General features: G+C 53.7%; 49 protein-coding genes (1 of these 49 running past the window's edge). 22 read left to right on the forward strand and 27 right to left on the reverse strand.

The genetic code is table 11. The annotated features are described in order from the left end of the window. From dxs to NMK_RS16315, 3 genes are all read left to right on the forward strand, one after another. Nucleotides 1-1,122: the 3' portion of a 1-deoxy-D-xylulose-5-phosphate synthase gene (gene dxs, locus NMK_RS16305; RefSeq protein WP_109016824.1), read on the forward strand. Its footprint begins 720 nt before the window's first position; the window shows 1,122 of its 1,842 coding nt (coding positions 721-1,842); its start codon lies off the left edge, out of view; its stop codon occupies nucleotides 1,120-1,122. Between the two features lie 34 nt (nucleotides 1,123-1,156). After that, nucleotides 1,157-1,960 carry a GTP cyclohydrolase FolE2 gene (gene folE2, locus NMK_RS16310; RefSeq protein WP_109016825.1) on the forward strand — a complete coding sequence of 268 codons (804 nt, stop codon included), beginning with the start codon at nucleotides 1,157-1,159 and terminating at the stop codon, nucleotides 1,958-1,960. Nucleotides 1,961-2,256: 296 nt separating this feature from the next. Further along, nucleotides 2,257-2,646 carry a hypothetical protein gene (locus tag NMK_RS16315; RefSeq protein ID WP_146187223.1) on the forward strand — a complete coding sequence of 130 codons (390 nt, stop codon included), beginning with the start codon at nucleotides 2,257-2,259 and terminating at the stop codon, nucleotides 2,644-2,646. On the opposite strand, the gene NMK_RS16320 is transcribed toward NMK_RS16315, so the two are convergent. After that, nucleotides 2,647-3,792 carry an MFS transporter gene (locus NMK_RS16320; RefSeq protein WP_109016827.1) on the reverse strand — a complete coding sequence of 382 codons (1,146 nt, stop codon included), beginning with the start codon at nucleotides 3,790-3,792 and terminating at the stop codon, nucleotides 2,647-2,649. Nucleotides 3,793-3,908: 116 nt separating this feature from the next. Next, on the reverse strand, nucleotides 3,909-5,009 hold the full coding sequence (gene aroC / locus NMK_RS16325) for a chorismate synthase (protein WP_109016881.1): 1,101 nt from the start codon (nucleotides 5,007-5,009) through the stop codon (nucleotides 3,909-3,911). A 121-nt stretch (nucleotides 5,010-5,130) separates the two neighbouring features. On the opposite strand from aroC, the gene NMK_RS16330 reads away from it, so the two are divergent. The 5 genes from NMK_RS16330 (at nucleotide 5,131) to NMK_RS16350 (ending at nucleotide 9,431) form a co-directional block, all read left to right on the forward strand. Further along, a complete protein-coding gene (locus NMK_RS16330) occupies nucleotides 5,131-6,384 on the forward strand; it encodes a lipoprotein-releasing ABC transporter permease subunit (RefSeq protein ID WP_109016828.1) in 1,254 nt (417 codons plus the stop codon). Continuing rightward, nucleotides 6,377-7,051: a lipoprotein-releasing ABC transporter ATP-binding protein LolD gene (lolD, locus tag NMK_RS16335; protein WP_109016829.1), complete on the forward strand. Its 675-nt coding sequence runs from the start codon at nucleotides 6,377-6,379 to the stop codon at nucleotides 7,049-7,051. The genes NMK_RS16330 and lolD overlap by 8 nt, the downstream gene beginning before the upstream one ends. 53 nt (nucleotides 7,052-7,104) lie before the next feature. Beyond that, nucleotides 7,105-7,899, forward strand: a complete 795-nt coding sequence (locus NMK_RS16340) for a ComEC/Rec2 family competence protein (protein WP_109016830.1) — start codon at nucleotides 7,105-7,107, stop codon at nucleotides 7,897-7,899. 219 nt (nucleotides 7,900-8,118) lie between these two features. Next, nucleotides 8,119-8,661: a hypothetical protein gene (locus NMK_RS16345; protein WP_109016831.1), complete on the forward strand. Its 543-nt coding sequence runs from the start codon at nucleotides 8,119-8,121 to the stop codon at nucleotides 8,659-8,661. 20 nt (nucleotides 8,662-8,681) lie between these two features. Then, nucleotides 8,682-9,431 carry a TIR domain-containing protein gene (locus NMK_RS16350; protein WP_227871538.1) on the forward strand — a complete coding sequence of 250 codons (750 nt, stop codon included), beginning with the start codon at nucleotides 8,682-8,684 and terminating at the stop codon, nucleotides 9,429-9,431. Nucleotides 9,432-9,474: 43 nt separating this feature from the next. Here the strand turns inward: NMK_RS16350 and NMK_RS16355 are convergent, their stop codons facing one another. After that, complete coding sequence (locus tag NMK_RS16355; RefSeq protein WP_109016833.1) at nucleotides 9,475-9,726, reverse strand: helix-turn-helix domain-containing protein; 252 nt, start codon at nucleotides 9,724-9,726, stop codon at nucleotides 9,475-9,477. 239 nt (nucleotides 9,727-9,965) lie between these two features. Between NMK_RS16355 and NMK_RS16360 the strand changes: the two genes are divergently transcribed. Together NMK_RS16360 and NMK_RS18580 are read left to right on the forward strand one after the other, a co-directional pair. Further along, nucleotides 9,966-10,535 (forward strand): tyrosine-type recombinase/integrase, encoded by a 570-nt coding sequence (locus NMK_RS16360; RefSeq protein ID WP_109016834.1) that lies wholly within the window; start codon nucleotides 9,966-9,968, stop codon nucleotides 10,533-10,535. 15 nt (nucleotides 10,536-10,550) lie between these two features. Next, entirely contained in the window at nucleotides 10,551-11,735 is a 1,185-nt protein-coding gene (locus NMK_RS18580) for a lysozyme inhibitor LprI family protein (protein WP_181376318.1), read from the forward strand. A 455-nt stretch (nucleotides 11,736-12,190) separates the two neighbouring features. Here the strand turns inward: NMK_RS18580 and NMK_RS16370 are convergent, their stop codons facing one another. The 3 genes from NMK_RS16370 to NMK_RS16385 all read right to left on the reverse strand — a co-directional run bounded on the left by NMK_RS16370 (nucleotide 12,191) and on the right by NMK_RS16385 (nucleotide 15,397). Continuing rightward, on the reverse strand, nucleotides 12,191-13,075 hold the full coding sequence (locus NMK_RS16370) for a hypothetical protein (RefSeq protein ID WP_146187224.1): 885 nt from the start codon (nucleotides 13,073-13,075) through the stop codon (nucleotides 12,191-12,193). A gap of 188 nt (nucleotides 13,076-13,263) precedes the next feature. Continuing rightward, nucleotides 13,264-14,064, reverse strand: a complete 801-nt coding sequence (locus tag NMK_RS16380) for a TIGR02391 family protein (RefSeq protein WP_109016837.1) — start codon at nucleotides 14,062-14,064, stop codon at nucleotides 13,264-13,266. Between the two features lie 316 nt (nucleotides 14,065-14,380). Beyond that, nucleotides 14,381-15,397: a DUF4365 domain-containing protein gene (locus NMK_RS16385; RefSeq protein WP_109016838.1), complete on the reverse strand. Its 1,017-nt coding sequence runs from the start codon at nucleotides 15,395-15,397 to the stop codon at nucleotides 14,381-14,383. A 252-nt stretch (nucleotides 15,398-15,649) separates the two neighbouring features. On the opposite strand from NMK_RS16385, the gene NMK_RS18350 reads away from it, so the two are divergent. Beyond that, the gene (locus tag NMK_RS18350; protein WP_146187225.1) at nucleotides 15,650-16,084 is read left to right on the forward strand and encodes a hypothetical protein; all 435 of its coding nucleotides are present in this window, start codon (nucleotides 15,650-15,652) and stop codon (nucleotides 16,082-16,084) included. Nucleotides 16,085-16,195: 111 nt separating this feature from the next. Here the strand turns inward: NMK_RS18350 and istB are convergent, their stop codons facing one another. From istB to NMK_RS18355, 3 genes are all read right to left on the reverse strand, one after another. Then, nucleotides 16,196-16,939 (reverse strand): IS21-like element helper ATPase IstB, encoded by a 744-nt coding sequence (gene istB, locus NMK_RS16390; protein ID WP_109016839.1) that lies wholly within the window; start codon nucleotides 16,937-16,939, stop codon nucleotides 16,196-16,198. Then, entirely contained in the window at nucleotides 16,936-18,492 is a 1,557-nt protein-coding gene (istA, locus tag NMK_RS16395; RefSeq protein ID WP_109016840.1) for an IS21 family transposase, read from the reverse strand. The genes istB and istA overlap by 4 nt, the downstream gene beginning before the upstream one ends. Nucleotides 18,493-18,765: 273 nt before the next feature. Continuing rightward, nucleotides 18,766-19,005: a hypothetical protein gene (locus tag NMK_RS18355; protein ID WP_146187226.1), complete on the reverse strand. Its 240-nt coding sequence runs from the start codon at nucleotides 19,003-19,005 to the stop codon at nucleotides 18,766-18,768. Nucleotides 19,006-19,097: 92 nt separating this feature from the next. On the opposite strand from NMK_RS18355, the gene NMK_RS16400 reads away from it, so the two are divergent. Next, nucleotides 19,098-19,916 (forward strand): hypothetical protein, encoded by an 819-nt coding sequence (locus NMK_RS16400; protein WP_109016841.1) that lies wholly within the window; start codon nucleotides 19,098-19,100, stop codon nucleotides 19,914-19,916. Beyond that, nucleotides 19,913-20,113 (forward strand): hypothetical protein, encoded by a 201-nt coding sequence (locus NMK_RS16405; protein ID WP_109016842.1) that lies wholly within the window; start codon nucleotides 19,913-19,915, stop codon nucleotides 20,111-20,113. Before NMK_RS16400 ends, NMK_RS16405 begins: the two co-directional genes overlap by 4 nt. Here the strand turns inward: NMK_RS16405 and NMK_RS18925 are convergent. From NMK_RS18925 to NMK_RS18360, 10 genes are all read right to left on the reverse strand, one after another. Then, nucleotides 20,098-20,226 carry a hypothetical protein gene (locus NMK_RS18925; protein ID WP_265415781.1) on the reverse strand — a complete coding sequence of 43 codons (129 nt, stop codon included), beginning with the start codon at nucleotides 20,224-20,226 and terminating at the stop codon, nucleotides 20,098-20,100. The two genes, NMK_RS16405 and NMK_RS18925, sit on opposite strands and share 16 nt — an antisense overlap. Nucleotides 20,227-20,383: 157 nt before the next feature. Continuing rightward, entirely contained in the window at nucleotides 20,384-20,896 is a 513-nt protein-coding gene (locus NMK_RS16410; protein WP_109016843.1) for a hypothetical protein, read from the reverse strand. 53 nt (nucleotides 20,897-20,949) lie between these two features. Then, nucleotides 20,950-21,192 (reverse strand): SHOCT domain-containing protein, encoded by a 243-nt coding sequence (locus NMK_RS16415; RefSeq protein WP_109016844.1) that lies wholly within the window; start codon nucleotides 21,190-21,192, stop codon nucleotides 20,950-20,952. 166 nt (nucleotides 21,193-21,358) lie between these two features. After that, on the reverse strand, nucleotides 21,359-21,724 hold the full coding sequence (locus NMK_RS16420) for a DUF302 domain-containing protein (protein WP_227871539.1): 366 nt from the start codon (nucleotides 21,722-21,724) through the stop codon (nucleotides 21,359-21,361). 266 nt (nucleotides 21,725-21,990) lie between these two features. Then, a complete protein-coding gene (locus NMK_RS16425) occupies nucleotides 21,991-23,940 on the reverse strand; it encodes a heavy metal translocating P-type ATPase (protein WP_109016846.1) in 1,950 nt (649 codons plus the stop codon). Nucleotides 23,941-23,942: 2 nt separating this feature from the next. Continuing rightward, nucleotides 23,943-24,278 (reverse strand): P-II family nitrogen regulator, encoded by a 336-nt coding sequence (locus NMK_RS16430; RefSeq protein WP_109016847.1) that lies wholly within the window; start codon nucleotides 24,276-24,278, stop codon nucleotides 23,943-23,945. 56 nt (nucleotides 24,279-24,334) lie between these two features. Continuing rightward, on the reverse strand, nucleotides 24,335-27,421 hold the full coding sequence (locus NMK_RS16435) for an efflux RND transporter permease subunit (RefSeq protein WP_109016848.1): 3,087 nt from the start codon (nucleotides 27,419-27,421) through the stop codon (nucleotides 24,335-24,337). 12 nt (nucleotides 27,422-27,433) lie between these two features. Further along, complete coding sequence (locus NMK_RS16440; RefSeq protein ID WP_227871540.1) at nucleotides 27,434-28,648, reverse strand: efflux RND transporter periplasmic adaptor subunit; 1,215 nt, start codon at nucleotides 28,646-28,648, stop codon at nucleotides 27,434-27,436. Further along, nucleotides 28,645-29,973 carry a TolC family protein gene (locus tag NMK_RS16445; protein WP_227871541.1) on the reverse strand — a complete coding sequence of 443 codons (1,329 nt, stop codon included), beginning with the start codon at nucleotides 29,971-29,973 and terminating at the stop codon, nucleotides 28,645-28,647. Before NMK_RS16445 ends, NMK_RS16440 begins: the two co-directional genes overlap by 4 nt. 61 nt (nucleotides 29,974-30,034) lie before the next feature. Continuing rightward, nucleotides 30,035-30,451, reverse strand: a complete 417-nt coding sequence (locus tag NMK_RS18360; protein WP_146187227.1) for a hypothetical protein — start codon at nucleotides 30,449-30,451, stop codon at nucleotides 30,035-30,037. 98 nt (nucleotides 30,452-30,549) lie between these two features. Here NMK_RS18360 and NMK_RS18365 point away from each other — a divergent pair, with 98 nt between their 5' ends. Further along, complete coding sequence (locus NMK_RS18365; RefSeq protein ID WP_146187228.1) at nucleotides 30,550-30,834, forward strand: hypothetical protein; 285 nt, start codon at nucleotides 30,550-30,552, stop codon at nucleotides 30,832-30,834. 79 nt (nucleotides 30,835-30,913) lie between these two features. Here the strand turns inward: NMK_RS18365 and NMK_RS16455 are convergent, their stop codons facing one another. The 8 genes from NMK_RS16455 to NMK_RS18375 form a co-directional block, all read right to left on the reverse strand. Then, nucleotides 30,914-31,627, reverse strand: coding sequence for a hypothetical protein (locus NMK_RS16455; RefSeq protein ID WP_109016851.1), 714 nt, complete (start codon nucleotides 31,625-31,627; stop codon nucleotides 30,914-30,916). A 178-nt stretch (nucleotides 31,628-31,805) separates the two neighbouring features. Further along, nucleotides 31,806-32,564, reverse strand: a complete 759-nt coding sequence (locus NMK_RS16460) for a hypothetical protein (RefSeq protein ID WP_109016852.1) — start codon at nucleotides 32,562-32,564, stop codon at nucleotides 31,806-31,808. 82 nt (nucleotides 32,565-32,646) lie between these two features. Then, entirely contained in the window at nucleotides 32,647-33,144 is a 498-nt protein-coding gene (locus NMK_RS16465) for a hypothetical protein (protein WP_109016853.1), read from the reverse strand. 84 nt (nucleotides 33,145-33,228) lie between these two features. Further along, entirely contained in the window at nucleotides 33,229-33,885 is a 657-nt protein-coding gene (locus tag NMK_RS16470; RefSeq protein ID WP_109016854.1) for a DUF4145 domain-containing protein, read from the reverse strand. Between the two features lie 911 nt (nucleotides 33,886-34,796). Further along, nucleotides 34,797-35,042 carry an Imm32 family immunity protein gene (locus NMK_RS18370; protein ID WP_146187229.1) on the reverse strand — a complete coding sequence of 82 codons (246 nt, stop codon included), beginning with the start codon at nucleotides 35,040-35,042 and terminating at the stop codon, nucleotides 34,797-34,799. A 76-nt stretch (nucleotides 35,043-35,118) separates the two neighbouring features. Continuing rightward, nucleotides 35,119-35,457: a tetratricopeptide repeat protein gene (locus NMK_RS16475; RefSeq protein WP_109016855.1), complete on the reverse strand. Its 339-nt coding sequence runs from the start codon at nucleotides 35,455-35,457 to the stop codon at nucleotides 35,119-35,121. A gap of 64 nt (nucleotides 35,458-35,521) precedes the next feature. Continuing rightward, nucleotides 35,522-35,761: a hypothetical protein gene (locus tag NMK_RS16480; protein ID WP_109016856.1), complete on the reverse strand. Its 240-nt coding sequence runs from the start codon at nucleotides 35,759-35,761 to the stop codon at nucleotides 35,522-35,524. 1,189 nt (nucleotides 35,762-36,950) lie between these two features. Further along, nucleotides 36,951-37,190: a hypothetical protein gene (locus tag NMK_RS18375; protein WP_146187230.1), complete on the reverse strand. Its 240-nt coding sequence runs from the start codon at nucleotides 37,188-37,190 to the stop codon at nucleotides 36,951-36,953. Nucleotides 37,191-37,240: 50 nt separating this feature from the next. Between NMK_RS18375 and NMK_RS16485 the strand changes: the two genes are divergently transcribed. From NMK_RS16485 to NMK_RS16520, 8 genes are all read left to right on the forward strand, one after another. After that, the gene (locus NMK_RS16485; protein ID WP_109016857.1) at nucleotides 37,241-37,693 is read left to right on the forward strand and encodes a ComEC/Rec2 family competence protein; all 453 of its coding nucleotides are present in this window, start codon (nucleotides 37,241-37,243) and stop codon (nucleotides 37,691-37,693) included. Between the two features lie 35 nt (nucleotides 37,694-37,728). Next, complete coding sequence (locus tag NMK_RS16490; protein ID WP_109016858.1) at nucleotides 37,729-38,331, forward strand: MotA/TolQ/ExbB proton channel family protein; 603 nt, start codon at nucleotides 37,729-37,731, stop codon at nucleotides 38,329-38,331. 290 nt (nucleotides 38,332-38,621) lie between these two features. Further along, entirely contained in the window at nucleotides 38,622-39,041 is a 420-nt protein-coding gene (locus NMK_RS16495) for an ExbD/TolR family protein (RefSeq protein ID WP_109016859.1), read from the forward strand. A 50-nt stretch (nucleotides 39,042-39,091) separates the two neighbouring features. Then, entirely contained in the window at nucleotides 39,092-40,822 is a 1,731-nt protein-coding gene (msbA, locus tag NMK_RS16500) for a lipid A export permease/ATP-binding protein MsbA (RefSeq protein ID WP_109016860.1), read from the forward strand. Beyond that, entirely contained in the window at nucleotides 40,791-41,798 is a 1,008-nt protein-coding gene (gene lpxK, locus NMK_RS16505) for a tetraacyldisaccharide 4'-kinase (RefSeq protein ID WP_109016861.1), read from the forward strand. Before msbA ends, lpxK begins: the two co-directional genes overlap by 32 nt. 2 nt (nucleotides 41,799-41,800) lie before the next feature. Continuing rightward, nucleotides 41,801-41,980, forward strand: coding sequence for a Trm112 family protein (locus tag NMK_RS16510; RefSeq protein ID WP_109016862.1), 180 nt, complete (start codon nucleotides 41,801-41,803; stop codon nucleotides 41,978-41,980). Further along, nucleotides 41,981-42,745 (forward strand): 3-deoxy-manno-octulosonate cytidylyltransferase, encoded by a 765-nt coding sequence (gene kdsB / locus NMK_RS16515; protein ID WP_109016863.1) that lies wholly within the window; start codon nucleotides 41,981-41,983, stop codon nucleotides 42,743-42,745. Nucleotides 42,746-42,815: 70 nt separating this feature from the next. Beyond that, nucleotides 42,816-44,084 carry a 6-phosphofructokinase gene (locus tag NMK_RS16520; RefSeq protein WP_109016864.1) on the forward strand — a complete coding sequence of 423 codons (1,269 nt, stop codon included), beginning with the start codon at nucleotides 42,816-42,818 and terminating at the stop codon, nucleotides 44,082-44,084. Nucleotides 44,085-44,118: the final 34 nt, after the last annotated feature.

Genomic DNA, 44,118 nt, shown 5'->3' on the forward strand with positions numbered 1-44,118 from the left:
GGTTTCAACTACATCGGTCCTATCGACGGCCATGATCTCGATACCCTGGTGGCGACCTTGTCCAACATCCGTCAGCTCAAGGGCCCGCAGTTCCTGCACGTGGTGACGCAAAAGGGCAAGGGCTACCAACCGGCCGAAGACGACCCAGGCAAGTTCCACGGCGTAGGCAAGTTCGATCCCACCAACGGCGTATGCATGCCGGGCACGGGGCAAAAAACCTACACCCAGATTTTCGGCGACTGGCTGGCCGATATGGCGGCGGCTGACGAGCGCCTGATCGGTATTACGCCGGCCATGTGCGACGGCTCCGGCCTCAATAAATTCCAGGAATTGTTCCCGGAGCGCTATTTCGACGTCGGCATTGCCGAGCAGCATGCGCTCACCTTTGCCGCCGGATTGGCGTGCGAAGGGTTAAAGCCTGTGGTCGCCATTTACTCCACTTTCCTGCAGCGCGCCTACGACCAGTTGGTCCATGATGTCGCGCTGCAAAACCTGCCGGTATTGCTGGCGATCGACCGCGCCGGTTTGGTCGGCGCCGACGGGCCGACGCATGCGGGCAGCTTCGACATCAGCTATCTCCGGTGCATCCCCAACATGGTCGTGATGGCGCCGGCTGATGAGAACGAGTGCCGCCAAATGCTGACTACGGGGTTCAAGCACGATGGTCCTGCGGCGGTACGCTATCCGCGCGGTTGCGGGACAGGTGTTGCCGTCGACCTCGCACTCGATACGGTCGAGATCGGCAAGGGTGAGATTCGCCGTCGTGGCGAAAAAGTCGCCATCTTGGCGTTCGGAAGCATGGTCGCTCCGGCTTTGCAAGCTGCCGAAAGTCTTAATGCCACGGTTGCCAACATGCGGTTCGTTAAACCGCTGGACGTAGCGCTGGTACTGCAACTCGCAGCGGAGCATGAGTATATCGTGACCGTCGAGGAAAACTCCATCATGGGCGGCGCAGGTAGTGCTGTTGCCGAGACCTTGAAAGCTGCAGGCGTTAAAATGAACCTATTGCAGCTCGGGTTGCCTGACCGATTTATCGAACACGGCGCGCCGGAAAAGCTGCTTGCAGAATGCGGGCTGGATGCTGAGGGCATCCGAACCGCGATTGAGAAACAATTGTCCTAGTGATATACTCGGGTATTAAAAGTTAGAAACCGCCATGAATCAACTGACCACTCCTGCCATCGAAGACGTTCAGAACACACCGGACGTCCGTCATCTCGCCATCGACAAGGTCGGCATCAAGTCGATCCGCCATCCCGTCAAGGTGAAGGACAAGAGCGGCGGCGTGCAACACACGGTGGCCTTGTTCAACATGTATGTGCATTTGCCGCATAACTTCAAGGGCACGCACATGTCTCGCTTTGTCGAGATATTGAACATGAACGAGCGTGAGATCTCCATCGAGAATTTCGAGACCATCCTGCGCGAGATGGTGAAGCGCCTCGAAGCCGAGTCCGGCCATATCGAGATGACCTTCCCGTACTTCATCAACAAGGCGGCCCCGGTTTCTGGCGTGACCAGCCTGCTGGACTACGACGTTACGTTCATCGGCGAGATCAAGAACGGCGAATACAACATCACCGTCAAGGTGCTGGTGCCAGTGACCAGTCTGTGTCCGTGCTCCAAGAAGATTTCCGACTACGGCGCGCACAATCAGCGTTCGCACGTCACGATTACGGCGCTCATCAACGAGTTCATCTGGGTGGAAGACCTCATCCGTATCGTCGAGGAACAGGCATCCAGCGAACTGTACGGCCTGCTCAAGCGTCCTGACGAAAAGTTCGTCACCGAGCACGCCTACGACAATCCCAAGTTCGTCGAGGACATGGTGCGCGACGTGGCAGCGCAGTTGAACGCGGAACCGCGCATCGACGCTTACGTAGTGGAATCCGAAAATTTCGAGTCCATCCACAACCATTCCGCCTATGCCTTGATCGAGCGCGACAAGCGCCAAGGCTAAGCTAAGCCGGTTCCGGTTTTATTGCGCCGCCTTCGGGCGGCGTTTTCGTTTCTACCGTCTGCTCCTATCTGCACAACAACAAGGCAACACGTCTCAATTCCGTGCATTTTAGTCAAGAATAGCCTGTCTTCACGGCAGCGCTTGGGGCTGTCTTTACAAAAGCTTCATATTGATTTCATTCAAGATTCATTGATTTCGCGCAGACTGGCGCAACTCCTGCTTGGATCAGGATAAGCAGATGAGGATTCTCCAGGAGTTCGATTTTTTCAATCCGTTGTTAGTGAAGGAGCATGACCATGAAACGCACGCTAATCGTTTCCACTCTCGTCATTTCCGGCATCGCCAACGCCGCCGTCATGGCAAATCCACAACCCGAAGTCGTTGCCAAGGCTGGCAACAGCAGCAAAGGTGTCATTGTCGCAGTGACCGAGCCCGGTGAAATTGCGGCGGATACCGCTTGGCTGTTGTCGGCCCAGGTCCACAAGAGCAACGAATATGCGCCCATGCTGGTCGTGCTGAAGCCCGAAGACCGCGAGGCTGTGCTGAAGAAATTCGACCTCTCTGCCGCCCCGTTGCCGGCGCTAATTTACTTCGACCGACGTGGTAACGAAGTCTCTCGCGTGGTGGGGGCCTATCCAACCGCCTCGCTCAAGAAAGTCCGTGCGATCGCCTACTCGGCCAAGTAATCAGGCGGCTTGCAGTCTAAGCTGCCGATAAAGCAGTACGAAGGCGACGAGCGTCGCCACGGATGAAACGGCGAATGTGAGGGCCGGTCCTGCCGGCTCCCACATCCAGCCGCTCCAAAGTCCCCCGAGCGTTCCTCCCAGCCCGAACGTCGTGCTGGTATAGATCGCCTGGCCTTTGGCGTGATGCCGGCCGTGGAAAAAACGGTGGATGAGCGCCACCGAGGCAGCGTGGTAGGAACCGAACGAGGCCGCATGCAGCGTTTGCGCCAGCACGACCACAACGACCCATTGCGCGCCGAAGCCGATCATGACAAAACGCACCGTCGCCAGGAAAAAACTCGCGAGAAGGATGTTGCGGAGGCCGAATTTCGCCGTCAGTTTCGGCATCCACAAAAATACCATGATCTCGCACACCACGCCGATAGACCACAACCAGCCCACAGCGCCTTTGGAGTAGCCGAGATCGACCAGGTAAATGGAGAAAAAGGTGTAATACACCCCATGCGCGGCGGCCATGAGAAAACCGGCGATGAGGAAGGCGCTGACTTCCGGGCGCTTGATGATGCTCCAGATCGGGCCGGCGTTATTTTGGTAAGGCTTGGGGCGCGGTTCCGGAACGAAGCGCGAGAACAGGAAGATGCCAAACTTGAGCCCCAGAACAACCCATAGCAAGGCTTTGATCGGCGCGTTATCAAGCACGTAGCCCAAACCGATTACGGCGACGACGAAACCCAGCGACCCCCACACGCGGATGCGCCCGTAATGTTCGGCCTTTTCACCAAGGTGACGCAGGGTAATCGATTCCATGAGCGGCAGGGATGCGCTCCAAAAGCTGCACATAATGGCCATCACGCAGAATAGCCAAGCGAAGCTGTTGCCCGCGAATACGCCGAGGTAAGTCAGCATACTCATCCCCGCGGCGAGCTGGACGATGCCCACGCCCTTGCCGGTGTGGTCGGCCAGCCAACCCCACAGGTTGGGTGCGAACATGCGGCATACCTGCAGCAGCGACATCAGCACGCCGATCTGGAAAGCGCTGAACTCCAACGATTTGAGGTACAGGCTCCAGTAGGGCGTGAAGGCGCCGACGAAGGCGAAATAGAGGAAATAAAAACCGGACAGCCGCCAGTAGGGGAGGGCTTGCATAAGAACTGAGTGGTCCGAAACCCGTAGCGCAGGCGGCCTCGCCTGCAAACGTCATTTTTGAGTAAAGCGAAGCAGGCGAGGCCGCCTGCGCTACGAGCTACTTACTTGCCGTGAGCCTACTTGATCGAGCCACTGATCTTCGGTGTTGCACATTCCACATCGCCGCACTGGGCGCGGTGGCGCAAGGCGTGGTCGATCAGCACGAGGGCCAGCATGGCTTCACAAATCGGCGTTGCCCGAACGCCTACGCATGGATCGTGGCGGCCATTGGTCTGCATGGTGATGGCGTTGCCGTCGATATCGATGGAGCGCCGCTGCTGTGGCAAGCTGGAGGTCGGCTTGAACGCCGTATGTACAACGATGTCCTGCCCGGTGGAAATCCCGCCCAGAATGCCGCCGGCATTGTTGGTGGCGAAGCCCTCGGGCGTCATCTCGTCGCAGTGCTCGCTGCCCATCTGCGCCACAGAAGCGAAGCCTGAGCCGATTTCCACGCCCTTGGCGGCGTTAATGCCCATCATGGCGTAAGCGATCTCGGCATCCAGTCGGTCGTATACGGGTTCGCCCCAGCCTACCGGTACGTTTTCAGCCACTACGGTGATCTTGGCGCCGACGGAATCGCGTTCTGCACGGATTTTGTCGAGGTATTCCTCGAGTTGCGGGACGACTGTTTCATTAGGGGCGAAAAACGCGTTCTGCGCGACATCGTTCCATGAAACGAAGGGAATATCGATCTCGCCCAGCTGGCTCATGCATCCGCGAATCGTTACGCCGAAACGTTCTTTCAGCCATTTCTTGGCAATCGCTCCAGCTGCGACGCGGACGGCTGTCTCGCGTGCCGATGAACGTCCGCCGCCGCGGTAATCGCGGAAACCGTATTTCTGCGTGTAGGTGTAGTCGGCATGACCGGGACGGAACGTACTGGCGATGTTGCCGTAATCCTTGCTGCGCTGGTCCTGGTTGCGGATCAGCAAGGCAATCGGAGTGCCTGTGGTCTTGCCTTCGAACACGCCGGAGAGAATTTCGACCGAATCCGGCTCCTGCCGCTGCGTCACATGACGCGAGGTGCCCGGCTTGCGACGATCCAGCTCGATCTGGATGTCGGCTTCGGTCAACGCCAACCCCGGTGGGCAGCCATCGACCACGCAGCCGATAGCCGGTCCGTGGGATTCACCGAACGAGGTGACGGTAAACAAGGTGCCGAAGGTGTTGCCGGACATGGGGAAAGCTCGCAGAAGATTGAATTTGAGTGAGATTTTAACATAGGGCAGCAAGGGCGTTGGATGGCGCTGGCTGCTGGATTCCTGCGCTCGACCGTATTACTCGCTAGAATACCCACCCATGACTTTCCCCTACGAACTCTTCATCGGCCTGCGCTATACCCGCGCCAAGCGCCGCAATCATTTCATCTCGTTTATTTCCATGACCTCCATGCTCGGGATCGCACTGGGCGTGGCGGCGTTGATCGTCGTGTTGTCGGTGATGAACGGGTTCCAGAGCGAATTGCGCACGCGCATTCTGGGCGTGGCTTCGCATATCCAGATCACGGGTAACGGCAACGCCTTGCCCGACTGGAAATCGGTGGTGAATTTCGTCAAAGGCTCGCCGCAGGTGCAGGCTGCTGCGCCGTACATCATGGCGCAGGGCATGTTGTCGTTGGACCAGGCTGTGCAAGGGGCTATGATCCGCGGGATTTTGCCGGCTGAAGAAGATAAGGTCGCCGATCTTGGTTCGCACATGAAAGTCGGCAAGCTGACCGATCTGAAATCCGGCGAATTCGGCATCGTGCTGGGTGCCGAGCTGGCACAATCTTTAGGTGCCGGGTTGGGCGACAAGGTAGTAGTGATGGCGCCGGAAGGGCAATTCACGCCGACCGGCATCATTCCGCGCCTCAAGCAGTTCCGCGTGGTGGGGATTTTCCAGGTGGGGATGTATGAATACGACGCCTCGCTGGCGCTGATCCACATGGATGACGCAGCCAAGTTGTACCGCATGGGTGACAAGGTTTCCGGGGTTCGACTCAAATTGGAGGATTTGTACCAGGCGCCGCGCATCGGGCACGAGCTGTCTACCCAACTGGCGGCCTACGGATCGTATTTCGTGAGCGACTGGACGGAGCAGCATGCGAATTTTTTCCGCGCCGTGCAGATGGAAAAGCGCGTGATGTTCGTGATTTTGACGCTCATCGTCGCCGTGGCCGCGTTCAATATCGTCTCGACGCTGGTGATGGCGGTGACGGACAAGCGCGCCGATATTGCCATCTTGCGCACGCTGGGTGCTTCGCCCAGCAGCATCATGAAGATTTTTATCGTGCAGGGTTCTCTGATTGGGGTGATCGGCACCTTGATGGGGGCGGTGGGTGGCGTCACCCTGGCGCTTAATATCGACGTTGTCGTACCGTTCATTGAACACGTGTTCGGTGTGCAGTTTCTCGCCAAGGATGTGTACTACATCAGCGACGTGCCTTCGCAATTGCAATGGGCCGACGTGATCACGATCACCTCCGTTTCGCTGGTGCTCTCGCTGCTGGCGACGCTTTACCCCAGCTGGCGAGCCGCCAAGACCAATCCGGCGGAGGCGCTGCGTTATGAATAACATGACAACTATCCTCACCTGCCGCGATCTCCATAAAACTTATGCCGGGCTTGATGTTGCCGTGCTGAGCGGTATCGACCTTGCGATTGCGCAAGGCGAGCAGCTCGCCATCGTGGGTGCCTCAGGTTCCGGCAAGAGTACCTTGCTGCACCTGCTGGGCGGGCTGGATACGCCTTCCCGAGGCGAAGTGGCGCTGATGGGACAGCCCTTGGCGAACATGAGCGAAGCGGCGCGGGGTGAGCTGCGTAATCAGTCGCTTGGATTTATCTACCAGTTCCACCACCTGCTGCCGGAATTTACCGCATTGGAAAACGTCGCCATGCCGCTGCTGGTGCGCCGCATGGATAGGGCCGAGGCCGAGGCGAAGGCTGCCGAGATGCTGAATCGCGTTGGCCTGGGGCACCGCATGGAGCACATGCCGGGCGAGCTTTCCGGAGGCGAACGTCAGCGGGCCGCCGTAGCCCGTGCGTTGGTCACGCAACCTAAATGTGTATTGGCCGACGAGCCGACGGGCAATCTCGACCGCCATACCGCCGATGCGGTGTTCGATTTGATGTTGGAGCTGAACCGCGACTTGGGAACCAGCCTGGTCGTGGTGACGCACGACCTGCAAATCGCCGCACGCATGGGGCGCACCTTGCGCCTGGACGATGGGCGGTTGGCCTGAATCTCCACTGCTAGCTGATTTCTTGCGGGCTGTCGTGCTTGCAAACGGGGCGGATGCGTAGCCGTCTTCTGGCTTTTGTCGCGGGCGTATGGCTGCTGCAACAGCAAGCTGTATTGCCTGGGACTTACTGGTGTTTATTGCTGTTGCCGCTACTGGCAGTAATTTATCGACTGCGGCATCGGCCTGCATTATTTCCATCCCTATGCATCTTGGCTGCGTTGCTGGCCGGTTTTTTCTGGGCAGCGATTTCGGCACAAATCCGCCTTGCCGATCGCCTGCCCTCAGCCTGGGAAGGCCAGGATATAGAGCTGGTCGGTGTGGTATCTGAACTTCCCAAGCTCATGGAACGCAGCGAACGTTTCCTGTTTGATGTGGAGCGCGTGCTGACACCGGATGCTCATGTGCCCCAACACGTTTCCCTCGCTTACTACGCTGCCGGATTTGATGCCCGCCGATCGCAACCTCTTTTAGGCCGATTCCATCCGGGCGAGCGGTGGCGATTGACGGTCAGGCTCAAGCAGCCGCATGGCACTTATAACCCCGGTGGGTTCGACTTCGAAGCCTGGGCGCTGGAGCGCAACATTCGTGCTACGGGGTATCTCAAGAATTCGACGCGGCTCGATGCCATGGTTTGGCGGCCAGGGTACGTTATCGAGCGCCTTAGGCAAGCAGTGCGCGACCGTTTCCAATTCGTGCTCGGCGGCAAACCTTACGAGGGTGTGCTGCGGGCATTGGCTATCGGCGATCAGGGCGGCATTTCGAGCGACGATTGGCAGGTGTTCCTGCGTACCGGGGTCAATCATTTGATGAGCATTAGATATCTATCAAAACGCACTTTTTTTAAGTGAAGCTCAGCTCCAGTTTGGCGGTAATTACACACACCCTATCAAGTTAAATCATGTATGCCTTGAATCGATTGCGTACAGATTTGCAAGTTATTATTATGCAGACAGAGCTTCAGCTAATTTCACGAAATAAAAAGAAAAGATCGATGGCATTCATACCTCCCTCCCTAATGTTAGGCAGACGCATTGGTCCGTGTAATAACAGTTGGGCGTCCTGGAGAAATGGCATTGGCTTACGGTAGCGAGAGTGAATTTGAGGCATATCTCCGTGCCTTGATTAACGAGCAAATCACAAAGGTTGCTCCATCAACGTACGCTTTGAAAAACAAGAAGGCCGTCGATATCCTTATTTGTAAAGACACTCCTATTCCAGCTCTTTTCTTTATCGAGGTCAAATACCACCAAACCAAGCATGGACGGCTTGCATTTGGTAGTGGCAAGGGTAGTGGATTTCAGCCTGAGATCATTAGCGCCATGCCGAGATATTTCGAGAGTAACCTTCGTTGGGTGCTTGCCAGCGAAGAGTATGAACCCGGCAAAGTGCTTTTCCTCTCGTCGGAGGTGATTAGAAAGTATCTTGCTGGTGGTAAGGTTGCTGAAAAATTCAATAATTTTCAGAAAAGGATATTTTGGGAAGAGCGCTGGCTTGATGAGGCGGATCTTGTTGAACAACTACGTCATTGGCTAGGAGTCAACGCCGCCCAATCCGTCATTCCACGGGATCTGTCTCAGCAAGCCGCGCTGTCTGGTGAATTCACACCTTAGATGCTTCAATATTTATGCCTATGAACACTTTTGCTCAAAAAATTGACGAATTAGTTTCAGCCGGCTGCAACGTAGCGAGCGCTTCAATATACATAGCATGGTCCAATCGCGTCACAGCGCTTTTGACAGCAGCAATAGATACTCAATCCGCTGAGGCATTCAAAGACCTTGGCGGTACGACCCCCTATTTAAACTGGGAGCAATACCGAGATAGACAGGTTGGGCATCTTGAGGGCCTAGCGCTACGCATTGAGGCATCTGGTCTTCAGCAGGCTAAAGTTGAACATATTCATTCAGCAACAGGTACTCATACCACACAAATCACAAACCATGTATTTCTTGTACATGGTCACGACAACGGCACTAAGGAAACTACGGCGCGTTTTATTGAGCGCTTGGGGCTTGCGCCAATCATTCTTCATGAACAAGCCAACGAAGGTAGAACGATTATTGAAAAATTTGAGGCCTACGCTGATGTAGGGTTCGCTATCGTGCTAATGACACCAGATGATGTCGGTGCCAGTGTGAAAGAACAAAACAAGCTGCTTGGGCGTGCAAGACAGAATGTAATTCTGGAGCTTGGTTACTTTACTGGCCGCCTAGGGCGCAGCAAAGTTTGCGCACTTTTTAAGCCCGGTATTGAGATTCCATCTGATTTTCATGGGGTTCTATTTCTTGAACTCGATGAGCCGGGTGCTTGGAAGCCAAAACTAGCAAATGAACTCGTAAAAGCGGGAATGAAAATTGACGTTCAGGCGCTCTTGGGATGAACCGCTCTAACTCATCGAAGCTAGGGAATTACATAAGCCTTGTTTACGAGCGACCAAGAATCTGCTTGGAATTTTCAAATCTTAAAAAAATTTGAGACAAGGTTAATCCCAATGCTTCTGAAATATTTAGTAATGCACTTAATGTAGCGCTGGCTACGCCCCTTTCCATTTTCGAGATGTAGGTTCGGTCAAGCCCAGAATCAAGCGCAAGAGTTTCTTGGGTTTTGCCAGCTTCTTCTCGCAAATCTCTCAACACTTTTCCAAATAGCTTTAATTCTTCAGCCTTTTTATCCATGTGCTGAGCATGAATAAAACAGCAATTTTCGTCTTCGGCTTATAGGCAACATTTGTAGACAATAAGCTACACTGGTAGACTAAAGTCATCGTTTTAAAAACCTAACTTTTCTATAAAAAAGCATGGTTTCGTGCCAAGCCACTGTTTCATAAATGTTTGATTAGTCGGCAAGAATTCCTAGTCTTTAATAACCGTTCTTTTTAGAATAACTGCATGATAAATAACGGTTTTATGACTAGATGGCACAGGCTAAATCACTAACTGATCAAGAACTCAAAATCGTATTGGCAATGGTTGCTCAAGGACGACACGCCGCAAGAAATCGCATGAAGATTTTGCTCAGCCATCTCGGCGGGATGCGTGTTGGAGAAATCGCGGCGGTCAAAATCGGCGACGTGCTGAATCCCAACGGGTCCATTGTTGATGAAATCCGACTTGCTGCAGAGCAGACCAAAGGATCGAAACCTCGTACGGTCTACGTCAGCGAGCGTCTGAAGAAAGAAATTGCGCAGTACCTGAAACACCTCAAGCACCTTGATCCAGAGAAACCTCTGATCTATTCACAAAAGGGGCGGGATGGCTTCACAGCCAACAGCCTCGGTCAGCAATTCAAAACGATTTACCGCAAAGCTGGAATTCAAGGCGCCACTAGCCATAGTGGCCGGAGGACTTTCATCACTAACTTAGCAAATAAAGGGATAGGTGTTCGAGTGCTTCAGGCACTAGCGGGTCACGCCAGTATCGCGACCACGCAAATCTACATCGACGTGAACGATGAAATGAAACGTGCAGCAGTGAATTTACTTTAACAAGGGGGAACAAGAATGAGTACTGCATTTTGTAGAGCATGCGGCAAGGAAATAGAAGTGTCTGTTGCATTTTGTATCCATTGCGGAGCAGCACAGCAAGGGGATGTGGGAGCGTCAAAAGGCGGATTGCCACCTGGAGTATCCGGCTGGTCATGGGGCGCATTTCTGCTCAATTGGATTTGGGCCATCGGGAATAGAGTCTGGATTGGTTTGCTCGCGCTGATCCCTGGAGTGAATTTCATCGTTGCATTGATCTTGGGATTCAAAGGCCGCGAGTGGGCATGGGAGGCGAACCGCTGGGATAGTGTTGAGCATTTCAATCGCGTGCAGAAAAAATGGTCGTTCTGGAGTGTGATGGTCTTCGTGATCGGGTTCATGTTTGGGCTTGTGATTGCAGTAGTCATTCCCGCCTATCATGACTATCAAAAGCGAGCAGCAGAGGTTGCTGCAGAACAACAAGGCAATCAAGTTGAAACAAGTATGCAGCCGGTTGCAAATCAGGATACAGGCAGTAAGGCGTTCAAATGTGAAGATCACAAGGACTTGTTGACCTCTGCTGATCCAACAATTCGCTTAGTCGATAAGGTGGGGGATATTCCGGCAGATTTGAGGCAGGCACTGGGCCCAGATATTGAAAAGTCACAGCTTTTGCCGCAGAAGATACCGGGGCAGTATCTAGCTATTTGTAAGGCGACCGCTTATTACTACGATAATCAAGATCGTGACGTGTTTTACACCGTATCCCAGGTCAACAATGGGACAGAGTTGTTCGTGACGATCCAAGACATCGGTTGGTTGAAGAACGATTTGAAGTTTAAGAAGACAATTACTGATATCGTCGAGCAGCAAAAGAAAGAAAAGCAAGAGCAGGAGAGGCAGCAAGCCGATTCGTCAAAACAAGAGGGTGCTTCACAAACGGCTCAATCCGGGCAGCAACAAGCTGAACCCGATAGCCCGAGCTTCGATTGTGCAAAGGCCAGCAATAATGTCGAGCGCATGATTTGTGGCGATAAGGAATTACAGCGTTTGGACCGAAGCATGTATAGGGATTACAAGGATATGAGCAATCGTGTCGATCCTGAACAGCTCAAGAAAGAGCAAAACGCTTGGCTGAAGGAACGAAACGCATGTCAGACCCGAGAGTGTGTAAAGCAAGCCTTTGTGAATCGAATAACGCAGTTTGCGGCAGAAAGCGAATAGCAGTCACAGGCTAACATCAGCTAATTATCTCAAGCAGAAAACGGATCGGAGACCTTCAAAAGCTCCGATCCGTTTTGCATTCAAATGACAGCTAGTGACTGTCAAAAAAAATCCCCCAAGAGTGGAACCCTTTGGGGGAGCGGAGCAAAAAATCTCCCAGTTGCAGCGCTTCGCTGCGCGGATAACACCCCGTTGGGGTGAAGAAATGCAAAACCGGTGGACGCAATTCAAGCGTAACGAATAGCGGTGGGTAGAAATAAAGGGGGGGTGACTAAAGGACGTGGGGCATAGATTGCACCTCTTATTGTTATTTTTAAGCGATCTTAATCTCGCTGAATAGATACCGCAACACCTCTTACCCATCCACAATTTACGTGGATTATTCTGTGGGCAACTAACTTAACTCAATAGCTAGTATAGAGAAATACAATTGAACAAGAAATATTGACGTTAGATTAGACATCGGGGGAGTACGCGATCAATTCGAGTTTCCGAATAAATTCTTTCTTGTCGATTGCCTGATCGATGCTACCTTGAAACTCATACCACCCAGCAACGTCAGCCCCAGAAGATGCCAGATGGGAGCCGAATGACATAGCCAAAGCCGCTGCAGGTTGGTGCAGCATTCGGAGAAAGGTGGCTGCCCAATTCAATCTACCCGCATATAAGTTAGATACTTCTTCGGTATTGATCGCTTCGAGTGCAGCGATAGCGATGGACTTTTCGTTGATTAAGATCATCTGGTTACTATTTTGAGCGGCGTCAATCAGAGCCTGCCCATACTTTCGAACAGCCTTATCCGGCTTTGCGTCCATAAGATGATCTAAGGACTTTGGAGCCAGCGCTAGACCAGTTACGGCCCTGTAGGTATCTACAAACTTAACTTCTGAGTTAGGAGAGAATAGCGGATGCAAAGATGGTGCTTGGATTTGAACAAGCGTCGAAATAAGTGCCCTCCGACCAGGAGAGCATAGAATAGGAATTCGCTTTCTTGCAGAAAGACTTGCTTCGTAAAGCGCATATTCGATTACTTGGTCCCAGTTCTCCTTCGGGATACGCAGCCTACCTCCGAGCAATGTTGCAACACTCGACTGTTTGGTAAGAAATTGAATGTACTGATGGTGTGCTTGATAGTCCTTTGGATGAAAGTCGTCCCAATCGGCATGTAGGCCGAGTTCCGCTATATGCTTCTTGTCGTGGGGACTGGTTCTCGATCTCGGCATATGATTGTCTGCCGGAGCCAGCCAGACGTTGTCGTATAGCATCAAGAAACAGAGTGCTAGATCGCGATGCTGGTAATCATCTGCCCCATATAGGGTATTGTAGTAAGGATGACCCATAGGCCCGTCACGCCGGTGATCAGACAATTGGTTGCTGAAGTATCGATATAAGGCGCCTGAGTAAGGGTGAGACAGAATGATTGCATTTGGCACTGTATGGACCTCAAGATGGCAGACTTAAAGCTAACTAGTCTAGATTGCTTTTTAATCAGCTCCTCATAAAATATGTAGATGTTGCGCATACATGATCATGGCCGTGTCCGCTGATCTATCTTTCGATGGACCAACGACACAAGAGTCAAGATGTCCAATGCATCTTGCTCATTCATAGCCCAGTCTACCTTCGGATTATGCGCAAGCGGATTACGAACCGTCCCGAAGATCCCAATGAGTAGATTCAAGAACCCCGATTGCTCGCTCTTTTCGCTATCGTTCTTAAGGTCGTTGATTGCGATAATTGGATTAGGGCCACCGAAGGCTGCCTGTACCAGAGTGGCGCCATCTCCAGGGTGATTTGTAAGTGAGCGAAGCTTCGCTGCTATGCTTTTAGTTGCCTCGAATACAGCATGAAAGTAATTTTCTTGTAGCCATTCAGCTTTGCAGTAGAGCAATACGTCAGGATGTACGCCTCGATTTTCGAGTAGGTATTGAAGACGATTCGCTCGGGCTACGGCCTCATCTAGGTTTGACGCGGGCTTAACCCATCTAACCTTTCCATGGTCTCCCACGGACATACCTGAGAAGGCAAGAATAGCGTTCAGGCGAACCTTCCATCGATTGAATTTAGCAGAATCCGCGGTGAACTGAACCGGGTCCATCACTCGATTGACGAAAACGACAACGTGATTACCGAAATTCCGATTGTTCTGGTACATCGCAAACGCGTTGAACAGTCGCTTCCATTTGGTTGCAGTTGGATCAACGTTTGGAATTTTGCATTGATTTAGCAGAAAGTCGATCTGTGTACCCGTTAGACCGTCGTCAGTATCACCGAGCGCCTTGGCCAATGCGGTGAGTTGTTGAGCATTGAACGGCGGAACGTGTTCCATATTTGATTTAGAACGTGGCGAAGACGGAAATCGTCAGAGTTTTAAGGGGGACGAGAAGCTAAGCCTGGAGCAAGCAACCAAGCTGAGCTTGTCGACGGACAGCTGGAATATTATGTTAGATTTCGGTGCCATCTTCGCAGGTAATCTACAGCTTCCTCTCGGATTGCTTCTTTGCAAAGGGCTCTACCCGTCGGAATACGGAAAGCAATATTTTTAACCTCATAATTGAGGTTTCCATGCTGCATCCTTCTCGAAACAACTTTATGTACATATCAGATAGTTATTATCAAGCTGAACTTCAGGGAATGTAGGCGAGCTATGAGCGTATTAGCTCATCTAGATCGGGGTCAAACTCATTGAAATCTTCAAAATACAACATTTCTGGATATGCGGTTTCATTTTCATACTCATCAAAGAAGTATCTGCTGTACCAATCATCCATTAAAAAAGTGTGAGGTCTGGCCTCAAGGTGTGCAAAAAGGAACGGAAACCGATGTGCAAAATAATGAGCCTGCAATTCCATCACCAACTCGTATGCAGCAATAATGCTATCTCTATAGTCACCTAACGTACTGCGAAATAAATCCTGTAGCACTTTGTAGTAGAGCGTCAATGATGGGGGGAGGTTTGTAGATGCCTGATAAGAAATATTCTGCTCATACCAATATGACAGCAACTTTGGCTTCTTGCCTAGTAAATATTTCGACAACAGCCAGTGATATTCATAATGCTGGTTAACGAGATATTGAATAGTTGTACTGCATGGCAGATTGCCTTGACTCCGTTTGCAAATTAAAACTAGTGGTCCAAGCGTATTAAAGAGCATCAGAGATTTTTCAATCGCATTTTCTATTTCCGGCCAACGCTTCTCACGGGTATAGGAGATTGAAAATGCCATTAGCCCATTATCAGAGAAATCATCTTCGTTAGTAAGCTGGATTGAAACAGTCTTTGAGCTGCTTCCGAATCTGCCTTGGCGATTCTGACTTTTGATATTTGCCCAATAGCACTTTCTTGTTGTAAGACAAACTGCACAGAGAAATACAGGTACGGGCAGTGATAGCCAGTAGTTCAGAGTTTCACGTTTTATACCGCTGAATGTAGCTCTACCGTTAACAAACTTCAGTGCTTTCTTGCCTTTAAGTTGCAGAGCAGCCATATCACCTGATAGTAATTGCTCCCTCCCTACGATTTCAATATAGAGATCGATTCCGTAGTCGCGCTCACTTACTTCTCGGATTACCCATTGTCGAGGTAGCACCTGCCTCAGTGCCGTGAATGAGTCGCTCTCTATAATGTGTTGATCAGATCGTTTTGGCAGTTGCATAGGCATCAAGGTCTTGTGTATGGCAACAATATTTGAATTATCTGAGCAATTTAGAAGGCATGTCTATTTGAGAAACGTCATCAATTTTGAAAAAACTAGGCTAACTCGATATGGGCCGATATCTTGTCATTATGTTGGCTGCTGTATCTTGTATGTTAGCTAATTCTTTTTATATTTCTTAAGTGGCGATATATTCTTTCTTTTATGCGTGACAAGTCAATGCCATGCGCTAGAAAACGTTAAGTCCATAAACTTTACTTGCATATGCATCTACTTTCTGGAAAAAGAACTACGAATGCTGCAGCTAACAGTTATCTAGCAGCCAGCAATTTACTCAACCTCGCTCGTGAGCAGGACGAAGGCAGTTTTTATTGGGCAATGGCATCAGTTGTTTTCTCGGCATTTACCTATGAGGCGTTTTTAAACGTGATAGGTGAGGAAGTGTTAGGACGAGAGCGATGGGTGACAATTGACAGAGCAGGATGGATGCGAAAGCACTCTACGATATTTGCAGCTTTGTCGCTGCAATCCAATCTTTCATGCCCTCCAGAATCTACTTTGATCGAATTATTTGATTTCCGAAATCTCGCGAAATTTCATCCCCATTGCTCACCCAATTGCATCCCGGAATGTGCAGCAGTTGCATCGTGCGTTAACCAGCAATTTCAAACCCGCTATCCGGTCATTGCGTGACACTGTCCTGCGGTTGCAACTCGATGCGCACCAATTGCATGAGTGCGCACCCAATTACATGTTTTGAGCAGCGGCAGGGATTCTGATGAGTGAATTACGCCGCAGCCCTGGCTACTCCTTCGTCCTACCTTTGCGCATCGAGTCCCCCTTCAAATGGATGAGATGCGCGGCATGCACCATGCGATCCAGAATGGCATCGGCAATGGTCGGATCGCCCAGGAACGCATGCCAGTGGTCGATAGGATACTGACTCGTGATGACCAGTGCTCCAGAACGCAGCCGGTCGCGCTCATCCACGACATCTAGCAACGTTCTGGCCACTACGCCGTCAAATGGCATCAGCCCCAGATCGTCTATGATCAGGACGGTGGCCTTGATCAACCGACCTTTCAGTTGCGGTAACGACCCATTCGCCACAACGGTGGCAATCTCTTCCGATATCTGGCTGGATGAGCGGTAGATCACCGACAAACCAAGCCGACATGCCTGCACCCCCAGTGCGCAGGCAACCCAACTCTTACCGGTTCCGGTTGCACCGGTAAATACGATATGTCTCGGCTGTCGCACCCAGTCGCATGTCGCCAGAACAGCAAACAGCGATTTCTCCAGTCCGCGCGACTCCCGGAAATCCACATCCTCCAGGCAGGCCGAGGGGTAACGCAACTTCGCTGACTTGAGCAGCCGGTTCCAGCGGCGGCTATCGCGCGAAGACACTTCACTGTCGACGAGGATACTGACCTGCTCGTCAAACGATAGTCCGCGAAATGCAGGCTGCCCAAGGTTGGCCTGCAAGGCTTCAGCCATGCCTAGCAGTTTCAGCTCTTTCAGTTTCGAGATGGTCTGTTGCATCATCATTCTTCTTCTCCAGTTGTTTGCTTGTAGTAATCGCTGCCGCGCACGTTGACGTGACTGGCTGGCGGTTCGGCTTTTGCATTGAGCGACGGTCGCTTGTCCGCCTTGCTGCGGAAGATGGATAAGATGCTGGAATGGGACATCGAGTGGATGCGTGCTGCGTACTCGCACACTTCCTCCAACCTGTCCGCTCCGTATTGGCGACCGAGCTTCTGGATCGCGCATGCGGCACGGATGCCGTTTGCCAGATGGCGGTTCTGCAGTAGGTGGTGCTGGAACACCCTCTCCGTGGCCGGACCAACCGCCGCCGCCCATTGCAACAACTGGTCTGGACTACCCTCGGCATACTGCAAGTGATTCGGCGACAAGTGTGCAGGGTTGGTTGTGTAGCCGCCTGCCATGTTGGATAACATGTGTGTTGCCACCCGCATGCCGTTGTGGATGATCTCGATGGTTTTCGCGCCAGCGCGGATATCGACGAAGGCATGAGCGATGGCATACGGCACGGAGTAGTAGTGGCCTTCATGCAAGACATGATAGTTGTCCCCGACGCGCACCTTGAGCCGCCATGCAGCATACTCGTAGGCGGTGTCCGGCAAGATCTTCAATGCCGGTTTGTCCAGAATCTCGAACCGCTCGCGCCGAGACAACTTGTAAGCTTTCATCTCCTTGTTGTTGAAGATCGCCAAGAGACGCTGGATTTCCGCGTTGGCCTCCTCCAGTGAATGGAACTGCCGGTGGCGTAGCGCTGCCAATATCCAGCGCTGGATAATCAGTACCGCTACTTCGGCAGATCCCTTGTCGTTCGGCTTGCGCACACGGGCAGGCACAATGGCCGTATCGTAGTATTCGGCGAACTCGGCATAGGTCGGATTGATGTGGGGGCCTTCACGGGTGACTTTCGTCACTGCAGACTTGAGGTTGTCCGGGGTGATGATACGCGGCACGCCGCCGAAGAACTCCAGCATCTTCACGTTGCAGAGTATCCAATCGGCGATGGTCTGCGACCAGACCGCCAGGCAGAACGAATAGCTCGACGCACCCAGTGCCGCCACGAACACCTCGGCATAGCGCACGGGGTTGCCTCCCCTATCATAGATGGGTAGCTTGCGGCCCGCGAAATCGACAAAGGATCGCTCGCCGGGATGGTGAACCTTGCGCATGCTGACGCGTTGTTTTTTCAGCCACTGTTTGTAGAGGCGCGTCGCCTGCGGATAGGAGATGCCATCCGGATGCTCCGCATGCCACTCCTCCCACAGCAGGTGCAACGTGACATCCTTGTCGCGCTCTATTTCCATGTGCCAGAGCAGACAGTCCGGACGTGGGCGGTTGGATTCTGCCGATTTCGGTTTCTTAATGAATGCACCCAGGAACGCATTGTCATCGAGTACCTTGAGTTGTTCCCAGGTCATGCCCAAGGTCGGCAGTTGCGACGCGATCATGTTGATGGTGCCGGAGGATACCCCCAGCAAGGTGGATATCCGGCGATTGGATAGCTCGCCGCCCATGCACAACAGACGCACGATCTCCCGGCGTTTGAATATTGGTATTGCCATATAAGCTCCTGTAGCAGCCGCCTGCCAGTGATGCAGGCAGCCTCACGATTGATATACGCGGTTGATCCCCGACAGAGGGGTAAAGCGTGGCCTCGGCCTTGACAGCCGATACAGGAGCGCAGACAATTCAAGCATCAAGGGTGCTACTCCTGATGCAGTGCCAGAAGGCTTGGGTCCCGCAACCCAAGCCTTTTGCGCTTTGTGGGGCCTCGCCGCAGGTTGCGGTTATGGTTCCATGTGTTTTCCTTTCGGCATTTCAACGATTCCCCATTTCTACCCTTGAGTGGTCGATTGCTTTTCCAGCCATGTCGCAACGTCACCGGTTAACGCAAACCAGCCCCGCCGTCCTGGCAGCTTAAATACGTTAACCCCCAATGCTTCTCGCTGCTGACTGCGATGAAAGGCGGCATAAGTCTTGAATCCTAATGACAAGTAGAGATCCTGGCCGCCGATGGTCGGGCCGAATCTTGAAAGCAGCTGATTCGTCAGGTCACTTGAAGATTGATGAGGCATGACTGAACCTTGAATTGAGTGAATTGGCGTTAATCTTGACGCTCCGCACAAAAACAATCTAGGCTACGCTGAATTCGTATTCGAGTGACACCATGCCAAAGAAACGCGGAGGACAAAGAAAACATTGGGCTGAAGAGGCCAGGGTTTGGGTTTGGTATTGCGAAATCAAACGACGCTGCGATTGGTCGGATTACGCTCTCGATCAGGCATTCGCATGGACGGAGGAGGGCAAGGCCGCTCGTTCCAGCGATGACCACCGGCCAAGAACATTTGAATGGATTCGTAAGTCCGCACGAAAACCTGCCGGTCGAGATCCGCGGTGGCGCGGGATGATCGATCTTGTTGCCGCCGTTGATCAGCATCCTTTATTTCATGGTACGCAGACGCTGTACATGGCCGGATTCTGGGATGTTCTGCAGGAGCCAACATCGACGCCCAGCATTGTCCAAATGCGAATAGACCGACTTCTACAGATTAACGGCTTAGTCCGAGTTAACCCGGACACAGCTACAGCAATTGCTAAGTTGATCGAAAAATATGGCCGTGAACAAGTATTTGATCGCTGCCTGTTGCTGTCACTGAAGAGGATGGACAGCCTGTCGGGCATGGCACTGCTCTGGCTTTTGTATCTGCAGACCGAGCCTGCCCATAATTGGCGGTTTCGAGCAGTAATCGAAACGATTGCCGATAAGCTATTAGATGATTTTTTTAGCCATTATTTTTCTCTTGACACACACTTGAAGTACTACACAGATGCAATTAACACGCTTCAGCACATCCGGCTCGATATGTCTGATCGCCCGCCACAAGGGTATGGATATATTGAAACTATCGGAACTTGGCCGATCCTTCCTCGGGAATTGATCGATTCCATTTCCGCGGATCAGTTGTTCTATTTGGAGGCGCTATGAGCTGGAATTCATATATCCGTATCAGCGCCCGCATGTCCATCGGAAAGTTTTTTGCCGCAAGCTCCGTCTTGGTTGCTGTCCTGGCCGTTGTGCTGACGGGCAAGGGGGTGGCTGCATTTCAAGAGTCCTGGGTGCGAGTCCGATCAGTTTCCCGCGCATTGAACTTCTGGGTGTGTATCCGTCAGGAGAAACGTTGATTGCCCAGCTGATCGTCGGCGCAATCGCCCTGGGCGGATTCGCCCTGAACGCAAACACGAGCTGCCGAGATAACTCCGTCAAGTTGCCAGAAGCGTGAGGCTCTTTCAGCCATGGCTTCTTCTGAAGAGCGACACCGTCTCGATCTCGGTTATGTCGACCCACTTCCGCTAGGCCAACGTAGGCTGCGCGCATTGATCATTCGCTGTTCCTACACCAACCGATGAAGCGCGGCCTCCGGCCGATTCCTGTGCAGGAGACCGCCTAACTCATCATTTCATCCACATGTACTGCTGGTGCTGCATCATGTGATCCATCATCATCTGCTGCATGGGCATGTATTGATCCATCATGTACTGGCGCTGCTTTAATTGCTCCGGGGTGAGCTTGGAGTAATAACCGCCCATATGTCCCCACCCCATCATCGGCCCGCCCATCATCATGCCGGATCCCATTCCATGACCGCCCATACAGCAGCCCATTCCGCCACCCGGCCCCCACATGCCGTGCATCATCTGCATGTTGTTCTGCATCGTGGACCAATGCTCCTGGAGCAGTTTCTGCCGCTCCTGAGGATCTTGAGTCTGGCGGATATTGTCCATTTGCTCCTGCATCTTTTTCATGTTTTCCTGCACCTGCTGCATCTGCTTATCGAACTCCTGCACATTGGGAGCCGCCGGTTTTACCTGAGTGCTTTTGTCGGCGGCCAGCGCCTGCGGGGCGAGAACGGGCATGGTCGAGAACACAATGGCCGACAATGTCGCTGCTAAGATCGTCTTGTTCATTTGGCATCTCCTAAACGGTTATAAATACACGCTACGTACCGCGAAAGGATCGATCAATTGCGCTTCAGATCCTCGCGCTTCTGAAGAAACTCGTCGCGGGGGATTTCTCCCTTGGCGTATGACTCCTCAAGATAGTCCATCGCTGTCTTGCCCGTTGCCTTGAGCGAATCACTCGGCGGCGATGGTTTGGAATTCATGTAATTGACGGCTACCACCACGAGCAGAATGATGACCAGCCAGAAAAGCCCCATCCCGAACCAGCCCCACCAAGGCCCCATCCCGTAACCCCACATCATGATGCTGTTCCTTTCTGCTGGTTTCGTCCAAGATATTGTCGTTCTTGGTGTTTAGCCCGATTAATTGCCGGCGTGCTGTTGAATGACCACAATACTACGGTTGTGAATTTACGCAAGTAACAAGCTTAAAGTAAAAATGGGCATCGATCTTGCGCGCACTGAGTCTCTAGGGAAGTGCCGCCATCACCCGCTTTAGCCGCTGCCGCACCTCGCCTGCCAGCTGCGTGATCTCCGGTTTACCCACCAGATCAAGCACCGCGTTCGGGTCCATGAATTCGACATGAACCTTGCCTGCATCATCCTCCCGTACGACCACGTTGCAGGGTAATAGCAGCCCGACTTGCGGCTCGGCGGTCAGCGCCCGATGCGCGAGCGGGGGATTGCACGCCCCGAGGATGCGGTAGGGCGGCATATCCGTGTTGAGCTTCTTTTTTAGCGTTGCCTTGACGTCAATGTCGGTCAGCACGCCGAAGCCTTCCTTCTGCAATTCCTCGGTCACTCGCTGTAACGCCATATCGAAAGAGAGATTCACTGTCTTGCCAAAACCATAGTTGCTGTTCATCTTTAATCTCCATGCGGCCCTATATTAAGAAAGTGATCGGGACGTTCAGCTCTAGGAACGCAAAATTGAATGCTAAGTCACAACGAACAGCCCGGTGGTTTTTAATATCAAATTAGCTTGCTCCATTTTTTTGATGGTGTTCCTATGCTGGCCCCAATATGCGAATCCCGGTTTGGTATGAAACAGTCGCCTCATAGCAATGTGGACTCCTTGCCAATGCTCGCGCCTCCACCGAATCAGCTACGCCTTCCGCCATCCCAACCTGCCCGCAAGCCGTTTGCCACCGCCAACAGTTCACTGGTTTCGTGGGCGAGAACCGTGAATGCAACACTCAATACTCCTGCAAGTGCTGATGGGATCAGTACCGCCAGCACGAGCAAGGAAAAAACGATATTCTGGGCACTGACACGTCGGGCCATACGCCCCAAGTGCAGGGCTTCGGCCACTTTGCCGAGATCGTCGGCCATCAGCGCCACGTCTGCCGCCTCGATGGCGGCATCGCTGCCAGCCACGCCCATTGCCACGCCACATGTCGCCGCCGCCAACGCCGGAGCATCATTCACCCCGTCCCCTACCATCAGCACGTGACCGTGGCGCCGCTCCAATTCCTGTACCGCTTCCACCTTCTGGTCCGGCTTGAGAGCCGCCCGCACTTCGTCGATACCGAGTGCCGCCGCGACAGCGTGCGCCGTACGCTCATTGTCGCCGGTAAGCATGACGACGCGCATCCCTTGGGCATGCAAGTCATCGACAACCTCCCGTATTCCGGCACGTACGCGGTCTTGCAACGCAATTGCGCCTCGTACACCATGGCTGTTGCCTAGCAGCACGACGGTTTTCCCTTGTTCTTGCCAATCCTTGATAATTGCGCACGAACCAGCCAAGTCCACACCCAGGCCGACAAATAGTTCGGAATTGCCAATGTGCCAGGTTTCTCCCGCGATCTCTCCTTTGGCGCCCGCGCCAGCCAGTGCCTCGAAAGCCGCCACCTCAGGCAGAGCAATGCCACGCGATCGCGCCTCTTCCAACACGGCGCGGGCCAGCGGATGCTCGGAAAACCTCTCTAACCCGGCGGCGAGGCTGATCAGCTCGTCGGCATTGCCTTGCAGCGGCAGCACATCGGTCACCGCCGGCTCGCCATGTGTCAGGGTTCCGGTCTTGTCGAAGGCCACTACCTTGATCATGCCCAAATGCTCCAGATGGGCGCCACCCTTGATGAGGATTCCGCGCCGCCCGGCCGAGCCGATGCCGGCAGCCATGGCCACTGGGGTGGACATCACCAGGGCGCAAGGTGCCGCCGCCACCAGTAGTAGCACGGCGCGCAACGCCCAGTCGTCCGCCGGCAGCCCGAACAGCCACGGTACTGCCAGGAATAGCGCGGAGACCGCCAGCACCGCCGGCGTGTAACGCCGGCCAAAACGTTCGATCCACTGCTGGGCGCGGCCCTTGCGTTCCTGGGCTTCCTCCACCAGATGGATGATCTTGGCCAGAGTATTGTCGGCAAAGGTCGCGGTCGCTTCTATCTCCAGTGCGCCTTGCCGGTTGATGCTGGCGGCGAATACCTTCATTCCCGGTCCCTTGTCCACCGGCACCGACTCGCCCGTTACCGGTGATTCGTCCAGGCTGGAATTCCCCACACGGATGATGCCGTCCGTTGGCAACGCCTCGCCGGGGCGCACCACAAAGCGGTCACCCACGCGCAGCGTCTGCGCCAGCACCGTCTCTTCCTTCCCGTCCCTCAGCAGGCGTGCCTCCTTGGGCGCCAGATCGAGCAACGCGCGGATGGCGGTGCGGGTGCGCGCGTAGGTGTATTCCTCGGCGCCTTCCGCCGCGCTGTAAAGGAACACCAGTGCCGCCGCCTCGTCCCACAACCCGAGCAATGCGGAGCCGATGGCTGCCGCGAGCATCAGGATATCGATGCCGATTGCGCGTTCGCGCACCAGTGCTTCCAGCCCTTCGCGCACCCAGTAATAGCCGCCCACAGCGATAGCCAAAAGATACATGCCTACCTCCATGCCCTTGCCGGTCAACCCCCAATGAGCAGCAAGGTACCCAGTCCCCGCCAGCAGACCGCTGACCAGGGCGTTGCGCAGCGGCGGGAAACGCCACCATGGGCCGCTGAACCCATCCTGACCATGGTTGCAAGTGCAGCCATTTGTCGGCTTCGCTTGTTCCGTCGCGGGCATGGCTATCCCCGGATAGGCGTTGCCGCCACGATGTCGGTTACGTAAATCCAGCCCGCTTCGGCTTGCCCGGTGCGAGCGGCGCGTTCGATAATACCTACCAGTTCATCCACCTGGATATCCTCGCAGATCAGTTCCAACTTGGATTCGTTGATAATCGCCTCGGCCAACTCGATGGAATAGTGCTGCTCCTTCGCGTCCAACGCCTTCAGCAGGCTTTGTACCGGGATGACATTGATATTGCGGCAGCCAGCATTCGCGGTGCATTGGCCCGACTCCTTCAGCGCGCGAATCACATCAGCGATACGGTAGTTGTGGATATAAGCCTTGATTTCTTTCATGTTAATTCTCCGGTTCGTGGCAGTGGGGCAACCCGTAATGGGCTGCCCATGCGGGTTTATTTTGCCTGTTTGCGTTCGCGGCGGTTTTCCACCCACTCGTACATCAACGGCAACAACAGCAGCGTCAACGCGGTCGAAGTGAACAGTCCGCCCACCACCACCGTTGCGAGTGGGCGCTGGGTTTCCGCTCCGACGCCTTGCGACAGCAGCATCGGCACCAGACCGAAGATGGCGATGGACGCCGTCATCAGTACCGGCCGCAAGCGCAGTGCCGCGCCCTGCCTGACCGCTTCCCTGACCGGTAGCCCTTGTCGTCGCTGGTCGTTGAGAAACGATACGAGGACAATGCCGTTCAGCATCGCCACCCCGAACACGGCGATGAAGCCGATGGCCGAGGGCACCGACAGGTACTGCCCGGTAATGAACAGGCCGATCACGCCGCCGATGGTCGCGAACGGCACGTTGGCGATGATGAGCGTGGCGTAGGTGAGCGAGTTGAACGCCGTGTAGAGCAGGATGAAGATCAGCCCGATGGTGAGCGGCACGATCACCGCGAGCTTGGCCATGGCGCGCTGCTGGTTCTCGAACGCGCCGCCCCATTCGATCCAATAGCCGGCCGGCATTTTCACGTTGCGCTGGATGCGCGCCTGCGCCTCTTTCACGAAGCCGTCCACGTCACGACCCTTCACGTCCATCTGGATCACCGCATAGCGTTGCAATTGCTCGCGCCGCACAAAGGAATAGCCCTCGTCCAGATCCACCGTCGCCACGCTGGAAAGCGGCACCAACACGCCGGCGCGGGTGCGGATCGGAATGTTGTTGATGGCTTCCACGCTGTTGCGGAAGTCGGGGGCCAGCCACACCTGGATGTCGAAGCGTTTCACCACGTCGATCAGGGTGGATACCGCCTTGCCGCCGATGCCGGCCTGCACCACCTCCAGGATGTCGTCGGCATTCATTCCCAGACGCGCCGCCGCCTCGCGGTTGACCTTCACGATCATCTGCGGCTTGCCCTTGTTGGCCTCCAGCGAAAGATCGGCCACGCCCGGTACCTTGTCCAGCACAGACTTGATTTCGGCGGACAACCGGTCGAGCGTGACCAGATCCTCGCCGTAGAGCTTCAGGGCCAGCGTGGCGCGCACGCCGGAGATCAGTTCCTCGACGCGCATCTGGATCGGCTGGGTGGCGGCGATGACTGCCGTTGGCACCTGATTCTCCAACTTTTCCTGCATGTCCTTGGTCAATGCTGGGTAGGAAAGCGGCTGCGGCCATTGATCATGGGGTTTCAAGTCCACCAGGATTTCCATGTAGTTGACGTCCGCGGTCTCGCCTTTTTCTGCGCGGCCGATCATGGCAACGACCGAATTCACCTGGGGGAACCGCTTGAGCGTGGTTTCGATCCCTTCGGAAATATGGATCGATTCTTCCAACGAGGTGGAGGGAATCGTCGTCACCCGGAACATGATGCCGCCCTCCTGCAAGGTCGGCATGAACTCCTTGCCCAGGACGGGAAACAGCGCCAGCGTGCCTATCAGCAGCGCCAGCGCGCCGCCGATCACCTTGCGCTTGTTCTCCAGCGCCCAATCCAGGAGCGGCAGATAGAGTGCCTTCGCCCAGCGCACCAGAAAGGTGTCCTTTTCCTGCTTGGGCTTGAGGATCAGCGAACTGAGCACGGGCACTAGAGTGAGCGTCAGCAGCAGCGAGCCGATCATGGCGAAGGTGATGGTGAGCGCCATGGGCTTGAACAGCTTTCCTTCCAGCCCGGTCAGGGAAAACAGCGGCAGGAACACCACGATGATGATGAGGATCGCGAAGGCGGTCGGATTGATCACCTCGCGCGCCGCCTCCAGGATCACGTGGGTCTGGTTGACCGTTTGCCCCACCTTGTGGCTGAGCAGGCGGAAGCCGTTCTCCACCATCACCACGGCGCCGTCCACCATCATGCCGATGCCTACGGCCAGACCGGCGAGCGACATCAGATTGGCCGACAGCCCCCATTGCTGCATCAGGATGAAGCCGATCAGCATGGCGAGCGGCAGGGCGAGGATCACCACGATCGCGGAGCGCATTTCGCCCAGGAACAGGAACAAAATGATGGCCACCAGGATGGAACCCTCGACGAGGGCGCTTTCGGCGGTCTTGACCGCCTTCTCGACCAAGTCGGTGCGGTCGTATACCGGCTTGATCGTGGCGCCTTCTGGCAGCGCCTGCTGCACGGTCTTCAACTTATCCTTGACGCCATCCACCACGTTCTTGGCGTTCTCGCCGATACGCTGCAGTGCCATGCCCAGCACCACTTCCTCGCCGTTCTTGGTCACCGCACCGCTACGCAAGGCCGGCCCTTCCTTGATCTCAGCCACGTCGCGCACATAGACGGGCGTGCCTTCGCGCTCGGTGACGACAATGCCGCCAATGTCCTGCGTATTGGCGACCAGGCCCAGCCCGCGCACCAGATATTGTTCCCGGCCCAGATTGATGTATTGCCCGCCCACCTGGCGGTTATTCGCGGCCAACGCTTCCATCACTTCCTTGAAGGTCAGCCCGTACTTGATCAGGCGCCGCGGGTCGATCAGGACCTGGTACTGTTTCTCGTTGCCGCCCCAGGACATGACGTCGTCCACGCCGGGCGCGGTGCGCAGCACGAGCCGCACGCTCCAGTCGTGCAGGGTGCGCAGATCCATGCCGGAGAGCTTCTTGTCGGCTGATTCGACGGTGTACCAGAACACCTGCCCCAGGCCTGACGTATTCGGCCCGAGCACGGGCTCGCCGTAGCCTTCCGGGATGCGGCCCTTGGCCTCCTGCAGCTTTTCGCTGACCAGCCGGCGCGCGAAATAGATGTCCACATCGTCCTTGAAATACACGCTGACGTAGGACAGCCCGAACAGGGAAACGGAGCGGATTTCCTCTACGCCGGCCAAGCCCGCCATGACGCCTTCCACCGGGAAGGTGAGCAGCTTCTCGACATCCTCGGCCGCAAGTCCCGGCGCTTCCGTGTAGATGTTCACCTGCACCGGGGTCACGTCGGGGAAGGCATCCACCGGCACCTCCTTCCAGGCTTTCACGCCCAGCATCAGCACCAGGACGAAGGCGACCAGCACCAGAACCTTGTAACGCAGGGAAAGATCAACGATTTTGTTTAGCATGTGATTCCCCCGTTAGTCGCTTTCGCCAATCTGCGACTTCAGTGCCCGCGCCTTGAGCGCATAGGCGCCGCTGACGACGATCAACTCGCCGGGCTTGAGTCCGGACTTGATCACGACGCCGGCGTACAGCCTTTCTCCAAGTTCCACGCTGCGCGGCTCGAATCCGTCGGCATTCCGCATGAACACGGACGGAATGCCCTGCATCAGTACTACCGCATCGGGCGGAACAACAATGGTCTCGATGGCACCGGACGTCGCAATGGCGGCATTGGCGAACATCTCCGGCTTCAGTCGCCCATCCGGATTGCGTACTTCGACACGCGCCTTCACGGTACGCGTTTCCTTGTCCACCGTACTGCTGATGTAGGTAAGGCGCCCCTTGAAGGATTCGTTGGGATAGGCGGACACCGTCACAACGGCTTCTGTCCCAGGCGCAACCTTGCCCAGGTCCTTTTCAAACAGATCGGCCTCGATCCAGACCACCGACAGGTCGGCGACGGTAAACAGCGACTTGTCTGGCTGCGCCAACTCGCCGAGCACCGCCTCCTTTTCGATGATGGTGCCGGAGAACGGGGCCGTCAGTGCGAAACTGGACACGGCCGAACTGCTTTCCGCCGGCGCGACACCGAGCATGCGCAACTTGTCCCGCGCGGCCCGCAGAGCAGTTTTGGCTTTCTCGTTTTCCGCCCGTGCGTTCAGATAGTCTTTTTGCGTGACGATCTGCTCGCTGTAAAGATTATCGATACGCGCAAAATTGGCCTGCGCCAAGCGCGCTTCACTTTCAGCCTGAAGGTAGGCGGAATGCGCCTCGCCCAGTTCGATGCTGTCGATCTGGGCAAGCGTCTGCCCCTGCTTCACCTGCTGGCCGAGGTTCGCGGTCACCCGGATAATGCGCCCGGCCACGCGCGGCGCGACATGGGCCAGCCTGTCGCGGTTGGGCTGAATTGTCGCCGTCACGGCAATATGGTCATGTACTTCCTGCTCGGCGACCTCCTCGACTTTGATGCCGGCTGCTTCGATCTCGGCGTCGGTCAGCTTCAGCGCCTCGCCTTCGGCGGGTTTGGCTTCGCCTTCCGGTTGCTCCGGCGTTGTTTGCTCGCTTTTTTTCGTCGTTTGCTCTTGCGTGCTGCCGGCAGATTGCGGCGGCTCAGCCTTGCCGCATCCTGCAATGGTCAATGCCATCAGGGTAATCCATGCCAGCGGCAGGAATCTGTTCGAAATGCTCATTGTTGTTGCTCCGTCGTTTGTTGGGGCTGGGATTCAAGCAGCGAATCGGATGTGGCGGCCGTCCAACCGGCGGCCTGTTCCAGATCGACGCGCGTTTGCGCCAGTTCGATCAAGGCGTCGAGCCCGTCGCGGCGACCGTCTATCGACTGGCGGCTAACGACCAGCAAATCGATCAGGCCGATCTCGCCGGCATTGAAGGCCTTGGTCGCCAAGCGCTGGTTTTCTTCCAGGCTGGGTAAAATGGTTTCGTTGAGGCGCTGAACGCGCTCGCGCAGGCTTTCCAGCTTGCGCCAGGCTGCGATGACCTGGGCTTTGGCTTCCCGGTCGGCCGCGGTTTTTTCGATTTCGGTCTGGGTCAGGTCCGCCATGGCGCGGCCGATGCCCGTTGCATTGCGCCGGAAGAGCGGCAGCGGAATCGAGACGCTCAGTCCGGTCAGGTTCTCGCGGGTGCCCGCTGGGCCTTCCTGCCCTGCACTCAAGCCCAGCGTAACGTCGGGATAGACTGACGCCCGTTCCAGTGCCAGCCGGGTTTGTGCCGCCTGGCTGCGGTGTTCCAGTGCCTGGAGTTGAGCCCGACTGGCGGTGCTGCTCAGCAGATCGTCCAGCGAATAAGCGGCATGCTGCCGCTGCAGGTCGCCCGCGACCTCCGGTAATTGATCGGGCGGCAATTGCAACAGGGTGGCCAGATCGGCACGGGCATCGATCAATTGCTCCTTGAAGGCAACAATCTGGTTGTTGGCACGGCCGACCTCGACCGAAGCCAGGTTGCCTTCGAGTTTGGTGTCCTCCCCGACGCGCACCCGCTTCTGCACGGCTGCCGATGCTTCCTGGATCAGACGGATAGTGTCCGTTTCGATCCCGATGCGCGACTGCAGGCCGAGTACGCGGACAAAGCGCTTCTCGACTTCCGCATGCAGTTGACGGCGCGTTTCTTCATAAGTGGCCTTCGCTGCGGCGAGTTCCTGCTGCGTGGCGGCACGGCGATAGCCTTGTTGCCCGGCCAGCTCGAAGGTTTGCGCAATGCCGATATTCCATTCCCGGGCATTCTGCGATGACGGAATCTGCCGTCGCACCAGATCGCCTGAAAGTTGGGGGTTGTTCCATAGGACTGCCCGGGCGTCCGTTGCCGCCCCTTCAAAGGCGGCAATATTGGCCTGGGCCGCACGCAGCGATGGATTGGCCTGTTCGGCCAGTTGCCAAGCCTGCTCCAGGGTCAGTGGTGCGGCCATGGCAGGCAGTACGCAAAACGACAGGAGTACGCCGACAAGATGGCGCATGAATGCCGACGTGCCTCGCACGCCGGCGATATCAGTGGGGTCAAACAATTTGAAGCTCCTTCTCAAACGCGCAGGGCTAAGCCTGCGCGATAACGCAACCGAAAAAAGGTCAGGTCAGAGAAGGATGGCGGGGTGGGTGGTAGATGCTTTCCGGGGTGAACGAGACTGCGGCTTCGTCCATATTGGGGATCGGTGTCGTAGAGTTGAGTATTCGGGCGGTCGAGAAATGATCCGAGATCTGCCCAAGCAGGTGGCTCAAGGCATGGCAGCAATGATGCCCGGCAAGACCGCAATCATGCGATCCAGATTGCGCCGGAGCAGTTTTCTGAAAGACAAAGGAAGAATTCTCGGATTGCTCGTGAGCCGCCTCAACGCCAAGACTGAACGCCCAGCACTGTACGTTTGCCGTAAAGACAAGAATCAGCAGCAAGGCAATGCGGCGGACAAAACGACTCATGGCGTCGAGTTTACCCAAGAAAGTACGGGCAGGCAATTTTCGTGAAATGCCCATAAGTTGCATGAACATTCAGGCCCCACCGAACACGATTGCTCGCCAGACAATTTGGTGAGTAGTTCAGTCATGGTTATTTGAGCGATATAGCTCGAAATTAGGTGATCAATTTAATGAAACTGGGCGATCTGATGGCACATGGTAGAGAAGAAGAGATGAACATTGATGGAGTATTACTAGCAGATGTCCGACCACTTACTCTACAAGAAGCTACCACCACTGATTGGGAGAAGAAATGTAGTGTTGATTATGCTGAGCGTGCACTTCATGATGTGAAATCGCTAGCGATTCAGATATCTACAGCAATGGGACGTCAGATATACGGGAATAACCCATTTGGAGCACCTTCTCATGGCAGGTATTCTGCCCAAGACTTGGGCAATGAGGCGGGAGTTTAAAGGTCCGAACTACACGGGAAACTGAAAGCAGAATCCAAATGTATATAGGCTTGCTGCCACTTATGATCAAAACGAGTGGCTAGAAGGCAAAGCCAACTAACTCTCCTATCAAAGCAGTGTGGCATCCATGCAATGTTTCAGCAACCTCGTGGAGTCTTGAAACTAGCTCTATTGATGACTCATTGTCATGAACGAAGACACGCTGCACTTCATCAAGTGCGCTCACCACAACCATAGTTTTCAGTGGCTTTTTCTTCAACCCTGCATGCGCAATAACTTCTTCCATCGTTGTCTGTTTTGCAGAAGACTTTTCTTTGTCTCGATCACCAGCTTTTGTAACAGGATATCTAAAATAAGTGCTAGATGAATCTATTTCATGAACGTTTTCAATAAGAGAGTCAAAGCCTTCAGGAAAACTCCAATCTGTCCTTGTATTTTCTGCCAAATATTCCTGATTATCTGATAGCAGGAACTTTAGGTAGTTGTAGAGAGGGCTGATTCTGTGCTCGTTGTACATTGGTTTCCACAAACCTTCGACCAGTACATATGGTTCTCCGTGATATGGATTCTTCCCATAGGGAACTCGTAGGTGTCTGTGAAAAATGATAATCGATGCTTTCAGGTACAACTCAATTGCATGACGATAAAGGTAACTAATAGGTAGATGCCCGTGAAACGGAGAGATGCCACCTTCGGCGGTGCGCAGAATGTCTGCCGCTTCTCGAAACGAGTCGGCAACTGCACCAAATCCATTATCTAAATGTTTATCAAGAGGGGTAAACAGGCTAAACATTTCACGGAGTTCCAGCAGTTTTTATAAGACCGATCGAATAAGGGGGGCGGATATCCACTCTTTGTTGGAAAGTATGTAGTCAATCATTACTGATGTCTGCCAGAAAGAGCGCTACGTTTGAATTCACCGGCCTTGCGCGGTTTTATGCGCAAGGTGCGATGGAATAAGAGCTTATACCTCAATCGATTTTTACATAGAGATTTGAGTTTACTTCCGGCAATATGGGCTCCGAAGTGCCTGTTGAAACACCTATCAGATAAATGATTCTTGGCCCACCGTGACGCAGAGCATTGTTCTTCACGGCTTGAACTTTAGCCGGATCAAGTTCTAAGTCGAAGCCCCTAAAGTAGCGGCCGACAAGTTGATACGATAAAGGCACGCCAAACTTATGTAGTTCGGTTGAGAACTTACCTTGCTGTACTGCTATTCCAGCAGGAAGGCATACACAGTGGGTGAACGGTTGAATAATTCCATAGCGCCGACGGTAATAGTGGTCTTCGAATTGAACAGACCAATTGTCCATGCATGACGATACATTGTCGTAGTCGTAGAGCATGAGACGAGCGGACGGTACGTTTGAAATAATTCGTTTGAGTTGACTAGATTTGGTAGCGGAAAAGGTATTTTTTCCAATGTCACGCTTCTTTGCTTCTAGTAATCCAACTCCTTCCAGCGTTTCGCCTGCCCAGGTTGTTAGGCGGACGATTACGCCAATATCACCATAGGTTACTTCTTCAGGAAGCCGCAGTTTTCGAACGTCCCAAAGAATCTTGAATGGTCGATCAAGGCCCTCAAGCGACACCGCTCTGTGACGGGCGAAAAGATTTTCTGTGAGCGTAAAAGATATGTGATTTTCATCCCAAGAATATGGGTAGCATGTCCGTATCGAATCTCTAATTGAAATTTCTAGTTCGTGAAAGAACTCAGCGTAATCCATTGGGTGATTTCCTTTGAGATCTAACGTCTGACATAAGGGTAGCGCTTTAACGCGTCCCGCTTGATGGATTGGGTGCGCATTTTCACGGTAGCCCTACAATTGAAAGTGCATTCATGAGTGTGGCATTGGCATGAGTGAAGTTGCTCAACTGCCCCTGAATTCCATATGCCCACTTTGCGCCGTGAAAAAGGTTGTTGCGAAGCCGATAGACAACAATAAGAAGCGCGGCAACGCAATCTGCTGGGTTGGTGTTTTCGCCCTTTAGTACAGCGTAAATTAAGTCTCGGCAATCATTTGGCCGAAGATTTAGGCCGTGCAAGTAGTCGGTTTCCACACCGTTTGCGTAATACCGTTGTTGAAAGTACTGAAGGCTTTCAGAAAACGGTTCGGTAGCGAGACGGTCTTGCGCTAACCACTTATGAGTAAGTGCGAGAATTGCGTGGGAAGAACCGCGTGTTGAGAGGGCGCGAGCCTCGAAGAAGCTCCACAGCAGTGCAAAGTGGGTAATAGCATCGCGCTCTTGCTGCGATAACACATCGAAGCCAGGAGCATTTTGCTCGAGCCACAGTATTGGATTCATGTCGCCCAACGTTTGAAATCACCGGCGCTGACGGCTTTATCGCGCAGCGACGGGTGGATTGAAGGGTTGGGCGTCATATTGTTTCTACAGGTCGGCGACAATAGACTCAACACCTGCGACCATTGCAGCTGCATCTTGTGCTGTATATTGAGTCCAATCTCCATGGGCGGCCTTGTTTCCAATCTCGGCCCATGCTGTGATTTGTTTCTGTTTGGCCATGTTGTATGCGCCCGCCTTGGATAGCTCGGCGTTCATGCGATCAAGCTTGCCTTCAGTTACGTCAAACTTGCTTGCCAAGTCCTTGAGCGCTGACTCAAGGGAAACTCTGGCTAGGATGCAAGCTGGGTCTTTATATCCCGAGGCCAGCAACTCTTTAGCTTGAGAAAGCGCGTCTGAAAGTACCTCCGCCTTTGCGAGAGTGCGAATGTGAAACAGGTAACCGCCTTCATAATCTTCACGGGCTGCACGAAAGATGCCGTAGCTGTCTGAAAAGTGGGACTCCCACCCCTCAAACTTTGAGTAGTGCTCCGAGAAATTCTTGTAGTGAACGCTGGACTCCCCAAACGTACGATGGAGAAGATTTAGGACATTTGTCGCCCATTCCTTATAGCGGTCAGATGGAACCTTGTAGTACGGCTTACCTTCGGTTGATACGAATTCAACAGCTTTTGCTGCAAGCACAGCCTCGGCCTTTGTATTGAGTTCGCCAAAACGTCGAAGGACTATTGGATCAAGAGGCATAAGGTGATTCCGAAAAGTAGTTCATGACGCCCAACAGTTATTGCACGGACCGGTTCGTCCGCATAACGATAAGGAAAGGATTGTGGATAGCATCTGACTTTTCCTTTTATTTCTTGAGGTTAGCTGAAGCTCTGTCCGCATAATAATAATTAGTAAATCCGGACGCAATCGTATCAAGCTCAACCCTATTCAACTTGATAGGGCTAGGGTAATTACGGTTCTTTTTACTCCCTTTTTTGTTCCATTTGGAACATTTCTGCTCTCTACCGGCTGCAACCAATTAAGAAAGGATGGAGATGCTGGTTGAGGTAGTCCTGAACCTGACCCAAAATTATTTACTCCTGAAGCCAAGCAGCCATATTGCAGCTAGTTGTTCTGGAGTTCTGCTTCCGACCCAAAGCGGACGATCAACGTTTGAATTAAGGGGCTGGCGTTAGCCAGTCCCGCTTGAATGATGGGTAAGAGTTTAATTGCATGATGGTATGAAGTATTTACCTTTATTAGTTATTGTTTTTGCCCTTTCTAAAAGAGCCGAGTTTTGAGTTTCTAGTGATTTTTCTAACCTAGCACCATTCCTTAAAGAGTCTTGAAGGTGCAGAAGCCCTAGCGACTGCTCCATGCGCACATATTCAAGAGCCTCTTTGTTACATCCTTCAATTAGCAGTTGCTCCAAACTATCATAAGACTTAATTCTGTGAAGTTCGTTAAATGCCTCCATGTCTTACCATGCTGAAATAAAGGCAGTTCGTGTATTTTTTGTTGCGAAATAACCCGTAACTAGGAACGTGGCAAATACGGCTAACACAACAATCAGAGCAAGCTTGATTTGTTTCTTCACGGTGAACTCTAACGTTTGAGATAAGGAGCGCAGCGCTCCAGCGCAGCGCCCGACTTGATGGATGGGTTAGAGGTCATTGGTCGCATTCTGGATTAAACACGACAAAGTGAGGTGCGCCAGTGAAATATCGGTCTTTATCGGATAGATGTTCATGCTCCCATGATTTCCCACAAGTCTCTATCCTGCTTGCACAGTTTTCGAGGAACTGGGCAATACGACGCAATTCTTCAGGGGTGGCGATGAGAGTGATTTCCGCCAACTCGGCCGGAACAATTTCTTCGATATCAAGACCTTCGTCAGCGTAGCCGTGGATTTTCACAGTGACCTCTAACGTTTGACATAAGGAGCGCGCTTTAGTGCGTCCCGCTTGATGGATGGGTGAGCCACAAAATCTCTCATGAAGGGAAACCTTGGGCAAGAGACTTTTTGCGCCAATAAATTGACAACTCAGGGTTGGCAACTAAATTTGGGCCACCCGCTGCATAGAGACTGCTTAAATTATTTGAGGCCAAGCTATAACCTTGATGAGCAGCTAACTCATACCAATGCACTGCAGACGAACCGTCCATGCATACGCCAATGCCTAAGTGATACATGCTTGCAAGATAACATTGGGCCTCAGCATTACCATTTTCAGCTAACGGTACGATAAGGCTAAGTACCTTCGAATAGTCGCCTGTAGCCTCTGCTTTTGCCTCAGCTTTCTGAAACTCAACGCTTTTTAACAGACTCATGCTTCGAAGGGGCTAACGTTTGACATAAGGGGCGCGCTTTAGCGCGCCCCACTTAATGGAGAGGTTAGGATTCATTTTCCCATCCTTTCATATACTCGGGTTCAAGGTCAGGGTGAATGCGATAAAGAGGGCCTAATAAATCAATTTGGATGGTACCCAATACGCTGGCAATGGCTTTTTTGAGTTGTTCGAACTCAGCAGGTGGCGATAGCTCTTTGGCTATATCAAGCACGTGTCCAATGTCTTTAATATAGGCCTCTCCGGATTTGCTTATCGCAGAAGCTAATTCTTTCGAGACAACCATTTTTGAAGTCCTAACAGGTATTACCCGGACCTGTGCGTCCGTATAACAATAATGGAGTGGTTGTGGATAACATATGCCTTTTATTTTTATTTCATGAAGTTAGCTGAAGCTCTGTCCGCATAATAATAATTAGCAAATCCGGACGCAACCGTTCAACGGCAGACCCTATTTACCTTGATAGTATTTAATGAGATGTACGTCTGCTTCTGGCCGATAGCGGAAAATTGAAAGAGTCCAGGTGGTATGAATCCAACCGTCTTCTAGCCCAGACTTGTTCCAAATGGAACATCCCCAATTCGATAAGCTACAGACAGTTCTATCACTATTCCAGAGTAGCTTGAGGTAGTCCTGAGCCTAGCCGAGATTATTTGCTCCTGAAGCCAAGCAGCCATATTGCAGCCATTTGAATCCATCTAATCTCTAGCATCAGCCAGATCATTATCGGTATCCATTGGTCCCACATTGGTTATCGCTCCTTTTGTTCTTATTCTTGTTCACGATCCAGCATCGTCCCTAGCTGCGATAGCAACCAGTATCAACCAGCATCATGAATCACAGTAGTAACAGGTAGCACGTTGATCACTGGAACCCATGAGGTAGCTGGATTACCAGCAACAGCCATTCATCATCAAGCAACTACTGGACACTATCAGTATCAGCAACTCATCTTCGGCTTCGCCGAAGCAGGCGCTTTGCGCCTGGGCATCTGTTGGTGATTGATGATTCTTAAGTGCTCTTTATAGGGATGATTAGAGGATGTAACTTGCCTTTACCAGGCAAGCTACATAAATGGGCATAGGTATATGACCTTCGGAAGTACTTCACTTGGTAGCTGCAAAAGCAGCGGGGGCGGTTGGCCGATCTCCCACTTGTTACCAGACTTATCCAACGGCAGGCACCCCGAATCCAGTGAAGCGAATTGGAGGCCTCGGAAGTTATCGTTGCAATAGAGCTTCCATCGTGAACCTTTAGGGTCCTTTTCGAAACTTTCTCTTCGTCCGGCGCGGTATTGCCATTTCTGCGTTTGCCAATGGTTACCGGGATGGTCCTTACCGCCTATCGCCTGAAGATCTAGCTTCTCATAGATTATTTAGGCGTCCTCGATGACGATTTCCCAGAATTTCGCAAAATATTTGTCGCCATGGGACGCCTACTTGACTACGCTCAGCCGATTATTTTCTCGCCCTTCTCAAGAACTTATAATTGATTCGACTTCCAGACGTTTCAGTACGGCGCGCATATCGGGATAACTTTCACGAATGATCGTTCTCAGGACCTCATCTTCCATTTGCACACCTTCAGCCGTGAGGATATCTTTCGCACGTACATGCATTCTTTCCATTACCTCAGTATTGGCATGAGTGTGCGTAAAATCGATCGGTTGCAGCCGAGAATGCAACGCTTTACTCAGCTTGCTGATGTCATTCACGGTGAACACGAACAGGTTGTGGCCGGATATGGGATGGCGTGTATTTCGAGATGCTGCATCCAGCTTGGGACAGCTACGCAGAGGATGGGTTGAAAGACAATTTCCGCAGCTGTGTGCTTAAGGTCAGCAGTCCCGGCGGCAGCTTGCTGATTCCCGGTGATATCGAAGCCGATGCCGAGGCGAGCCTGTTGACAGATCGGTCGTTGGACTTGCACGCCGACGTGCTCGTCGCGCCGCATCATGGCAGCAAGACTTCTTCGACTGAGGCATTTATTAATGCCGTGCGCCCTTCCATTACGGTCTTTACCGTCGGCTATCGCAACCGTTTCGGACATCCAAAGCCGGAAGTGGTGGAGCGCTATCTCAATAGGGGCATACGAACTTATCGTTCTGATCAGGATGGCATGGTGATGGTGGACTTCCGGCTGCAAGGTGTTTCGGCCGATTCCTGGAGGCAATCCCGGCCTCGCTATTGGCTTGCCGAAAGCCCTGATGCGCGTTAAAGTAGCGCGAATTTTTAACGACAAATCCAGAATCTATGTGGACTCTTATCCAAGCCGCCGGCTGGCCCATCTGGCCCCTGATCATATGCTCGGTGATTTCGATTGCCATCATTTTCGAACGCTTCGTGGCATTGCGCGAAAGTGTAGTTGCGCCCAAGACCTTGCTGCCTGAAATCCAGGCTACGCTCAAGCAGGGCGGCATCAGCAAGGAAGCCTGCGCCCGGCTCGAAGCGCATTCCCCGCTCGGTGAAATCTTCTCCAGCGCACTCTGCAACGCCAATACTTCTCGCGAAGTAATGAAAGAGGCAATCGAGGAAACCGGCCGAGCCGTCACGCACAAGCTGGAACGCTACCTCACGACGCTCGGCACGATCGCTACGGTGAGTCCGTTGCTTGGCTTGCTGGGTACCGTAATCGGCATGGTGGAGTTGTTCGGCGCCTTTACTGCGACGGGGCATGATGTTGCCATGTTCGCCCGCGGTATTTCTGTTGCGCTCTACAACACTGCGATGGGTATCGTGGTAGCCGTTCCCAGCATGATTTTCTACCGCCATTTCCGCGCCAAGGTGGATAGCCTCATCGTCGAGATGGAGCAGGAAGCCATCAAGCTGGTGGAAATCCTTCACGGCGAGCGGTAGAGCCTATTCCTACGATAAACGAAAGATGCGTTTGAACACAAAAGGGATGGATGCAAGGCGCAACGCGCAGCGAATGGTTGTTCCATTCGCGAGTGTTGCAACGCCGCAGATGCCCTTTTGTGTTCAAACCCCTTCTTTTGGTTTTTGTTATTACGGGGCCGGCCATGCATTGCGCGCATGGCGTTGTTACTCGCCGCTTGTTTGGATGACCAAACCGCGCGCCTCTTGCCTAGCCCTGCGCGCAATGCATGGCGGGCGCACATTCGTTTATCGTAGGAATAGGCTCTAACATGAATTTCCGTCGCGGCAGAGGGCATGAGGACCTGGAAATCAACCTGGTCCCGCTGATCGACGTGTTGCTGGTGATCATCATCTTCCTGGTGGTGAGCGCCACCTTCTCGCGGATCAACGAACTGCAGATCAACTTGCCGACGGCCGATGCCAACCAGCAGCAGGAAAAGCCGCTGGTGATCAACGTTGGCATCGATGCCAACGGCAAGACTTCGGTCAACAATGCCGACGTGCCGGAGCGCACGGTAGAGAACCTCACCCTGGCCCTGCGCAAGGCGGCTGGCAACGGCAAGGAGCCCACGGTCATCATCAGCGCCGATGCACAAACCACACATCAATCCGTCATCAACGTCATGGAAGCCGCCCGTCAGGCTGGCTTGACTCACGTCACCTTTGCTACGCAAAGCGCCGGATCTTAATGCAAATGCCGCCCCTCTGATGGGTGGCAGCATTTTGTTGTCTTTTTATCATGTCCGCACCCAATCAATCTGACGCCAAGTCCATGTATTTCCGCTTGCTGGGCTACGCCTGGCGGCATTGGCCGGTATTCCTCCTCAGCGTTTTTTCACTGGCTATATTTTCGGCCACCAACACGGGATTCCTGGCTTCTATCAAGACGGTGACGGATCAGGGCTTCGTCAAGCAGGACCCGGCAAAACTCAGCATGCTGCCGTGGATGCTGTTCGGATTGCTGACGCTGCGCGCGTTGGCCGGCTTCATTTCCAGCTTTAGCATGCGATGGGTGGCGCGGCGCGTGGTGGAGCGCATTCGTCTCGACGCGTTTGCCAAGCTGATGACCTTGCCTGTCAGCTTCTTCGATGCGCATTCTGCCGGGGTCGTGACCTCCAAGCTGACATACGACACCGAGCAGATGACCAAGGTGTCGACCAACGTCGCCATTTCCCTGGTGCGTGACAGCCTGACCATCATCGGCATGATCGGCTACATGCTTTACCTGGACTGGCGCTTGACGCTGGTGTTCGCTTTCATGGCACCGCTGATTGCGTTGTACCTGCGGCGCATGACGCCGGTGCTGCGTACTGCCGGCAAGACTGTGCAGGAGAGCGTCGGCAGCATGACGCGGATTTCCGAGGAAGCCGTGAGCGGGAGCCGGGTCGTCAAGATTTTCGGCGGCGGCGATTATGAGTATCGTCGATTTGCGGAAGCCGTCGGCCTTAATCGGCGCATGCAGATTCGTCTCGGCCGGATATCCGGCATCAACAGCATGGTGGTCGAGGTCATCGCGGCCTTGGCACTGTCGCTGATCGTGTTTTATGCCGTAGGTAAATTCAGTGCGGGCGGGTTTGCAGCGTTTATCGGCGCGGTGCTGATGCTGATCGCTCCGGTCAAGAGTCTGACCAATCTCAACGAAGACCTGCAAGTCGGCCTGGCTGCCGCGCAAAGCGTGTTTTCGCTCATCGACACCACGCCCGAAGAGGATGCCGGCAAGCAAACCTTTGATCGCGTTCGCGGCGAGATCGAGTTGCGGCATGTCACCTTGCGCTATGAAACGGCCAAGCGCGATGCCCTGCACGACGTGAACCTGATTGTAAAACCGGGTGAGAAGATCGCGTTGGTGGGGCGCTCTGGTGGCGGCAAGACTTCTTTGGTCAATTTGCTTCCGCGTTTTTACGAACTGCAAGAGGGGGAGATTCTACTCGATGGCGTTAACGTCAAGGATTTGAGCCTCGCTAGCCTGCGCTCCCAGTTCGCCTTGGTGAGCCAGGATGTCACTCTCTTCAACGATACCGTGTTCAATAACATTGCCTACGGCACGTTGCGCGGCGTCAGTGAGTCGGAAGTCATTGCCGCTGCGGAAGCGGCTTACGCGTGGGACTTTATCCAGCAATTGCCGAACGGCTTGCAGAGCGAAATCGGCGACCGCGGCGTGCGTCTTTCCGGCGGCCAGCGTCAGCGCCTCGCCATTGCCCGCGCCATTCTCAAGAACGCACCTATCTTGCTGCTTGATGAGGCAACCTCGGCGTTGGATACCGAGTCGGAAAAACATGTGCAAGCGGCGCTGGATCGCCTGATGCAAGGCCGTACCACACTCATCATCGCCCACCGCTTGTCCACCATCGAGAATGCCGACCGCATCCTGGTGATGGAAAAAGGCCAGATCATCGAGATGGGCAGCCACGACGAACTGCTGGCCAAGGACGGCCACTATGCCGCACTCTACAGGCGCCAGTTCCATTAAATTTTCCGATTGGCTGCAAGGACAGTGGCAGCGTTTCACGCCTTGGCAGTTGCTTTTGCTGCCTTTTGCCGGGCTGTTCTTCGTGCTGACGACAATCAGGCGCGGGTTGTATAAGGTGGGAGTGCTGCCGAGCGTGACCTTGCCTGTACCGGTCGTGGTTGTCGGCAATATAACGGTGGGCGGCACTGGCAAGACGCCTTTGGTGCTGTGGCTCGCAGCATTCCTATCATCCCACGGATATCGCCCCGGCATCATCAGTCGCGGCTACGGCAGCAAGAATGCGGCCCCTCAAGCAGTGCTGCCTGACAGCGATCCTACGTTAGTCGGCGACGAGCCAGTGCTGCTTGCACAAAGATCGGGTTGTCCAGTTTGGGTGAGCGCTAATCGAGCCGAAGCTGGACGGGCTTTGCTGGCGCAGTTTCCGCAATGCGATGTTATTTTGAGCGATGACGGTCTTCAGCATTATGGGTTACGTCGTGCGATGGAAATCGTCGTCGTCGACGGTGCGAGACGATTCGGTAACAAGCTGTTGCTTCCTGCTGGGCCTTTGCGTGAGTCTCGTGCCCGGCTGACAAAGGTCGATGCGGTGGTCATCAATGGTGAATCGACCACCGCTGGCGAATATGCCATGAGATTATCTGGCGATCGGTTCCGCAATTTGTGTGACGATCGAATTGCGACTCCGCACGATTTCGCTGGCAAGAAAATCCATGCGCTTGCTGGTATCGGCAATCCATCGCGATTCTTTTCGCATCTAAGGGAACTGGGACTGACGTTTGCCGAGCATCCGTTTCCTGACCATTATGCGTTTACGCCGCGAGATGTGCGGTTTGAGGATGCAGATGTGGTGCTGATGACCGAAAAGGACGCGGTAAAATGCCAGGCTTTCGCTCCGGCTGAATCGTGGGCGTTGGTGGTAGATGCCCTGCTGGATGATGCATTGGGCCGCAAGGTGCTGGAAAAATTGAGGAAATAACGATGGATGCCAAACTGCTTGAAATTCTGGTTTGCCCGCTATGCAAAGGGCCGCTTGTCTATAAAAAGGATGAACAAGCGCTGATCTGCAAGCCGTGTCGCTTGAGCTACCCGATCCGCGACGGTATTCCAGTGATGCTTGAAGACGAAGCCCGCCAATTGCCGCCGGATGAAGAGGTCTAGATGGCCGCTTTCCATGTTGTCATTCCGGCCCGATACGCTTCCATGCGGCTTCCCGGGAAACCTTTGTTGGACATCGCTGGTGAGCCCATGGTGGCACATGTTGCCAAGCGGGCGCAGGCGAGCGGGGCGGCATCGGTGATTGTTGCCACGGATCACGTGGGCATAGCAGAAGCGATGGCCGTGCGCGGCATCGAGGCAGTGATGACCAGGGCAGATCATGTCTCCGGGACCGACCGGATCGCTGAAGTGGTGGCAATCAAGGGTTGGAGTCCGGTTGAGAATGTGGTGAACGTGCAAGGCGACGAGCCATTGATCGACCCGGTGCTGATCCGCGAGGTGGCGGAAAACCTGGAGTCTCATCCTGATGCCTCCATCGCTACAGCTTGCCATCCTCTAATTGAAGCTGAGGAAATGTTTAATCCCAATATCGTCAAAGTCGTGATGGATCGGTTGGGGCATGCCTTGTATTTCAGCCGTGCGCCGATCCCTTGGCCACGCGATGCGTTTGCGGATAGCCGGAATGCGATCCCTGCGGGACTGCCAGTTTTCCGGCATTTAGGCATCTATGCTTATCGCGTCGAATTCTTGCATGCCTATGCTGGGTTGCAAACAGCACCTATCGAGCAATTCGAGTCGTTGGAGCAATTGCGTGCGCTATGGCATGGATACAAGATTAGTGTCGTCGTTACTGCCAATGCCCCAGCTGCTGGTGTCGATACCCCCGCCGACCTGGAGCGCGTGCGCGCCATTATGGCTCCGGCCTAATATTCCAAGTATTCTAATTCTGGCTGTATTTCAGTAAGCTGGCTGACTATCCGAAATCAGGGAGTCTGCCATGAGCCATCCAAAAAATGCCTTCTACGCCCAGTCCGGTGGCGTCACTGCGGTCATCAACGCCTCGGCTTGCGGCGTGATCGAAACGGCGCGCAAGCACTCGGACAAAATCGGCAAGGTTTACGCCGGGCGCAACGGTATTGTGGGCGCCTTGACCGAAGATTTGATCGATACCAGCCTTGAATCGGATGCTGCGATTGCCGCATTACGCCATACGCCGGCTGGCGCCTTCGGGTCTTGCCGTTACAAACTCAAGGGCCTGGAAGAAAGTCGCGCCGAGTATGAGCGATTGATCGAGGTCTTCAAGGCGCACGATATCGGCTATTTCTTCTACAACGGTGGCGGCGACTCAGCCGATACCTGCCTCAAGATTTCTCAACTAGCCGACAAAATGGGCTATCCCATCCAAGCGATTCACGTGCCCAAAACGGTGGACAACGACCTTCCGATTACCGATTGCTGCCCCGGATTTGGTTCTGCAGCCAAGTACATTGCCGTCTCCGTTCGCGAAGCCAGTTTCGATGTCAGTTCCATGGCTAAAACCTCGACCAAGATTTTCGTTATGGAAGTAATGGGGCGGCATGCCGGATGGATTGCCGCGGCGGGAGGGTTGGCTTCGAGCGAAGACTGCGATCTCCCTATCGTGATTCTGTTTCCAGAAGTGGTGTTCAACCGCGAGAAGTTTCTCGACAAGGTCAACGAAAAGGTCAAGCGGTACGGCTACTGCTCGGTAGTCGTCTCTGAAGGCGTGAAAACACCCGATGGTGAATTCCTCGCCGATTCCGGTATGAAGGATGTGTTCGGCCATACACAGTTAGGCGGTGTGGCGCCGGTTGTGGCTACGATGATCAAGGATGCTCTGGGTTATCGTTTCCACTGGGCGGTGGCGGATTATTTGCAGCGCGCCGCACGCCACATCGCCTCCAAAACCGACGTCGAGCAAGCGTACGCACTGGGCGAAGCCGCAGTCGAACTGGCGATACAGGGTGAGAATGCAGTGATGCCTGCCATTATTCGAAAGTCGGATGTGCCGTATCAATGGGAGATGGGTAAGGTCAAGCTAAACGATGTTGCCAATATCGAGAAGAAGATGCCGTTAAGCTTTATCAGCGAAGACGGCTTCGGCATTACCGAGGCGTGTAGAAAATATTTGCAGCCGCTTATTGCAGGCGAGGACTATCCTCCCTATAATGGCGGGCTTCCGAGTTACATTCGGTTGAGAAACGAAGCGGTCTCCAAGAAGTTGGCTGCAGAGTTCAAGGTTGGATAAATTTTGAGTTTGTCTTGACCGACCGTAAATGATC

It is taken from the genome of Novimethylophilus kurashikiensis (genome assembly GCF_003112435.1).
GTDB lineage: Bacteria > Pseudomonadota > Gammaproteobacteria > Burkholderiales > Methylophilaceae > Novimethylophilus > Novimethylophilus kurashikiensis.

What these genes read in the sequence shown, in the direction of transcription:
- folE2 (WP_109016825.1), top strand. Translation starts at nt 1,157, where the DNA reads ATGAATCAACTGACCACTCCTGCCATCGAAGACGTTCAGAACACACCG.
- NMK_RS16315 (WP_146187223.1), top strand. Translation starts at nt 2,257, where the DNA reads ATGAAACGCACGCTAATCGTTTCCACTCTCGTCATTTCCGGCATCGCC.
- NMK_RS16320 (WP_109016827.1), bottom strand. Translation starts at nt 3,792, where the DNA reads ATGCAAGCCCTCCCCTACTGGCGGCTGTCCGGTTTTTATTTCCTCTAT.
- aroC (WP_109016881.1), bottom strand. Translation starts at nt 5,009, where the DNA reads ATGTCCGGCAACACCTTCGGCACCTTGTTTACCGTCACCTCGTTCGGT.
- NMK_RS16330 (WP_109016828.1), top strand. Translation starts at nt 5,131, where the DNA reads ATGACTTTCCCCTACGAACTCTTCATCGGCCTGCGCTATACCCGCGCC.
- lolD (WP_109016829.1), top strand. Translation starts at nt 6,377, where the DNA reads ATGAATAACATGACAACTATCCTCACCTGCCGCGATCTCCATAAAACT.
- NMK_RS16340 (WP_109016830.1), top strand. Translation starts at nt 7,105, where the DNA reads ATGCGTAGCCGTCTTCTGGCTTTTGTCGCGGGCGTATGGCTGCTGCAA.
- NMK_RS16345 (WP_109016831.1), top strand. Translation starts at nt 8,119, where the DNA reads ATGGCATTGGCTTACGGTAGCGAGAGTGAATTTGAGGCATATCTCCGT.
- NMK_RS16350 (WP_227871538.1), top strand. Translation starts at nt 8,682, where the DNA reads ATGAACACTTTTGCTCAAAAAATTGACGAATTAGTTTCAGCCGGCTGC.
- NMK_RS16355 (WP_109016833.1), bottom strand. Translation starts at nt 9,726, where the DNA reads ATGGATAAAAAGGCTGAAGAATTAAAGCTATTTGGAAAAGTGTTGAGA.
- NMK_RS16360 (WP_109016834.1), top strand. Translation starts at nt 9,966, where the DNA reads ATGGCACAGGCTAAATCACTAACTGATCAAGAACTCAAAATCGTATTG.
- NMK_RS18580 (WP_181376318.1), top strand. Translation starts at nt 10,551, where the DNA reads ATGAGTACTGCATTTTGTAGAGCATGCGGCAAGGAAATAGAAGTGTCT.
- NMK_RS16370 (WP_146187224.1), bottom strand. Translation starts at nt 13,075, where the DNA reads ATGGGTCATCCTTACTACAATACCCTATATGGGGCAGATGATTACCAG.
- NMK_RS16380 (WP_109016837.1), bottom strand. Translation starts at nt 14,064, where the DNA reads ATGGAACACGTTCCGCCGTTCAATGCTCAACAACTCACCGCATTGGCC.
- NMK_RS16385 (WP_109016838.1), bottom strand. Translation starts at nt 15,397, where the DNA reads ATGCCTATGCAACTGCCAAAACGATCTGATCAACACATTATAGAGAGC.
- istB (WP_109016839.1), bottom strand. Translation starts at nt 16,939, where the DNA reads ATGATGATGCAACAGACCATCTCGAAACTGAAAGAGCTGAAACTGCTA.
- istA (WP_109016840.1), bottom strand. Translation starts at nt 18,492, where the DNA reads ATGGCAATACCAATATTCAAACGCCGGGAGATCGTGCGTCTGTTGTGC.
- NMK_RS18355 (WP_146187226.1), bottom strand. Translation starts at nt 19,005, where the DNA reads ATGCCTCATCAATCTTCAAGTGACCTGACGAATCAGCTGCTTTCAAGA.
- NMK_RS16400 (WP_109016841.1), top strand. Translation starts at nt 19,098, where the DNA reads ATGCCAAAGAAACGCGGAGGACAAAGAAAACATTGGGCTGAAGAGGCC.
- NMK_RS16405 (WP_109016842.1), top strand. Translation starts at nt 19,913, where the DNA reads ATGAGCTGGAATTCATATATCCGTATCAGCGCCCGCATGTCCATCGGA.
- NMK_RS18925 (WP_265415781.1), bottom strand. Translation starts at nt 20,226, where the DNA reads ATGGCTGAAAGAGCCTCACGCTTCTGGCAACTTGACGGAGTTATCTCG.
- NMK_RS16410 (WP_109016843.1), bottom strand. Translation starts at nt 20,896, where the DNA reads ATGAACAAGACGATCTTAGCAGCGACATTGTCGGCCATTGTGTTCTCG.
- NMK_RS16415 (WP_109016844.1), bottom strand. Translation starts at nt 21,192, where the DNA reads ATGATGTGGGGTTACGGGATGGGGCCTTGGTGGGGCTGGTTCGGGATG.
- NMK_RS16425 (WP_109016846.1), bottom strand. Translation starts at nt 23,940, where the DNA reads ATGCCCGCGACGGAACAAGCGAAGCCGACAAATGGCTGCACTTGCAAC.
- NMK_RS16430 (WP_109016847.1), bottom strand. Translation starts at nt 24,278, where the DNA reads ATGAAAGAAATCAAGGCTTATATCCACAACTACCGTATCGCTGATGTG.
- NMK_RS16435 (WP_109016848.1), bottom strand. Translation starts at nt 27,421, where the DNA reads ATGCTAAACAAAATCGTTGATCTTTCCCTGCGTTACAAGGTTCTGGTG.
- NMK_RS16440 (WP_227871540.1), bottom strand. Translation starts at nt 28,648, where the DNA reads ATGAGCATTTCGAACAGATTCCTGCCGCTGGCATGGATTACCCTGATG.
- NMK_RS18360 (WP_146187227.1), bottom strand. Translation starts at nt 30,451, where the DNA reads ATGTTCATGCAACTTATGGGCATTTCACGAAAATTGCCTGCCCGTACT.
- NMK_RS18365 (WP_146187228.1), top strand. Translation starts at nt 30,550, where the DNA reads ATGAAACTGGGCGATCTGATGGCACATGGTAGAGAAGAAGAGATGAAC.
- NMK_RS16455 (WP_109016851.1), bottom strand. Translation starts at nt 31,627, where the DNA reads ATGTTTAGCCTGTTTACCCCTCTTGATAAACATTTAGATAATGGATTT.
- NMK_RS16460 (WP_109016852.1), bottom strand. Translation starts at nt 32,564, where the DNA reads ATGGATTACGCTGAGTTCTTTCACGAACTAGAAATTTCAATTAGAGAT.
- NMK_RS16465 (WP_109016853.1), bottom strand. Translation starts at nt 33,144, where the DNA reads ATGAATCCAATACTGTGGCTCGAGCAAAATGCTCCTGGCTTCGATGTG.
- NMK_RS16470 (WP_109016854.1), bottom strand. Translation starts at nt 33,885, where the DNA reads ATGCCTCTTGATCCAATAGTCCTTCGACGTTTTGGCGAACTCAATACA.
- NMK_RS16475 (WP_109016855.1), bottom strand. Translation starts at nt 35,457, where the DNA reads ATGAGTCTGTTAAAAAGCGTTGAGTTTCAGAAAGCTGAGGCAAAAGCA.
- NMK_RS16480 (WP_109016856.1), bottom strand. Translation starts at nt 35,761, where the DNA reads ATGGTTGTCTCGAAAGAATTAGCTTCTGCGATAAGCAAATCCGGAGAG.
- NMK_RS16485 (WP_109016857.1), top strand. Translation starts at nt 37,241, where the DNA reads ATGCTGCATCCAGCTTGGGACAGCTACGCAGAGGATGGGTTGAAAGAC.
- NMK_RS16490 (WP_109016858.1), top strand. Translation starts at nt 37,729, where the DNA reads ATGTGGACTCTTATCCAAGCCGCCGGCTGGCCCATCTGGCCCCTGATC.
- NMK_RS16495 (WP_109016859.1), top strand. Translation starts at nt 38,622, where the DNA reads ATGAATTTCCGTCGCGGCAGAGGGCATGAGGACCTGGAAATCAACCTG.
- msbA (WP_109016860.1), top strand. Translation starts at nt 39,092, where the DNA reads ATGTCCGCACCCAATCAATCTGACGCCAAGTCCATGTATTTCCGCTTG.
- lpxK (WP_109016861.1), top strand. Translation starts at nt 40,791, where the DNA reads ATGCCGCACTCTACAGGCGCCAGTTCCATTAAATTTTCCGATTGGCTG.
- NMK_RS16510 (WP_109016862.1), top strand. Translation starts at nt 41,801, where the DNA reads ATGGATGCCAAACTGCTTGAAATTCTGGTTTGCCCGCTATGCAAAGGG.
- kdsB (WP_109016863.1), top strand. Translation starts at nt 41,981, where the DNA reads ATGGCCGCTTTCCATGTTGTCATTCCGGCCCGATACGCTTCCATGCGG.
- NMK_RS16520 (WP_109016864.1), top strand. Translation starts at nt 42,816, where the DNA reads ATGAGCCATCCAAAAAATGCCTTCTACGCCCAGTCCGGTGGCGTCACT.